Consider the following 57,671-nt stretch of genomic DNA (forward strand, 5'->3'; position numbering starts at 1 on the left):
TCTGAATATGCGAATCTGCTTGTAGAATGGAACAAAAAGTTTAATCTTACTGCTATTCTTGAGCAACAATCAATCATGCAAGATCATTTTCAAGATTCACTTTCTTTGGGATGTATAGTTGATTTGCATCATACAAAAGGACTTGTTGACGTGGGGAGCGGCGGGGGGTTTCCGGGATTGCCCCTTAAAATTGCTTTTCCAGATTTACGTGTAGTATTAGTTGAAGTTAATGAGAAAAAGTGCCTTTTTTTAGAAGCAGTTATTAAAGCATTAAATTTGAAGCATGTTGAACTATGTGCGTATGATTGGCGCTCCTTTTTAAGAAATACCAGTTATCCGATAGACCTTGTGTGCGCCAGGGCATCTTTGCAGCCTTCGGAATTAATAAGAATGTTTAAAACATCTACGCCATATTATCAGGCAACGCTTTTTTATTGGGCCTCATGTCACTGGAAGGTTGATAGGCAAATTGCGCCCTTTGTTGATCTGGTATGGCCCTATCAGGTTGGGCAAAAACAGCGAGCTTTAGTACGTATGAAACGTGTATTGGACGAAAAATTTCCTATGAAAGAACAGCAATGAAACAAAATATTATTTCACAGTATATTGAGGATATTCGTAGTGATGAAAATGGTCAACCGTATGCAGCAATTTTAAGGTATTTCATCCCGGAATTTATCACTAACTTAATTGTATATTCAATGCCAATCTGGTTGGACTCATTTTTTGTTGCAGCATTAGAATCCACTGCAACATATGCAACACTTGGTGCGACCAATAATGTTATCCATTTGGGAATTAAAATTGCCGAAGCTTTATCCGTAAGCACCATTGTTTTGAGTGGCCAGTTTAATGGGCAACAGAATTACAAAAAAGCAGGTGAAACACTTCGAGATGCATTTTGGGTCACCTGTTTTGTAGGACTTTTTTTTGCGGGCATTCTGTTTTTTGGGTCAGGTTCGATTTATCGCTGGTATGGTGTTTCAGAAGATATCATTGAAATAGGAACGCCCTATCTGCGCCTGCGGGCGATTGGACTCCTTTTGATGTTTGTTTATTTTGCCTTTGTTGGTTTTTTGCGGGGTATCAAAAATACGCATTCTCCCATGAAAATTTTTGTAGCCGGTGCAATTATTTTTACCATTTCTGATTATATTTTAATATTTGGAAAGGTTGGTTTTGAACCTATGGGGCTGCAAGGGTCGGCGATTGCTACCATTTTGCAATACGGTTTTATGGTTATTGCTGCACTATTTTATATTCTGTTCAATGAAAAGAACCGCAAATATGGAGTTGAACTGTTTTCTATTTTGCACGCAAAACATGAAATATACCGTTTTTGTACAATCAGTTGGCCTATTATTTTGGACAAGGCTACGATTGCGTGTGCATATATCTGGTTGGGAAAAATGATTTCACCATTGGGAACCGAGGCGGTTGCGGCTTTTAGTGCGATTAAAGATATGGAACGCATGGCTTTTCTGCCTGCCATTGCGTTTGCGCAGATCATTACGTTTTTAATTAGCAATGATATCGGCGCAAACGATATTAAAGCGGTGAAGGTAAATATAAAAAAAACACTACTTTTAGCTGGATTCATGGTGAGTGGTATTCTAGTGGTAATGGTTGTAAAAACAAATTTTTTTTTGAGCCTTTTTGACAGACAGGGTGAGTTTACATATCTGGTTTTGCAGACATTTCCTTATATCAGTGTATGCGTGATCTTTGATCTTACTCAGATTATATTGTCAGCTGCTTTACGTGGATCGGGAAATGTGCAGATAGTTATGATGATTCGACTGTTTGTGGTCATTCTTTTTTTTGTGCCGATTTCCTATCTATTTAGTACGATTGAACAGTTTTCTATCGCATCAAAAATACTCTTGGTCTACGGATCATTTTATATTGGCAATGGGATTATGAGTCTGTTATATGTTTTGATGTTTCGATCAGAAAAATGGAAGTCGACAATTGTTGAAAATGCTTAACCTTTTTGCTGTTTAGCTTGCTGCTTTTGCTTTTTACATTTCGACACTAACTTCTTGTACGCCTTAATGGCAGGTGCTGATAAAACCAGTGTAATACATTGTGCAGCAAAAACGATTTTTAAAAGCTGTTCGCTTTTTAGTTGTGCTTGTAGCAGTGTTTGGATCGATGATATCAGTTTGCCGTTATCAGTTTCAGTTGGTACATATATTTTTTTTGGTGTTGTTTTAACTTTAGCTTTTATGTTTTCTTTGAAAACTATGCATTTTTCAATCTCATTTTCCAGCTTTTCAATCTCTTTCACGTTTTGTATTGGCATGTTGTTTGAGAATGTAGCGTCTTTTCTAGCTATTTTTAATATTCCTTTGAGTCTTTTTAACTCTTTTCTGGAAAGTTGGTCATACAATTGTCCACCGGTCTCTATGAACTTTCTTGCGTCCTGATAAAACAGTTCAGAGTTACCTGTTGTATTACTTTGTTGTTCTAAGATAAATCGAATGAGTTCTTTGTTTTGATCGCTCATTGCATAAATATTGATAAAAAAGTTGTGGAACGTTAACACTATGTACAGAAAAAATAATCTGTTTCTATTCATGGATGGCCTTATTAGTAATATTTTTTTACTAGTTACAAATAATTTATACCGTATTATGAAAGTTTGTAAAGTGTAAGCTTTATTTTTATCAATCTACTCAATTTCTGTTTTTATGATACAATGAACCGAAAGTGTTTAAAAAAATATGCTGCGAGATTAACTATGATTAAAATATCAAAAGAAGAAGTTTTAAAGATTGCTGCGATTTCTCAGATTTCTGTTTCTGACGCTGAGGCAGATTCTTTAGCAGGTGAGCTTGAAGCAGTTTTAAGTTATGCGGAGCGGGTTGCGCAACTTACGGGCGATGCACCTGATACCCTGCCGGTAACTTTTAATGTTTGCCGTCCAGATGAGGTCAAAAAGGCTGATAATATCATCATAGAAGGTCAAGGCGTTGATGCCGCAACCGGATATTTTGTGGTGCCGCTTATTCTTGATCAACAATAAAAATGGGAAAAATACATGAAAGATCTAGCGTACTGTTCAATAAAAGAGTTGCGTACTCTGTTGGATGCTAAAAAAATCTCTGCACAAGAGCTATTTGATTTTTATAAAGGACGTGTAAAACAGTTTAATTCAGAATTGCAAGCACTGCTTGAAGATTTTGAGTATGAATCATTTGGGTTTGATCATAAAAATATGCTCTCAGGCATTCCGGGTGTTTTGAAAGACAATATCTGTATACAAGGAAAAATCGCATCATGCGGTTCAAATATCTTAAAAAATTACAAAGCACCATACGATGCAACCGTCACTAAACGACTCAAAAAGGCGGGGGTTACCTTTGTAGGTCGTGCAAATATGGATGAGTTTGCAATGGGCAGTTCAACCGAAACTTCAGCCTTTGCAAAAACAAAAAATCCTTGGGATGTATCGCGAGTGCCTGGTGGCTCAAGCGGTGGTTCGGCAGTCGCGGTTGCTGCTGGGTATACGCCTTTTGCATTAGGAACAGAAACGGGCGGATCGGTCAGGCAACCTGCCGGTTTTTGTAATATTGTGGGATACAAACCAACGTATGGTCTTATTTCACGTTATGGCCTTGTTGCATACGGTTCTTCACTTGATCAGGCGGGAATTTTTGCACGTTCAGCAGAAGATGTGGCGGTTGTACTGTCGGTTTTGGCTGGTGTTGATGAACATGATTCCTCTTCGTTGCAGGTACAACCAAAAGACTATGCACAAAATATCGATTCATGTGAGGTTGCAGGTTTGAAGATTGGCATTGTTGAAAATACACTGCAGGCTGAAGGCATGGACCCTGAAATTGCTGCCGCCGTTGAAAATGCTGCAAAGTTTTATGAATCAAAAGGTGCGGTTATCAAACGTATCAAGCTTTCAACGCTTGATTACGGAGCTGCAACCTATTTTATTATCAGCCGAGCAGAGGCAGCATCAAATCTGGCTCGTTTTGACGGTGTGCGCTACGGTCATCGTGCAAAAGATACGCATGGCATTGCTAATATGTATCAAAAAACGCGCTACGAAGGCTTTGGTGCTGAAGTTCGCAAACGAATTATGGTGGGAAACTATGTTCTGTCTGCAGGGCATGCAGGTCAGTTTTACGAAAATGCCCGTCGTGTGGTGCGACTAATGCGTCATGAAGTGAAACAGGCTTTTGCAAACGAAGTTGATATGGTTATCATGCCAACAAGCTCAGTTCCAGCATTCAAATTCGGCGCTTTTGAGATGAACAAGCTGCAGATGGACCTTCAGGACTATTTCACCTGTCCTGCAAACTTGCTTGGTATTCCAGCGGTTTCGTTGCCATGTGGATTTACAAAATCGGGTCTGCCGATCGGGTTCCAGCTGCTGGCAAGTCATCTTGACGATGAGCGTATGCTGCAGGTTGCGCACTATTATCAAAAACATACCGATTGGCACAGCAAAAGACCGTCTTTGGTATAAGTATGGTTGTAATTGGGTTTAGTGTGATGGGTGACTGGTTTTTGCAGCATGTAAAGCCGGCTGTGTAACTTTTGCTTTGTTCTTTATATTCTATTATAGAATTATTCTATTTTGTTTTGAATAATAATGCAAAACCATTTACTTTTTTTTTGTACATGATACAATATGTTACATATGGAATGGTAAATCAAAGGTATTGATGTATGAATAACATAAAGAAATTTTTTTTATTCGGATTTCTGGTTTGGTTTATTGAAAATTTGAGTGTGATTACTGACCAACCGCTGGCGGTCCAATTGTCGGTGCATCGCAGGCCCCTTCCTCATGTGGTTGTTGAGGTATTGTGCCGCAATAAGGTGGTTTTTTATATTCCTATATCTGAGTTAGAGAAGGAGCGTTCAGGCAAACCTGCAAAGGGTTTTATAAAAGATCCTCGGTGGCCAGAAGAGGTACAAGACCTTTTAAAAGCGCAAGCGAGAGCCGGGTACAGCGAGGCCTTAAGGTCTGGCCTTGTACCTATGCCACCAGTTACTAATCAGATGCGGCCTGTTGATTCAACGAGTGATCAGCTTTATGTAGTTTTTCAGGGTAATGATGAAGCTTCATTAAAGAAGGCGGTGTCGCTCTTGAAAGAGAAGTACAAAATACAAAGAGCTGAGAGCAATGTAGCTCATTTCCTCCTACCTAAAAATGGTAATGAAGCAAATCTCTTAAAAGAACATGGCCAACTGGTGGCTCAGGAAGATGAAGATGTGTATGTTTTTAAAGTAAATCAGACAAAGAATGAAAAACAAAAACCATTTCTTCAACTTAGTTTCTTTGCATGGTTCCAAGCACTATTAAAGAATGCTTTCTATGGACAGTGGCACCACTCCGCGTCTTTTCATAATGAGCGTAAGTATAAGCCAGGTGCAAAATTTCAATCGAACGTAAGCGTCAAGGATGACATTGTAAAGCTTCCCGAAGAATAAAGCGTTGCCACTTTGTTCATGTATTGCCTTTTAAAATTGGAGAGATAATGATGGGCAGGATTGTTATAACAATGAGTCTGTCAATCTATTGAACCGTTTTTTAAGAAGGATGATGAATGAATTTTGGTAAATGTTTTTTTCTGTTTATTTTTTGTATCAGTTATGTTGAGTTTGGTAGAGCTGAGGCTCCCAAAGTTGAGTCTGTTAAGCAAGATCGATATGCGAGAGCGCAAAGACAAGGTAATAGAAATGTTTATTATGGGCGTTTGATTCTACTTGATGAGCCCGTGCGTGCGATTTTTGAAAAAAAATCGATAGATTTGGCAAATGTGCAGCATTATCCTTTTCCAAAAGGTGATTGTGTAGTCTATACCGATCAAATGAAAAACGCCTTAGAAGCAAGTGGGCAAGTCAAACTACGTGAGGTTAGAGAATTTTGGAATAGTCGTAAATTGCATCGTGCAGACATCCATGTTTTTACACAGGAGGACACCAGGGAACAATCAACAATAAGTGGCAACAGTAGTATATCAAGAAATGGGCTAACGGGTATGACAAAACCAACTTCTAGGCAGCACAAGACTTCATCTGGCGGTCTATGGAGTTTATTTTTACCATTCTTTCAATTGTTTGGCTGGTCAAAAGCTTCGAACAAAAGTGTCCACCACTGGGAATGCCAGGACTGTCACCAACATTACCAAACTAAAAAAACTAAACGAAGTTAGAAGCACTTATTTTTAAAAGTATGTGTTCATATTTATCACATCTCGCTTATCGATGATTGCGTCGTTTTTTTGACGTTAGCCACATTATGAACTGGTCTGTCTGGTGTTGGTCGGCTATTTTGCCTATTTTCTCGTTATTTTTTAATGGCTTACTTCTGTAGTTTAAATAACCGCAAGACCACCAGATAGGGACAAGCGCGTACAATGTCTGTTGCTTTACAGGTGATCTGGTCTGAGTGTGAATAAAATGTTTAACATCGGCTACGGTTGTTTTTTCACTATAGATCATCTGTGCAAAATCTTTTTGAAGTGCGGTGCTCAGATTAATATGTTCATTCTTCATTGAAAAACAGAAATCAGAAAAAAATAAAGTGAAGATAAAAAATAGACACTTCATATGTTACGCTCTTTTTTTTGCCACCGATTATAAGATGGCGGGGCTGACGAGACTCGAACTCGCGGCCTTCCGCGTGACAGGCGGACGCTCTAACCAACTGAGCTACAGCCCCAGAATAATTGTTGGCTCCCCGGGCAGGATTCGAACCTGCGACCCAACGATTAACAGTCGTTTGCTCTGCCTCTGAGCTACCGAGGAACGTGTATTTGGTGGGCGGTGTAGGGATCGAACCTACGACCCCCAGTTTGTAAGACTGATGCTCTACCGCTGAGCTAACCGCCCCTTACAAAAACTACTAATGTCCCAAATTTTAAATTAATTTGAGGTGAATGTCAAAAAAAATAAAAAATAAATACATCTTTATTTTCTTGAAAGAATAGCACAGTAACGAAGGTTTTTCAAATCCGTAAACAGTTTAAGAGAATATGATGATCCCTGTTTGTTTTTAACCACCGTTCCGATCGCAAATCCATAGGGAAAAATGGCCCCTTGGCCGCTGGAAATGACAAGGTCACCATTTTGAATCAGCTCAGGTTGTTCAATATACGAAAGATGAGGTCCTAGCTGGTCATCTACTTCGTATAATGCACCTGTTTGTTCAGTTCCAACAAAAACGGCTAGTTTGCAGTTTTGATCGGTAATAAGCGCTGCTTTGCTGTAAAATGGATAGACCTCGGTAATTTTTCCTACTAAACAGCGTTCATGTACCACGAGCATGTCGGTTTCAACTTTCATGTTCATGCCGGCATCAATGAGAAAAAACTGTTCATTTTTTAATAAAGAGCGCATCATGATACCTCCAATTGCTACCAGGTTGGTGTGGTCGTATAAAGATGCAGAAAGTCTCAGAAGTTCGGTCTGTTTTGTGTAACTGAGAGTTGCTTTCAGTTCTACCAGCTCTTTGACAGCTTTATCGCGTTCTTGTGTTAAAATAAGTATGCGGTTTTGTAGCTGATTAAAGTCGCTCATGTAAAGTAAGAGTGGTAAAAAGAAGAATGAATAGACCTGTGATACAAATAGTAATGGATAGATCAAGATAGATGATAGATAGGCAAATACGCTGTTAAAAAAAGGAGCTGTCCGCAAGAAAAAAATGAAACAGAGTAATAATAAGCTTGAGCGCAGTAAATTTTTTGGTTGTCCTTGCTGCATTGCAGAGCTTTCTTTACAACATACCTACTTTCAAAGAGTACATGGTACCTATGAAAAAACAAATGAAGATCAAAATTGCCAGGAAACTTTCAGCCCTATCTGGTTATCACTGTATTGCGGTTGAATGGTAACTGATTCTTCAAGATGATAATCGACTACTTTGTTTGCAGCAAGTCCGTAAGCAGCTCCAAAGCCTACTCCTGCGCAGAGTTGGGAAAGATAATGTCTGTTGTTTACCAAAAAGATAGTTCCGATGAAACATGACATACAGCTTAGCGGTAGTGCGTATTTGTATCCATGTCGTACTCCGTATAAAACCGCCAGATAGGTTGCGTGAGAAAGATGACCTGACGGAAAACCTCCGAGAGACCTTTTGTGACGACTGAAATCTTCATGCCATGGCCTGCGGCAGATATCGAGGTCAAGTTTTTTGATGAACTGGTTCATAAAATTTAAGATGGGTACACCAATGAGCATGATGTGGCTTGTATAGTTTAAATCTTTATTGGTCGAAAATAGCCCTTGTAAAAAAAGAAATGCAATGGTTGGTCCTGTTGCATGTTGTGCAGCTCTGTGTAACCAAAAAGGAGTTTGATGTATATTTTTGTGATGTGTAGGATCATAAAAATGAGATTGTATTTTATCGTCAAAATAATAGGAGGTCAGAACTGCTGGAATAATGGGGGCCGCAACCTTGAGTGTATCCAGATGGAAAAGATTTTTATGTAACAAAAAAATGTTCTGTCCGCAGCTGGTAATAAATCCTGATATATAGTTTGTTTGAGCTGCGCGCTGTTTTTTTGCTCCGTTAATTCGTCGGGCAACATAATCTTTTGATTTACAAAATTGCAGCTGTGAAAGGCTTAAGAAGCTCAAAAAAATAAGATAATGGTAGAGATTTTTTTTCTTAGCGCACATTTTTATGAAATACTAATTTAATATAAACAGTATTATCATAAAAAAATAAATATCAATTTTTCAATAAACTGCAAAAATAAGAAAAATAGTATATGCGTGATTCATGCAGTTTAGTAGTCAGTTAGTTGGTGTTCTAACTGTATATGATAAATAGGGCGTTTTGATTTTTAGTGCCTGTTTTTAAGCTTTTTCGACAAGTGTCATTGAAGCACCAACTGAGTTTAAACTTTGATCGAGCTTTTCAAATCCCCGTTTCCAATGCGCTACGCCATAGACGTGTGTATTTCCTTCTGCTGCAAGGCCTGCAAGTACCAGTGCGCAGACTGCTCTGATATCCTCTCCGGCAACGGAAGTTCCGCTAAGTTCGTCAGCGCCATTGATGACAGCTTTGTTATTGTGGCTTACGTTTATTGATGCGCCCATTCGATGTAACTCGCTTGCATGTTTCATCCGATTTTCAAAGACTGTTTCGTCAATAATACTCGTGCCCTTTGCAATCGTGCATAATGCCATCATTGGCGCTTGCAGGTCAGTAGGAAACTGTGGATATGGTCCAGTTTTGATTGAAATGGCTTTTGGCCTGCTGGTTGCTTTGATTCGTACGCCAGGCTTTCCGTGAGTATACGTTAGTGCAAACCCCATCTCTTCTAGTTTTAGCAAAGGGACGTCCAATAGGTCTGGTTTTATATTGGTTACCGTAATATCGCCCTGTGTCATTCCAGCTGCAATGAGTAATGCTCCCGCCTCAAGTCTATCAGGCATGATCGTATATTCGACGGGTACTAACTGTTTGACACCATTAATTTTTATAGTTGCTGGGGCTTCAATGGCAATATGTGCACCCATTTTTTGTAAAAGACGTATCAAATCAATTACTTCTGGTTCGATTGCAGCATTAATAATGGTTGTTGTTCCTGTTGCAAGCGTTGCTGCCATGAGGCAGTTTTCCGTAGCTCCTACACTCGGGTAGGCCAGTACGATTCGTGCTGGGCAAAGTTTGTTTGTTTGAGCCTGAATGTAGGTTGGATAGGTATTGGTGATTACCCCAAGTTTTTGTAAAGCCGAAATATGTAGGTCAATAGGACGCGCTCCAATGCTGTCGCCTCCTGGAAATCCTAACTGTGCGTAACCAAACCGTGCCAAAAGGGGTCCAAGCAAAAGAATTGAAGCTCGTGTTGTTTTCATCTGTTCATACGAAAGGGCAGTAGATGTTATGTGCTCCGTATTGATGATTACAGTTGAGTGAGTTGGATCATGTACGACCTGTGCGCCTACGTTTGTCAAAAGTTTGCAGATTTCTATGATGTCAGCAATTGCAGGTACGTTGCGAAACACAGACGTTCCTTTTGCCAATATTGAAGATATGAGCATGACCATGCTTGCATTTTTCGAACCTGACACGGTCACCGTGCCTTCGAGTTTTGGGGAGTGTGTGATTGAAAAAAATGATCGATTCATGCGCTGTTTACAGATAAATGATGAACTGGTGTCAGTATATAAGAAAAGGGTATAAAAAAAAGGGGGATGCCCCCCTTTTTTAATTTTTTATGAAAATCAGATTTTCAGTTATTCATGATTCAAGATATTGTTTTTTTTTAAAAAAGCTTCAGCTGTATTTTTCATTATGTCCACTTGGTTGAAGCGATGTTGCAATGCATTTTGATAGATATTTTTGACTTCAGACCGTTGCTCAGGGTTCAAAGTAGCCATAGCAGATCCTGTTGCTCCCATGAAGCCAAATCCAAATGCACGAGTTGGCTTTTTGAATGACCATTGTGCAAGTCTAAATGGTAAAAAGAACATATTGCATGATAATTTCATTAATCCTGATCCAAATTTTCCTCCGGTATAGCTCAAGGCATTAACAAGAGGATTAGCCTGTGTGCCGATAGTTATAAGGTTGAGTAGTAGTGATAGCTTTATAAAATTCTTCATGATAATCTCCATTTTTATAGTATTTACTTCTATAACCTCATCTATTTACAATCATATCATTAATTTTATATTTGTCAATTAAATATTGAAAAATGGCTATCCTGCGCCTTATGAGCCTTGAAGCAGGTGAAAAGGAGTACTTTAGGCCTTTGATAAGTATGAAAACTCTATTTTCTTGATTTAAAAAGGTTCATTGAGATAGTTTGCACAAGGTATATCGAGTGAAAAGTAGGTTAAGATGAGCAATAAAAATGGTGTGCGATCTGGATTATCTGTTTTGATGCTAGTTTCGTGTGTTCAAATGATCCGGACAGGCGAAAGTAATACGCAACCGGTCTTGATAACAGATTCAAAATTTTTAAAGAAGGCCGTGAATATAAAACAGTGCAGGCCAAATGATAACAATGGTTTTGATATACTGACAGAAAAGAGTGGCCTGTTTTTATTTACAGATTCTGAAATAATTGGTGATTCTCGGGTTTTTAGTAAAGCGCAAAAGCCTGAGTTTGCCATCAAGCATCGTCCCATTTTGTTTGTAAAAAATTTAGATAGAACTTTGGTTACTGTCAATAGTGATAATCAATTAATAATGGGCAATGAGATTACAGCGTCCATTTGTAATTCAAAACCGTACAGGTTGGAACTTTTGCACTCGCGTGATAAGCAAACTGTTTTTGTTGTTGCGAGTAGTTGGCCTACTATTCATTTTGTTTTTCAAAAAGCCTTTTGTGATCACGAGCTTTTTATTGAAGAGATGTCTTTGGGAAATAGATTGCGTAATGCATTATCAGATTCTAAAACAAGACAATGTGAAAAACTAAGTGACTCTCGTAGTAAAATAGAAGATGCATATCTTTTATCAGTTGGGCAAGAAGAGGGAGATTCATACATTATTTATGCACAGGTGAATAAAGGTAATACAGATGCAAAAAATGAAAGTTCTATTGTGCCCTACAGAAAGTTCAAAACTGACTATTGTACGTTTACAGTAAAAAAAATGATAGTTAATGACATTTTTAACCTCTTGTCTTCTGAGCTATTAAAACAAACAGCAACTGAAGAGCTGTGTACGATTGAAGATGTCCCCGTTGATGGTACAGATGTTCCCTTTATAATTGATTATAGAAATAAGGCAGAATGGGCGGTTGTGTGCAAAAAAAAGGATGGTTATCATGTCAAAGCGAAAGCCTGTTCTGAAAGAAAAATACGTTTTATTGATTCAGAGAGGCAGCACGTCAAGGATGCTTTGATTGCAATCCAAGTGCAACAACAACAGGTTAAGTTTTATTGCAAAAATATGGAGAGTGAAGCTTATGTAGATTTTAGTGATCATTTGCAAGATGTGCTAGGTAAGCAGATTGTTTTACAAAAGTATGCTGACAACAATCTATTGATAGGATCGTGGGGAGATCAAGAAAGATTACATCTATTATTTAAGCCGGATTCAGGTTTTTTCTATGAATTTTTTCGGGGTGTCAAACAGATATCGATTACATCAATTTCAAGAGCTCAGGATCAAGCAGACTTAACCCAAAAAATTAAAAGCGAAGCAGAAGTTCAAAATAATGAAAACATTCAGTGGAAAATGAAGCTAGCAGAGGAAAATCGAAAAGAACAAGAAGGACGAGCGCTAATCGAATTGCAAAGACAGCAAAAAGAAGCATTAGCCCAAAAAAATCGGAAAGCAAAGGAAGAGCGCATAACGATTGGAGTGGGCTTTGGTGAGCAAGTGGTTGAGAATGATGACCATTTCTTTGATCATGCTGCTGTGAAAGAATTGGAAGAATTTAAAACAAGGAATAATTTGACAGAGGAAGCTTATCTGCTATTAAAAAAAATGTTAAAAGAACAAAAAGTTGCTTCAGGGTCAGGCTTTTACGCTATGTCTCCTGAGGATCAGTTGGAATGGTTCAATGAACAAAAAAAGCAAGCACAAAAAAACAGATAAAAAACTGCAAACAGTATCTATACTGGGTTTAAAAAAGATTTTTAGAAAGATATGCTCTGCCAGAATCACCAAAAATCATAACTGCAAGTGAGTCTTTTGGTAGGTTTTGGCAATAGTGCAACGCACCGTATGCTACTGCTCCGCTGCTCATGCCCGCTAAAATGCCATACTTTTTTGGCAACAGTTTGAGCATTACCAAGGCATCCTCGTCTGCAACAGGAATAATCTCGTCAACGATCGAATAATCCATGACTGGCGAAACAAAATCTATTCCCATTCCTTCAATTTTATATGGTTTTGGGTTGCCTTTGCTTGAATAAAATGAGGTCTGTGCGTCCAGTGCAATTACTTTAATCGCAGGATTCTGTTCTTTCAGATAGCGGCCTGCGCCACTGACGGTGCCTCCGGTGCCTGCTGCTGCAAAAAAATGGGTTATTCTGCCGTTGGTTTGACGCCATAGTTCTGGTCCCAATAATGCATAATGTGCTTTGGCATTGACGATATTGAAATATTGATCAGGCATAAACGATCCGGGTGTTTCCGCCGCGATGCGACGAGCGACCGAGTGATATCCCTGCGGATCATCAATAAAAGAGGTTGCGGGGCAGACCACTACCTTGGCTCCGTATGCTTTGATCGTTTCTAATTTTTCAGTGCTGATCTTTTCTGAAACGGTAATAATGACTGGATAGCCTTTGATAGCACCGATCATGGCAACGGCGACTCCATGATTACCTGAAGATGCATCAACTATCGTTCCGCCCGGCTTTAAAAGTCCTTTTTTTTCCGCGTACTCGATCATGTACAGTGCTGAACGGTCTTTGACGCTACCGCCAGGGTTGCAATATTCGAGTTTTGCGTAGATATCAATAGTGTTTTCTGTCGATAATCGTACCAATGGTGTATTGCCAATGGCATCCAGAAGTGAATTCAGCATCATTGCTCCTTTTTTTCGATGATGAGAAGGTTAAAATAGAATAAGCATAATTGAGTTAACAATGGCATATACAGTACATGTTTCAATCATACTTTGTGCAACCAGCGATAATCGTGAAATAACTTCTGATTGCTCTGGGTTAGATGCCATTGTTTTGCATGCAGAAGCTGCGGTCATACCGGAACTGATTCCTGGGCCAAATGTTCCCAAGCCTGTGCATAATGCGGCGGACACGTAGGCAATACCTTTTAACAAGGATGTCTCTTGCGCAGGTACAACAAAAAGTAGAGTCATTGCAATAACGAGTGAAAATATAATTGGTGTTTCAATGACCGCTTGACTGATGATAGTAAATGAAAGCAGCTTTTTGTATGCCTGTGGATTGATGCCAATGCTCATACATGCCTGTTTTGCAAATACTGCAAGTCCAATTGCCGGTCCAATACTGCCGATACCAATGACCAAGCCAGCGGCAATGAGGCGTAATGCGTCAGCGATAGAAGATGCAACGATTGCCTGATTTCTTATAAAGATTGCAACGACCAGTCCTGCAATGATGGGCATCTGTGTTAATGCTTGTGTCATAATCATAAAAGAGGTAATGCGTTTACTCCAGAAGGGTTGTCGGGCAATTGATTCAAAGGCTGCTTGTGCGGGTAATGATGAAGCGATTCCGAGCACCAGTCCAGTTGCGCATACTGCTAATGCTATGCCTATGGAACTGACGTCCGCATAGAGGGTGATTGGTTTTGGTTTTGCAGCCATTAATAAAATGATAGAGACGAAGATGCCAATGACTGATGCCGTTTCGATAAGTGCAACACCGATGATTGCTGCTTTCATAATATCGTTGCGTGCTTCCGGTTGTCTGCGAATTGCTTTTAACGCAGAACGGCTTGTGATTCCTTGTCCAAAGGCAACACCCAATGCGGTTACACCTACGGCTAATGCTATGGTAATGTAATGAATAAATTCAGATTGATATGACATGTGTGCAATCCTTTATACTCTATCAAGATTCTGATTCATGCCTAATTGCTATCGATAAATAGGTTAACGACAAGATAGTAAATACAAATGCCTGCAAGAAACCTTCAAGGATTGTAAAACATATGGTCAACACTAAACTCATTAACAACGCACAACTTGTAGCTATAATTTTGAAAAAACTATTCACAATGAAAAACTTTGAAACATCTAACACGGTTATATACTGTAATGCAGCTGAGCTATAAATCTTTGAAATAATGGCTCCGCCAAGGATGTTGCCAAAAAGACGTAAAGAAACAGATAAAACTGAAGTAAATTTGCCTATCAAATGCAAAGGAAAAAGCCACAAAGGGCTAAAAAATTCTGTTTTTATATAGTGCCACAAGCCCATTGAACGTATAGCGGCAATTTGAGTGTAAAAAAATCCACTCAAGCCTAAAGCTAACGTAGTATTAAGGTCTTGCGTTGGCTCTTCAAGCCAAGGGATGATGGGTGCAATGTTGCAGCTTAAAATAAAAATAAATAATGATCCTACAAAGCAGATATGCATAGGTGTAAAAAAGCCTATCGATTGTTCAACTGTATCGCATAGAAAGGCAACTACACCCATGATACAGTTATAGACAAATGTATTGTGTCTTGAGATTAGTTTTATCACAAGAATGGATAGAAAAAGCAGACCCATTATAACCCAGGTATGCAGTACTGTTGTGCTATTAACTAATAATAGATTATTTTTTTCCACCCCTAAGAGTGAACTTAAATCCCAAAAATGATCTGCTGTTAAACTTACATTAATCATTGTCTTTCTCTGTGTAAAAGCATGTACCAAAAGGCTGCAAGGAACATTATGACCACAATAATAGAATCAACTATAGTGCAATACATAACAACACGTAACAACCATAATAGTACTATATACCTTATCAGAAACAAAGCAATATAGGTCTTTTTTTTTAGAGAAAAAAGAAAGACTCTTGTATATTTTTCAATAAACAAGAGTCCATACAAAGTTCCAGCTAGTAATCCAGCACCACAATAAAATGCAAGTTCAAGGGCGTAATTAAGCGCTGGAGAATTAATCATGGTAAAGTTCTAAATTTTTTTAATACCTTTGAACTTCCAATATTCAGCGACTATAGAAGAAGAACCAGTAATCAGTACCAAACCGTATTTCTCATCAACACTGCTTTGAGCAAGCTGAAATGCTTCCTTAAAATTTTGTGCTGCACGAGCCTTAATTTTCATGCTTTTTATATTGTTAGTTAAGGTTTCATGGTTAAACGATGCGTCGTATTTGTGACCTGGTAAAGCTTCGACAGGGCACACAATAACTTGGCCTGAAGTCTTTTTAAAGAAATAACGTAAAACACGCAATATTTCTTCAAGTTCAAGTTCTGAAACCGTGGTAAACCCTAAAATAATCGATAAGCCTTTTAATGGACGTTGATAATGTAATAATCTCACACCAAGTAAGATGTTTTTGAGGGCATCAACATTAGAGGCATTATCAAGTAAAATGGTTGGTTTATCTTTGTCCAATAACTGAAAACGACCAGGCATATCGTTAACCGTGTCTTTCCAAAATTGATCAACCGTCTTTTTAGGATTTAATTCGGCCATTCTCTTGGCTTCTAACGTTGGTCGGCCACGTTGTACTTTTTGTTTTGCTAAAATACTGGTATCTGAGCTATCCATAGCATTGTCTAAGCATTCATTAACATAAAGGTAGGCTATGCGTTCTGCAAGTCCTGCACAACGGCCATGTAACTGTTCAAATGGATAGGACAGTGATGCCAGTTTGCGGATCGGCATGACCCACACCGCGCCCTTCTGTTTTGCTAGTTCTTGCATGTATTGTAAGTTCGATTTGTTTTGATCGGCAGACACAATAAATGTTTTCTCTTTTGCAAGGTTCATAATATATTCAATGAAATCTTTAACCTGGAGTACCACTTGATCAAGGTCAGGATCTGAAACGCGTGTTATTGCCACCAATTTTGGATTACAAATAGTCATAATATTGTTAACAAATGCATTTGCTACTTCAATAATTGCAACATCGACTTTATTGAGTTTAAAATGAAGGAGACTCATCATGGTTAAAATAACATCAGTATCGATGTCAAGCTTGAGTTCTTCAGCCGTTGAAATGACTTCATTTGCAAGGTCGGTAAATGCCTTGTTTGATATCATTTCGTCTTTTATAACAAATCGTTCATTGTAAGTTAAGATGTGTGGCGCATACAATATACCCACAGAAAGGCCTTCTGCTGCAAGTAATCGACTTGCAAAATGTGCAGTTAGACTTTTGCCATTACTCCCTGCGACCGCAATGATATTGGTTGTTTGTGAAATATTTCCGAGCGCTTTATCCAACTGTTTGGCTGTCGCTAGACTTTTTTCTTTTGTATTCACGTTCCAGTGAGCGTCGAGAAATTCAACGATCTCACTATAGTTTTTCTGTTTTCCACCTAAAAGCGAATCTTTTTGGACCAACTGCTTTTGTATGTTTGTTGATTTCATTGATTTAATCCCATCAGTTAACTGTTTTTATTGTTCTAAAACTTTTTCTTCTGCTCCCCCTTTATCAGGCTTTTTTTAATATTAAAATTAAAAGAAAGCTTTAAAAAGACTTATTTGGAGAGTATGATTAATTGTAATTATATCATTAAAGGCAAAAATGTCAAACAAGAAATTTTGAATTGATTTAAACAACTTAAATTACAAAAAAAGGCTCTTTATGTATTTTTTATCTTGGAAGTCTCATGAAGTAAATACGTTTTTGTATCAGAAAATAGTTGAAAATAAAGTTTTTTTGGGCTCAACAGATACCGTTTTGGGGTTAATGTCTGCTGCGACGCCGCAAGGCAGGGCTAGACTTAATAGTATTAAACGAAGGGATGATAAACCTTATATTATCTTAATAGATTCAATGAATGAGCTTGAGCTTTTTGTTGATCGGGCGGTACAAGATCGTCTTTTGCCTTTTTTGGAACAGATATGGCCAGGGCCTATTTCAGTTATTATGCCAGCAAAAAGTGGAATAGCCTCTTTTTATGTGGGAAATGAGCAAAAAATCGCACTTCGTATGCCCGATCATGCAGGGCTTCTGAGAGTAATGCATAGGTGCGGACCCCTTTTTTCGACCAGTGCAAATATCAGCAATAGTCCTACTCCGGACAATATTATTGATATAGATCCTGTTATTATTGAGCAAGTTGAAGCGGTGGTTATGGATGATGGCATTGAAAAAAAGAATATTCCATCAACAATAATAGAATATAAAGACGGACAATGTGTGATTGTAAGAGCTGGAGCCTTTGATTCAGCGGCTTTGTTAAAAAAATACGCTATGGCAATACAAGGGTGCGAAAAGTGAATATAATCTAGTATCAAGAAAAAAGATGAAAGATTGAATCGAAATTAATATGGTATCTATTTTTCAAAATTCTATATGATAAAATGCCAAAAACAACCAGCAGAAGACTTTTTTTGAGTATTCTGATCTGTTTTTGATTCAAAAAACCATATATTTTTTGAGCATCTGATTGAGGTTTCTCTGTAGGTAGTACGGTTTTTTCAAGGTCTTTTTCTGGTACAAATGCTGATATTAGATTAGTTTTTATCAAGTAGTTGTTAAGTTCCTGAAAGAAAGGGTTTACCCTTATAAAAAAAATATCCATATTCTTTTCCATCAGATCATTGGCATTATCATTGTGCGAAAACTTAATCAGTTTGTTGGTTTCTATAAGCAGCTGTCTTCCATCGTGTTCAGAATTACCAGTAGTATCAACAAATGTTTTCATTGCTTCATACAATGTTTTATTTAAACATGTTTTTTTTTCATAAACGAAGGTGTTAAGTAGTAGCAGAATTCTCAATATCGTTTTTTTTTGTTTTTTTTCCATAGAGGATAAAAAATTATCAGTGGTATTAACCAACCCGAGCATGGTAGTAAGTGGCTGGGGTAAGTTAAGAGGCTTAGCATCAATGTTTTCCTCAAAACCATTCATTGATTTTGGTAGTAAATTTGTCTGATTATAATATCTGATAAGCTCTTTGGAAGCCCGAGTAAACTGTCTCAAGGATGATTCTTGCAATAATAAAAGGAGGTTTGTGATATTGATTACTTTTTCTAAATTGTGCATCTCTTCGCCTGATGCAATTTTTTCATAAGCCTCTTTCCATGCTTCTTTTGCTAGGTACATTAGTGGGCTTGAAGCGATCAGGTCTTGACTGGGCTGGCTACGGGGAGAAAAAAGCATCGCAATCTGTTCAGAATTCTGTTTTATGAGGTTAATAGCTAAGGGGTTTTGAACGGTGTTGCCATTTTCTGCATCGCTTATTGGTTGGTCTGTGTGTGTAATGGTGGCAGTATCAAGCTTCTCTGGTTCCATGCCATATATTAGGTGCGTAATAATCGAAATGTATAAAAAAAAATGATATGTTTTTTCCATCTCAATGCCTTTTTCATGCGTATCGTCATGTGGTTGAAGATTCGAGTCAGTAGTCATGATTTGTTAGTTTATTTAATTAGTTTCTGATAGCGCAATATATATGCTTTAAAAGTTTTTTTTTGTTGTAAAGTGTTTATTTTGCTGATTAGGCCTTCTGTATTAGAAATGGATTCCTTGTTTGAAGCTGTCTGGAAGGTAAGACGTTACAGTGTATAATAATTTCAACTTGAAAATTACTGTTATTATCTGCTATAATGAATATTGCAAAAAATAACGTAAAAATGTATGGTATAGTAGTATTTTACTGATTGCTACGTACGTTGTACTTATTGAGAATTGAAACTATGGTTATCAAAAAACAGCTTTTATCAATACTTATTGCTCCGTTATTGTTTACAGTGATTTTTGCGACAAAAGCAGAAGAAGTATGGATTACCGTGTATATCCATGGCATTATGAGCATTACGCCGCATCTGAACGTGGGTAATTTTATGCGGTTCATGAATGATAATGTCCTTCATACATTGTACGCAAAGCAGGTAGAGTTCATTCGGAATGACCCCTTTTTTCAGTATGCTCAAGCGATGCAGCAAATCGGCCTGCATAAGCTCGATCCGGAAAAACTCGAGTATGGTGATGCAGGCAATGCGATTGCGGCAATTTTTAATGAAATAGAACAGGGGATTGATAAAAATAGAATCAATCATCACTATACGTTTGGTTGGACAGGGCTTTTGAGTCCTCAGCAACGTTATTATGATGCGCACGAGCTTTTTGTGCTCTTGGAGGATCTGGTCAGAGAGTATGAGCATACCTATCAAACAAAGCCTAAAATACGGCTTATCGGCTACAGTCATGGGGGAAACATTAGCTTGAACCTTGCCGCGGTACGTAAAGATTTTTATCCACAGTCAACCTTACAGATTGATCAACAGGTGTTGATTGGAGTTCCCTTAGTTACGGAAACCGATTTTTTAGTCAATGATCCGATTTTTAAGCGTACCTATCATATTTTTTCATCACATGATCGTATTCAGCAGATAGACCTATTTTCATTCAGTCGCCTTTTTTCAAGGAAGGTGTTTAAAAATAGGCATAATTTCAAACTTCCTGATAATCTTTGGCAAATTCAACTAAAAACGATGAAGCCGGTAAAAAAAATGGGTGCAAAGCGTGATGCGTTGCGGCTGAATATGCATAATGAGGCGATTGTTTCCGGAACCCATCCTTTGTTAAAAAATGTATCACCTGGTCACATTGAACTCTGGTTTTTTGGTTGGACACCGCAACATTATAGACCACATTTTATTTTAAACCCGCTTCCGGTAGTTGTCTTTTTACCATACATTATTAATGCAGTGCATGCCTGTGAATCGTTTCTTGACAACAAAGAGATTGTTATATTTGATATACGGCCCAAGGATAACCTAAGTATTGTAAAACAGTATCGAGAAAAACTGTACTTTAAAACCTTTACATTCTTCAGTCAGGACCAGCTTGACTATTTTGCCTCTCTTGGATTGAAAACAAAGCCAGATTCTTATACAAACAGAGATTTTAAAGAACGCATTTATAATGCCTGTCAGACCGCCAATCGATATTATCGTCATAATATAAAACCGATGCGTTTGAAAAACGGGTATCCAAATAGACACACAAGAATGAGACAAAAGCAGACCAAACCATTGGAATATAAATAGTTCTACAAAATGGCTGACAATCCTGGTTACTATGTGCCGCTGGCACAGCCCCCTTTGTCTATACTTCGAAACTCATTTTAAAGTCTCAATGGGTTCTAAGTTCGGATTGAATTCACATGTTTTTTATTTTTGATATGCTTTTAAAGAGTATTTTTTATACATTATGATTTTATTATAATTTTTATCGTTCAAATGAACCAGAAGGGGTTTTCTGTATGAGTTCTCTATATCTTTATGATAGGCCCGGCCTTTTTTATTTTTTGTCTATCTGTACAAGTTGGATAAGTTGGTTTATAGCAGCCTACCTTAGCCATTTAGAAGCATATCAACGTGTATCCGGTATCTTGATGCTTATTGGTCTGGTGAGCCCTACCGTTGTAGCCTTTACGATGATATATGTGAATGACAATTTAAAAAAAGATCTATCGGAAAGACTTTTTACTTTTACTGCTTTGAAGCCTTTTTATGTATTACTTGCGTTTAGCATAATGCCTTTTAGTATTTTACTTGCTCAAGGTATCTCTCTTTTATTTGGATATAGTGCTGAGCAATTTTTATTATCAAGTCACGCATCATTTTCTTTTAGTTTATTCCCCGCGTGGATGATGTTATTGGTTGCACCGACTATAGAAGAGCTTGCTTGGCATTCTTATGGCACAGACTGTTTACGTACCAGGTTTAGCCTCTTTACCACTTGCATAATTTTTGCCTTATTTTGGGTGGGTTGGCATTTTCCTCTTTCCTTTATAAAAGGGTATTATCATAGTAATATTGCTGAAAGTAGTTGGATTTACTCTTTAAATTTTGCTATTAGCTTGTTTCCCTTTGTATTTTTGATGAATTGGCTTTATTATAAAGCAGACAGAAGCATCATAGTTGCAATTATTTTTCATGTTACGGCAGGTTTTTTTAATGAACTATTTGCTACTCATCCTGATTCAAAAATTATTCAAACAGTACTTTTGAGCATACTTACGCTGGTAATCATTTATAAGCAAAAACATCTTTTTTTCAATGGTCAAGCACAAAAGTAAAATTGAAGATAGTGAATAAAGCGAATCGTAGCTGAGTCTGTTTTTCGGGATTGAGAAAAATACTGATTTTAAAGAATGCATTTATAGTGTCTGCCAGACCGCTAATCAATATTATCGTCATACTATAAAACCGATGCGTTTGAAAAACGGGTATCCAAATAGACACACAAGAATGAGGCAAAAGCAGGTTAAGCCGTTGGAATATAAGTAGTTTTTAAACCCCAGATGGCTGAGAATTGAATTATTCTCGTTTTTTCTTTTTTTAGTGATTGTGTGTTTATTTCATGATCACTGTTTTTTTGTTTTTAATGTTATGTGTTTTTTGTGGAGGGTTATGCACGAAACCCTCCAACCCGCCCCGTGCAACCTGTGCAGGTTGACCGCTCCATTAACGCCGAATATGCGACCTGACTACTTCGTATTCAGATCGCATGACGGCTACTAAGGTCGATTCTTTTTGGATTTAAAAAAAGCTATGAAATCTGATGAAGGTGGATGTCCGAAGGCGATGCAGCGAATGAAATGAGCGAAGCGCCGAGTTCACCTGCAATAGAGCAGGTCAAGCTGCAAGGTTGTGCAGGGTGGGTTGGAGGGTTGGGCATACAACCCTCCGCAAAGAGCGTATTCAAATCGCATGACGGCTGCCAAGGTTATCCATTCCTTCACAAAATAAACTATATTTTAATTTATGATTGTAATTTTAGTTATAATAAAACTGTAACATTTAATCAAAATTTGATATTTGATTAATCAATGATATCATTAAAAATAGTAGACAATGAGTTTAAATAAAGCTTTAAAAAATAGGAAATTACCATGTTAAAAGTAAAATTAACTATCATGACTATGATATGCATGGCAATAAATGTATCTGTGCAAGCGCAATATCAACATAGAATAACCGAAACGGAAGACGATGGGGAGGTAGCTGTTCACATTGAAGACCTTAGTGATGGAATAAAATCTTTCGAATATTATGTACCAAAAAATATAGACCTTGATGTGCATAACGTTGATGCGCTTTTAAAGGATCCCGAATCGCTCAACCGTCAATTATCTATACTTGAAATGCAAGTAGAAAGACAAGCTTTCAAAAATCGTACTTCTTGGCTCCCTGATAAGAGTCTAGGATCTTGGCTTCCTGATATGCAACTACAAACGAAACATATTTGTGCCTTGGTACAAATAAGAGAATGTGAGCAAAAATTAAATGAAATTGCGCGTTTGGAAAATCCAGAAGAACGATACCAGCAAATATATAAACTGGCTGTCGAACAACGTCCCCAACTGTTTAATATGAATCTTATGCAACTGATTTTATATGCTTCAGTAAAACGAGGAGCAGAGGTAATGTTTTGGGATTGGGCACAGTCTGTAAAAAATCAACCCTATCGCATAGACGTAGATATAGATGATTATTTATCAGATGTAAATATAGATGAATAATACACTGGAGGAGAGAGGGGGATTCGAACCCCCGATTTCCATCGCTGGAAATAATCGCTTTCGAGGCGACCGCATTCGGCCACTCTGCCATCTCTCCGCAAATAAAGATGCTTTTATAAAAGATAAAGTATTTTCAACCGATTGAAAAGCATTATTTTGCAAATTGAGGCCGTAATTGTTTGTGTAATGAAACCTAACTGTGATATACTGAAATTAAAATCTTATTTGGGTATATCAATGATTTATTTTCTATTCTTAATCACATTATTATTTAATACAACAAAACCGATTGAGGTTGAGGCTCTCTCTTTGCAGGGTTCACGGCCGTATCAGCAGGATCGATATTATGTTGCAGCAAATAAAGCCGACCAGTGCCTTGCTGCTATTTTTGACGGCCATGGAACATACGGGGATGAGGTGGCGGAGTTCTTGAAAAACGAAGCGCCTGCCGCTTTCAATGCCATTGTCCTTGAAAAGCCGGTGATCGAAAAAGCTTTTCGGGCCCTTAACAATAAGCTTTATCAATTACTTGGCAAAGATAAAACTGATGAATCGGGTGCAACCGGGCTTGTGGTGTTGCAGAATAAAGATCATTTTTTCATTGCACATTGTGGTGATTCACGCGCTGTTTGGGGTTACAAAAAGATCGAACAGACGGTTGATCATACTGCTTCAAACCCAAAAGAGATTGAGCGCGTGGGAAAAAAGAATGTCAAAACGGTCCATGGAGTCGAACGACTGGGTGGAACTTTGATGGTTACCCGTTCCTTTGGGGATGTGGCACTCAAAAAAATTGGACTTAGTGCGACGCCTGAAATTGCCATTCTTTCAAAGTCAGAATATCCCTATCTGCTGCTTGGATGTGATGGTGTGTTTGATTTAACGAGTGGCTTGTCTGGATCAGATCAGTTTGATGAGCAAACAGACTCTTTTTTATGGTCAATGTTTCAAATAGCTGCGAACAAAAATCAGGCTTTGCGTCGCATCATGTTTCAGACTGTCATTGCCGTTATGTTGCATGAAGATGAGTTTGAAAAGGGGGCCATCAGTGCCATGTACCGTGATTATACAAACAATAATGTTGCCCACTTTCCTCTTTACCCTCTGGATCGTAGGTTTAAAACAGAAAAAGAACGGCAAGCTCTCCTACTTGTCGGAATTTTAACTAACAAATTCAATGATTGGACCGAACAAGAGTTGTCAGCATTCGTTTCCAAACACCAAGCTATGCTGCACGATAACACGACGCTTGTTTTAATAGTTGACAAAACTTCCATGCCGCAAAAAGAGGTGGTTCCTCCGACAGTAGCCAAAAAATCTTCTTGGCTGAAGCGAATTTGGAACTGGCAATGGCCATGGTCACGGTAGCAACTATTTTTTTGCAAATTTGTGCATCTGCTGTTTGATCTCTGACTTGAACTTTTCAACCGCAGGCTGGTCATACGGATTAATCTCAAGTAGCTGCGCGGTATACAGAATTTCCAACAGCGACATGAACATATATTGCCCCACAAAGTAGGCGTTTTTTTGGGGAATATGTATGTGCATAAAATGCTTTTTTTCTTTTTTATACGTTTCCATCGTCGCAATTGAGGCGATGCGCATGACGTCGTATGCAGTGAAATTTTTGAATTCGTACTCATGGCCTGCCCATAAACCATTAGTCTGTATGGGTATATCCTGCGTTGTCTGTACGGTTAAAAAGGTGGTAATGCGTGTACGTGGACCGGCAAGATACAGTTGGCCAACAGAATGCAAATCGCTTGTGCCGATCGAAATGGTTGGCATGATGCCGTTGATCTTACGATTTCCAAACCGATCCTCGTCTTTACCAAGTGTTTCAGCCATCAGTTGGCGATACCAGAGTCCGAGTGCATGAGCGTCTGGAGAAAATATAAAAAGGTCGTGGATCGGAATTTTTTTTTTAATTGCATGGTAAAGATAAAGTGCGCGTTTTCCTGCGTGATCTGTCACAACATCGTATCCGCGGGCTCCTTGGCAGAGCGCTTCAATGTCGATCCCTGCAAGCGCTAACGGAAATAGTCCAACGACCGTAAAAATTGAAAAACGGCCACCGACTTCTTCAGGTATATATAATACTTCAATGAGATTTTCCCGTGCCCACTGTTCAAGGGGGGAATATTTTTCTGTTATGCAGATGGTATGTTCTTTGATCATCGACAGATTAAACGCTTGAAAAAAAATGGTTGCATTGATAACAGTTTCAAAAGTGCAACCAGATTTGCTGATGATAAGGCATACAAAATGAAGGTTTTTTTGTATCAGTCCTTGTACATGGAGCTGAATTTCATAGAGTTGGTCGGCATCTACCGTATCAATATAAAAAAAAGCGGGGGATTGCCGTAATGGCAATGTTCCCCGCAAGAACTGTTCTACAGCTTGGATAGACAGATGAGATCCGCCAATACCAATAACAAAAACCGTATGTATGTTTTTTTTTGCCAGATAGTAGTGTGCTTTGTGTTTTATAAAGGCAAGTTGTTCGTGGTCATACGGGGCATGCAGACAATCAATGCCTTCGTCTAGTGGGCCTTCTTTGACAGCCTGGATCCATTCTTGATTGAGTGATTTTATCTGATCTACTGTCCGATCTCGACGAGGGATATCAAACATTTCATATGAAACATTGAGAGCTGTTTTTATTATGTATGCCAACTCCTTTTACTCCCATTCAAGCGATGCAGCAGTCTGATATTCTGTTACTCGAGTTTCAAAAAAGTTTTTTTCTTTACTTAAATCAGTAGATTGCGACATCCACGGAAATGGATTTTTAGTTGCATATACTTTGGGTAAATCTATGCGCTCTAATCGTCTATCTGCTATGTACTCAACGTATTCACAAAACTGCTGTGCGTTAATGCCCACAATTCCCGTAGGGCAGGCATCATGTGCATAAAGCTTTTCAAGTTCTACTGACTGTTTGATAAGCTCTACAATTTCTGCTTGAAATTCAGCTGTCCAGACTTCTGCGTTTTCAGATTTAATTGTATTGATCAGATCACATCCAAATGCGAGGTGAATGCTTTCATCTCGCATAATATATTCGAACTGTTCACCAATGCCTGACAGTTTATTTCTTCTTTTTAATGCAAGCATCATTGCAAAACCCGCATAAAAAAAGATACCTTCCATAATCACATAAAAGCCGATTAAATCATGCAAAAATCGTTGAATGTTCTTTGGTGAGTCTGTTTTAAAGTCAGGATCTAAAATCGATTTGGTAAGTTCGATCACAAAATCATCTTTTGCTTTAATCGATGGAATCGTCTGATACATATTATATATCAGATCAGGATCGAGCCCTAACGAATCGCAACAGTAGATAAAAGTATCTGTATGTACGGCTTCTTCATATGCTTGTCGTAAAAGGTATTGTCGACACTCAGGGTTTGTAACATGTTTATACACTGTTAATACAAGGTTATTTGCAGTTAATGACTCGGCTGTAGAAAAGAAACCCATATTCCACAGCACCATTCGACGTTCAACATCATTAAGAAAGTCTTTCGATTTCCATTGTTCAATATCCTGCTGCATCGAAATCTCTTCCGGTGTCCAGTTGTTTGCTACGCCGTCTTTGTAATGTTGGCGCGCCCACAAATAACGCATAGGCAAAATCTTATTTGGATCGACAAGCGAGTTATTAATAATTCCTTGGTTCATTCTTTTACCTTTTTGAAAATAACTACTGACAAACATCACATTCTGGATCTTCTTGCAAAGAACATACTCTTGCGCCTGTTATTGTATCATGAGCAGTATTTTTAGTTTGAACTGGCTCCTGTATTTCTGTACGTCCTGCAGCATGGTCGTATTCACGTTTTTGTGTAAATCCAAATTTTTTTGCATCAAGTGTTGATTTTTCTATTTGACTTGCGCCTAATGTTCGTAAGTAATAGGTTGTTTTTAAGCCACGCTCCCATGCGCCCATATATACATCATTGAGTAGTTTACCTGAAGTGCCTTTTAGAAATACATTGTGCGAAACACTTTGATCGATCCATTTTCCCCGGCGTGCGGTCATCTCAATCAGATGGATTGGATCTATTTCAAAAACCTCTTTGTATTTTGCTTTGATGTGAGCAGGAATTTCTTCAATATACTGAACGCTGCCATCAAAATATTTAAGTTTTTCAAGCATTGTATTGTTCCATAATCCTAGTAGTTGTAAATCTGCAACGAGGTACTTATTTACGATAGTGAATTCGCCGCTCATATTCGATTTGACATACAGATTTTTATAAATTGGCTCAATACAAGGAATGCATCCGACAATATTTGAAATAGTAGCTGTTGGAGCAATTGCCATGACATTTGAGTTACGCATTCCGTAAGTTTTTACTTTTTGGCGTACAGAATCCCATGCAAGCTTTCCACCTCGCGTTATTCGAATAGGTTCACCGCGCTCCTGTTCTAAAAGATCAATTGTATCTTGAGGAAAGATGTTACGATCCCATTTTGATCCTTGGTATGACGCATAGGTTCCACGCTCTTTTGCAAGTTCGGCAGATGCAGAAATTGTATGAAATGCTATGTATTCCATAGATTCATCTGCGAATTCAATAGCTGCAGTAGAATCAAATGTTATATTTAGTTTATATAATGCATCTTGAAAGCCCATTACTCCTAACCCTATTGGTCTGTGTTTAAAGTTTGCAGCTTCAGCTTCGGCGGTTGGGTAGAAGTTAATATCTATGACATTATCAAGCATGCGAACTGCAGCATGAATGGTTTCTGCAAGCATCGTTTTATTTAATACACCGTCAATAATATGTTGTCCTAAATTGATTGATCCAAGGTTGCAGACGGCAGTTTCAGCATTTGATGTATTAAGTAAGATTTCGGTACATAAGTTAGAACTATGGATGACGCCTGCATGATCTTGAGGAGAGCGAATATTTGAAGGATCTTTGAAAGTGATCCATGGATGCCCTGTTTCAAATAAGCGACTCAACATCTTTCGCCACAGTGCTTTTGCTTCAATAGTTTTAAATAGGCGCATACGGCCCTGCTCGGCCAGAAGCTCGTATTCAATATATCTTTTTTCAAACGCTTTACCATACAGGTGGTGTAGATCGGGAGTTTCATCAGGAGAAAACAGTGTCCATTGGCCATCAGCATTTACACGTTTTATGAAAAGATCCGGAATCCAGTTTGCGGTATTAATATCATGAGTACGTCGTCGTTCATCGCCCGTATTACGTCTTAAATCAAGAAAATCCTCAATCTCATAATGCCATGTTTCAAGGTATGCGCACGTTGCGCCACGACGCTTTCCACTTCTATTAATTGCTGCCGTAACATCATTTGCGATCTTTAAAAAAGGAATTAAACCTTGGCTTTCAGTTTTGATTGATTCAATCATGGCACCGCATGCTCTCAAATTGGTAAAATCGGTAGCAACTCCCCCAGACCATTTTGAAAGCTGTGCGTTATCTCCGTAACATTTGAAAATATGCTTCAAATCATCATCAACCGTGGTTAAAAAGCAGGAGCTTAATTGTGGTCTTACAAGGCCAGAATGCAATAAAGTTGGCGTTCCTGCGGTATATTTCAATGTAGAAAATATATTGTAAAATTTTACTGCCATATCGTTTTTGTTAGGTTCGTTGAAACAGAGACCCATTGCTACACGCATCCAAAAAGCTTGAGGAAGCTCAAAACGAGTTTGACCCACATGAGAAAAATATCGCTCATACAACGTTCTCATGCCCATGTAATCAAAAAGATTATCACGTTCGAATATGAGGTGCGTCGCTAAAAAATCTAAATCAAATTCAAGTAGGCGTTCGTCATAGATATTTTTTTGAACACCTAGTTGGATGCCATCAGTGAATGCTTGCATATACATTGCTTCATGATCGGTACGCATAGTTGAATGACCAGTAACCTCTTTGAAAAGTTTTTTAAAAAGTAGTCTGCCAGAGATGTATCCATAGACAGGGTCACGTTCAATTAACGATACGACTGCAAGAATTAAACTTTCTGAGATCTCAACTGGTGTAATGTTGTCAAAGAGATATTTTGTAACCTCCTGTATGATCAGTTCAAAATCAACTTTATGTGCTAATCCATTTGCTGCCCATTCAAGGCTGCTTTTAAGCCGGTCGATATTAAAATGGCCAATTATTCCATCATGCCGTTTGACCCTTAATGAAACAGCTAACTCAGTTGCTAGTCCAACACGCATCATAACATTTCTGCTACTGTTATTCGCATACTTTTCCATTGATTCCTTTCACAAGTCGAAAGCCATTGTTTCGCCAATTCACATAATACAATATCTGCACGAATAAACCTTATAAAAACTCTATAAATAAACATTTTTTAGACAAAGGGAAGTAGCTTATATGTCATAGGTTAAACGTTAAATAATAGATGATCAACAACTTTTTTTTATATTATATTGCGATTTTTAAGGATAATTTTTTTCATTTAAAATACAAAATATCATAATAATTTAAAAAAGTATAATTTTCTAGTCTACAGATAAATCTTATTTTTAAAAGACATGATCGTCTCTATTGTTTAGAAATAGTCAGTAAAATGCTATCTAGAAAGGCTATTTTTCATCTATTTGAAGTAGTATGTAAAAAATAGGGAGAGGCTGTTATAATACCAAGAAAAAAGGGGTTTGAAATGAAGTGTAAGCTGTTTGTTATAAGTGTGTTTTGTTTACATAATCTTATTGGTACAGAGATACGAGTTATTTCTGATCAACAGGAGTTTGAAACCTTGTTGGCATACAGCAAGCTACCCATATTTGCTGTGTTTACAGCTCCTTGGTGTTCTATCTGTAAATCAATCAAAGAACCATTAAAACAGGTTATTAATAGTAGTGTGTTTAAAGATAAAATTAATTTTGTAAGTATCGATTTTGATAAAAATAATGCATTATGCAGTGTTTATAAAGTAGACCGTGTACCTACATTTTGCTATTTTTATGATGGTAAAAAGGTAAGGCAAGATGTTGGTGTAAAGCGCAATGTTGAGATTAAAACATTTTTTGAAACCGCACTAAGCGAAACATTTAGGTTGAATGATCAAAAAGTTATCAGTTATAACTATGAAACATTTTCTTTCAAATCGTTGATTGCAAGAGTTACAAAACCTCCATTGCAAGCACTCAAAAATGGTATTGAATGGTGTCTTGAACGGCTTTAGTTGAGTGTTTTTATGAATGGATATGGTTTGTACAAAAAGGTTGCTTTTGCTTTTTTATAAAATATTGCTAATGGTTCCTGCAGGAGTGCAAAACTAGCAATTGAGACTGATTCATACTGTTTTTTGAGTAAACTGTTGCCAAAAGCTTTATCAAAAGATGCAGAAAAAGAAATTTTCAGTTTCGCTTCAACTGCTTTTTGAATAATGTATATAAGTGATTGTATGGTTGAAACTGGAGTAGGCTTTGAAAAATCAAATTTCAGACCTGTGTATGTTTTTCCATTTCTTTCTGCAAGGTAAGAGATCATGGAAGAAGCAAGTCCAACTTTATCAAATTCTTTTTTGATGTTCTCTAAAAAAAGTGTAGCTTGCGGTTCAGAAGTTTGTAAGCCTAATATTTCAAAAGGTGTGTCTGAGCTAATTCCAACGTCAAAAGGTGCTATTTCTCCAACAAGTCCCAAAAAACTGTAGCCGCGAACTGACTCTATAGTCTTAATATTCGGAGAAAGTGGTGCATGTAAAGATTCTAATGGTGCACGCTTGTACTTTTTCATTTTTGCAACATGTAACGAAACGCTGTTATTCATCTGATATCTGTTAAAATAGAGTGCAAGTTCGCCGATGGTCATGCCATGTCGCAGTGGAACTGGCGCAATCGAAATAAAAGAGATTAAAGATGGTTCTACCAGTGGTCCTTCCATCAAACCACCCAGTGGATTGGGCCGATCACATACAATGAGGGGTTTGTCAAACGTTTTTGCCGCTTCCATTACTTTGTACAACAGAGAAATATAGGTAAAATGTCGCATGCCAACATCCTGGATGTCGAAAATCAAAATGTCGACGAGGTCCATCTGTTGCGCGGTAATTTTTTTACCCGCACCATGTGCATATAAACTTACGACTGGAATGCCAAGGTTGGGCTTAACGGTTGATGCAACGTCTTTGCCTGCAGGGACGACGCCCCAGTATCCATGTTCAGGTGCAAAGATGACAGAAACGGTAATTCCCTGTGTTTTCAAAAAATCTACACTTTTAACTCCGTTGTGAACTATGCCTGTTTGATTGGTTACCAGTCCAATGCGTGGATCTGTCTTGGAGCACATTTTTTTGATTAGTTTTTGATTAACCGATTCAATGCCATAATGAAAATGATTTGCTGTAGAGATCGTAACAGAAAAAGTTGTTAGAGCAGTAGCCAAAAAATGAATTATGGAGGGCTTCATCTATTTTTCCTTACAATATGTTTTTCTAAATGTAAACTACTACATTGAAAAATGAAGAAACAATGAAGTATGAGTATTTGACTGAACAGTTAAAAGAAATAGACTTTTTTGCAATTTTTTATAAAATGAAAACCACGGTATGGCTGCTGATTTGGAAAAAAATGTGTATTTTGTAAAAATAAGTTAATAAAAGAGATATATGAAAAAACTGTTTAAGATCGTGTTCCTGTTTTTCCTGATGTGTCACAGTATGTGCGAGCTACATGGTTCTTCTGCAAAGAAGAAGTTTGCCGGTTGGTCAAAGCAATGGAATGTGCTTGGTGCATTCGTTGATGCCGTGATTTATGACTCAACCCATGCTGGTGCTGCGGCATTATATGAAGCAGTGAGAAACAGTGATTTTGAATCTTTTTGTCAGCTATTGGACAACAATATTCCTGCAAAATACATTGATTCAGAAGGTAATATGATACTGCATCTTATCATCAAAAAGAATGATGTTCGCTATTTACAGGAGCTTCATAAGCGGGGATTGCTTTATTCTGCACAAGCTCAAAAAGACTGTTTTTTTGCAGAAAGTAGAGGGTTTGTCGATGTTGAAAAAACTGATAGCAATGGAATAACTCCACTGTTATTGGCTGTTCAGGCAAACAATGAAGCGATGGTTGAACTACTGTTAAGCAAGACTAAAAATATAACAGGTAAAGATCAACAAGGTCGAACAGTGCTTCATACGGCACTTGAAAATAATAACAGGGCAATAATAGAACTCTTAAAAAAACGGTGTGCAAATCATTGGAACCAACTACTGCTTGAAAAAGATAATCGCGATAATACGGTGTTGCATTATGCGGTTGGTGCACGCAATATCGATTTTTTGCAGCAGGAGTTACCTTTATTAAAAGACAATGTGAAGCTTTTGAATGATAAAAATCGATCTGGCTTTTCACCATTTTTGTTAGCAGTAGTGAGTGAAAATGTTGAAATAGTTGATTTATTGCTATCGCACGGTTTTGAGCTTAATACTATTGATTATGAAAAGCAGAATCCTTTCCATTGGGCAGTGTTGCGTAAAAATGAAAACTTGCTTGCCAAGCTGCTGGAAAAACAGGATCTTGCGGCGATTAACCAGAAAAATAGCGAGGGGCTATGCCCGTTTGTGCTTGCGGGACAGAATGGTTTTTGGGTCGAAGGTGCACTGAAACTTCTTGCTGCCGGAGCTGATCTGCATACAGTCGATAATGATGGTAATACGATTCTTCATCATGTGGTGCTGAATAAAAATAGTGAACTTATTTCAAAGATTCTTGAAAAACAGGATCGTGCGGCGGTTAACCAGAAAAATAGCAAGGGGCTTTGTCCACTTGTGCTTGCAGGACAGAATAGTTTTTGGGTCGAAGGTGCACTGAAACTGGTTGCTTCCGGAGCTGATCTGCATACAGTTGACAATGATGGCAATACGATCCTTCATCATGCGGTGATGAATAAAAATAGTGAGCTTGTTTCAAAGATTCTTGAAAAACAGGATCTTGCGGTGGTTAATCAGAAAAATAGGAGTGGTCTGTGCGCTCTTGTGCTTGCAGGACAGAATGGTTTTTGGGTCGAAGGTGCGCTACAACTTCTTACTGCCGGAGCTGATCTGCATACAGTTGATACTGATGGTAATACGATTCTTCATCATGCAGTAATGAATAAAAACAGTGAACTTGTTTCAATAATTCTTCAAAAAGAACCGGCGCTTACAACTCAAGCAAATAAGGCAGGAGAAACACCAACTGGACTTACCATTCAAAAAGGTAATGAATGGCACCAAGGCCTTCAGGTCTTAAACGAAGTATGTCCAAGGCTTTTTGAAGAGACCTTTATATTTGAAGCAATCAAAAATGATAATCTTGATCTGTTTATGGGACAGTCGCAGTGTATGAATTTCCATCGGCACAATACAGAAGGGTTAACGCCTTTGTTGTATGCGATCGACTTAAAAAAGCATAGTATTGTAACAAAAATTCTTAAAGCCGATCCAACAACTGTCAATAGTCCAACAAAAAATGAGCGACTCTGCCCGTTGTTGTATGCCATTAAATCGGTAAAGAGTGGGGATGACCGTGTTGGTATTGCCATAATTGATCAACTTATCGATGCAAAGCCTGTTCTTTTAAACAATAATGGGCAGTTTTTTACAAATACGTACCAGAAAAATCTGTTTACTTTGTTGTTGGAAAATCGCCACATTCCTCAAGACGATGCTAATAAGTTTATATATGCTGTTCAGAAGCAGCTTTCTTCAAATGTATTTGAACAGATGATACATGCAAAAACTAATGTGACAGATAGTTCGTTGTTTGAGCTTGCTTGTAAAACAGAAAATGTTGGATTGCTTGAGCATTTGATTGAATATGATACCAAGCAAAAGTGGAAAACGGTTACAATTCCTACAAATGAAGATGACGCTTGTTATGCCCCACTTCTTTTTGCGGTAGCGAAAAAAAATAGAGCGATGTTTGACCTTTTTAAAACACGTGGTGCGGCTGAGGATGTAGTTACGCTCGATGGAGATTCTCTGCCGTTGCTTGTTTTGAAACATGCGAATCTATTTGATGATCACAAGAGAACCTATTTTAAAAGTCTGATTACCAGATTTCCCCACCTTGCTCAACAGGAAACAGCATTTATCTGCAGAACATTTTTATTGCATGCGGCAATCTATTATCACGATTTTGAGGCTACTGTCTTTCTATTGACTAAGTTTAGCAATCAGCTTAACCAAACGAATAGAGCTGGAGATACTCCGTTACACCTTGCATTGCAACATGCTGAAACTGATGCAGGTCAAAAGATATGTGACTATTTGTTTGATCAAAAAAATATTGACTGGTCTATCAAAAATCAGGATGGGTTAACCTATTTACAGAGTGCATTGCGTACTAACAAAAGTGCTTTTATAAAAAAAATACTTCCTTATCAAAAAGCTGTGATCAATTTGATCGATCCAATCACCAAAAACAGTCCACTTTTAGAGGTAATAGCACAGTTTCATGCGTATCAAAATGGTTTGGAAATAGTTTCTCTGCTGCTTGAACATGGCAGTAGTTTAGAAAGTGTCGACAAAAAGGGAAATAGTCCCTTAAAGCTTGCGATGGATAAAAAACAGAAAGCTTTGTTTGCACTGCTTTTAAAAAAACAGAGTCAAAAAAACTCAAGCTATAAGATAAGCGAAATGTTGTATGCGACAGTTGATGATGCGATCAAGCTGGATGATGCTTTCTATTTTAAAAAGCTGTTGAAGCATGTTGACAAACATGCGTTGTTCTACAAAAAAGGAGCGGAACATCACTATTTTACTGCTAGTGATTATGTTGTTCCGTCACATCTTAAAGAGATATCAAGAAACAAGTTTGTGGATACGCTTGGATTAAAAGATCTCTGTAACACAAACTATGAATATAAGACTTTTTTTCCCATGATTCTTAAATATAAAGCATATGAACAGATGAGGGTTGCGTTGAACAAAGGTTTTGATCCTAATCGTGTCGATGATGATTGCCAAGCTCCCCTGTTAATGGCCATCAAAAAAGGTGATCTGCGCATGATAAAGATCATAACGGATGGCAGGCCTACTAACATAGATTATACAACCAAAAATGGGTTAACTGCACTTATGATTGCGATGGCTTTAAATAAAAAAGAGATAGTTGACTATCTTTTGAAATGCAAAATACAGACCACACAGGTTGACCGGAAAGGGCGTGCGCTCCTGCATTATGCGGTACTATCTGGCTCGACTCAGATAGTTGATTGTGCATTACAGTATGATAAAAATATTGATATCGCTGATCATGAAGGCAATACCCCTTTGATTTTTGCAGCAGATGTAAATCAGTTTTCACTTATTGAATACCTGATCAAAAAAAATGCTGATGTTGAGCTAAAAAATAGGCAAGGTTGCGATGCAGAGATGGTTTTAGGTTCACCATATGGCTATGATTCAGAAAGAAGATCGGCTTTAACTGCAGTCAAAAAGGTAAAAAGTCAGCTTGAAACGAAAAGAGCATCGATTAAGCAAGGATATGAGGAGATTAAAGAGCTGCAAAAAGAGAATAAAAGGATGTATTCAACTATTTTACAGTTTAATCCGTATGTTTCCTATACACCAAGCCACTGGTATATCAACCTTGCAGAGCTTGCAAAAATGAAAAAAGATGAGTTGAAAAACAAAGAAAAAGAACAAAATGAGATCAAAGAACGTGAAACGCAGGAGCGTACACGATTGACCAAGATCTATAATGACTTTACTGCTCCCAAGCCGCCAACCCCACCGTATCAACCAGGTTCATTTGAACCATCAGCGCCGCCGATGAGCCAAGAGGAGTATCAGGACCATATGTCGAGGCAGAATCAGTACAATCAGAATACGTACAATTCTCCATGGGCATATCAACAAAACGCCGGCCCGTCGCCGTATTCGCAGCAGTATCATTGATAGAATCGGCAAAATAACAGTTTTTCAAATGTAAAATAGCTTACATTGTCGGAAAATCTTCTTTTTTTTATTTGACAAAACCAGAAAAGGCTTTATTATTAAGTTTAATGCCGCGGGGTAGAGCAGCCTGGTAGCTCGTTGGGCTCATAACCCAAAGGTCGCTGGTTCAAATCCAGCCCCCGCCACCAATTTTTTCTGTTCAAAATAAGGTCTTCTAGCCTTGTCTGATTTTAATACGATTTTTCTATAAGTAAAATGGTGTATCTCCTGTTAATTCCGAAGGTAGTTTGCATTTGAAAACATACCTGTTTTTTGTATAGCTTGATCTTCGAAGCTCTATTGTATAAATATTAAAAAACGATTATCATGTTTTGTAAACTAATCAGTATGGTAGATATGTCAGTCACATCGGTTCAATCTATTATTGCAGACCTTTCTTATTTTAAAGCAAGCTGGAAGTTTCAGCTGTTACAATGCTGGCCGTCAATTATTGGGCAGCTTGATGAACAGGTGGTACTTGAAAAAATTGGAGATGATTACATTATCTTGGGTGTTGAAAACTCCTGTTGGATGCAGGAGCTTCATGCATTAACGCATGTTATTCAAAATAGAATCAATGATACTCTTGATAAGCCTCGGATAAAAAAAATAGTATTAAAGGGTAAAAGTACACCAAAATTTAAAAAACAGGTGTGGCAGCGGATGATGCTTCATCAAATTGATTTTGCTTCCGTAGATCCACTTTCAGAGCGTGAAAAAAGAGCATTAAATGTGATTCAAGATGAAGAGTTAAAAACGACATTAGAAAGGTTCCGTGCACGTTGTTTATGGAAAGAGTAGTGAAGCAAATGTATATAATTTCTAAGGCAAGCTTCTTGCTTGCCACTTTTGTCTTGTCGACTGTCTCGGCCGTCCAGATAAGCAATGATACCTATCCAACGACTGTTTTACAACATTGGTGGGGCTGTTATCAGCTGCAAACAGGTAATATCCAGCTGGCAGAAAAAAGTTTTAGCCTGATTACGCAACAGGATGCGCCTTATCACCAGTTTACGTTAAAAGGGAAAGTAGATCTTTTTTTCAAAACCAAAAAATATGCCAATGTCTTAGAATTAAGCCGGCAGTACCCGGAAAGATTCGAAACTGATCGTACGCTTGCAAAGTACCATGCTGAAGCTTTGTTAAAATCGGGAAATCAGGCCGAAGCTGATCTCTTTTTTATCAAACTACACAAACAATTTCCTGCCGATTATGAACTGTTTTTTAACGCAGTAAACAGCCATCTGAACAGACAGCAGCCACAGGAAGCACTCAAGCTTATTGATACGTTTTTGGCACAAAAAAGTAGTCATGGCAATAAGTTTATTATCCATTTTTTAAAAGCACAGATTTTTATGCAGATTCGGCAACCGGATCATGCACTTGCATCGGTCAAAACCGCATTGCAGCTTAATCCGCAGTTTGACAAAGGCTGGCTCCTGTTTTCTTTGTTGTCAGAGCAGAAAGAGCAATGGGCCGATGCGGCACATGGATACAACCAGTTTTTAAGTTTGACCGATGATAGCGTCAAGCAGGAGCTGAAAAATCATGCATCACGGTTTGCAGGCCGCCTGAAACCAGAACCTGCAGCCTCATCTGTCTCCGCTTTTGCTTCACATTCTGTCCAGCAGACGTTTAACCGTGCAGTGAACTATTTTAAAAAACAGCAGTATCTGCAGGCATTACAAGCTGTTGATCGTTGCATTTTGTCAGATGCTCAAAACCTGAGTTATAAACTGTTCAAGGTTGAAATACTTGTGAAAATGGGTGATTATCAAAACATAGCTGATCAGGTTACTCAGTATCTCAAAGAAGAAAAAAATACGGCAGAATGGGCAAAATTTATTTTTTTAATTGCGCAAGAACATGAAAAGTTTGTTGAGCATGCGCATACACTTTTTGCTAGCTTAAAAAGCCAAGAAGCCTTTTCTTACAAGATGGATCTGTATGCTCGTTCGTCCGATTGGCAGAACATGGTACAGTACTTAGAAAAAATCGAATCTGAACCTACTACTGATCTTTCTGTGCATATTTTTCAAAAGCATGCATTTGCTCTGTCCATGCAGCGTAAGTTTGTCCAGGCAAAAGTAGCGATAAAAAAAGCATTAAAAATAGAACAGAATCATATTCCATCGCTTGATCTGTTGGCGTATCTTTACACAAAAGACAAAGCAAACTTTCAAAAAGCGGAACAGGCAGTTGCAAAAGCTCGTGCGATAGATGTTCATAATCCCCAGCTTGTCGACACGCACGGATATGTTTTATACAAACAGGGTCTGTTTGTGCAGGCTCAAGAGCTTTTTAAAAAGGCATATGCGGCCAGTTCCGATAATGCAATGATCGCAGTTCATCTGGCAAAAAATGCGTACAAAACTGGAAATGCAGACGATGCGCTTGGCTTTCTGGAAACTGCAGCAACTAAGGCAGTGCATCCGCATGAAAAGCAGCTGGTCCAAAAACTAAAACAGAAATGGAGTCCCAGGCATCTTTCAAAACTATAAAACCGTTGCATTTGCTGCCGGCAAATCGGGTGGACACATCATCCCCTGCCTGACACTTTCAAAACAGGCAAAAGAGAAAAATCCACAACTGAAAACGGTCTTTTTGGCAAGCAATACAAAGCTTGATCAGCAGATTCTGCATGATCATGCAGAAAAGGTAGATCGCTATGAACTGCTGCCGTTGCAAAATCTGCCACGCAGCTGGTCAGATTATCCACGAGTTGCATGGAACTGTCTGCAGTCGTTTGTAAAAAGCTGCATTATTTTTTATCAGACCAAGCCTGATGTTCTGTTTTCAACCGGTGGCATTATCGCCTTGCCCACCTGTCTGGCAGCCTATCTGATGAACATTCCCATTCATTTTTATGAACTGAACGTTATTCCTGGAAAAGCGATCAAAACATTGGCTCCAATTGCCCAAAAAATATACTGTGCATTTGATCAGGTTGCATTTAACAATTTAGAACATAAAACCGAGTACCTTGCCTATCCGATACGATATGACCATGCACAAATGGCAAAAACAGCTGCGCAGGCAAGACAGTCGATGGGGCTTGCTATCACTAAATATACCATTACCGTGCTTGGTGGCTCGCAAGGCTCGCAATCACTCAATCACGCAGTTTTGCAGCTGATTGCCGACAAAAACTTTCCGGCATCTGATGTTCAGTTTATTCATCAAACCGGCACGAATGAGGTTGAAAAGGTAAAAGCTGCGTATCAAAAAAGATCGATCAGTGCTCATGTGTTTGACTACACGGCTCAGCTGGCTGACATGTACGCAGCAGCCGATCTTGTTATTGCACGAGCGGGGGCGGGAACGATTTTTGAATGCAAGGCGTTTTCAAAGCCGTCGATTCTTATTCCGCTTGAAACGGATATTACCGACCATCAAAAAGATAACGCGTTGCAGGCACAAAAACTTTATTCTAATCTGTTTCATGTTATGGATCAGGCTGCCGTTTTAAGCCACAATGCTGCGCCGATTGCATCATATATCACAAAGCTTATCAAAAAAAAGGATTGTAATGATGAAACTGTCTAATCTACTGTGCGTGTTGCTGGTTGTCACATCGTCACAGATGCATGCACGATACCCTTTTTTGCGCATTGGGCACGAAAAAGGTGAAAAACAGATTACTATTACCAATCAGTCTGACCAACGTATCTATTTAAAATTAAAACCGAAGCATATCAAGCCAATCTGTGCCGACTGCATTGAACAGCAGAATAACCAAACACCGGTTAATTCGTGTTGTCAGATGAGCGTGCCTGTTGAATATGTGGTAGCGCCCCATTCGTCAACAAAGTTTTTGCTTGGCATTGTCAACGTTGGCATGCCCAATCAAGAAGACGAAATTCTGGATTTTACCGGAGTTTTTTATGGGATGTTGCATCTTGAAAATAGCAGGCCAAAAACCTACATAACACTCAAAGATACACAGGAATATCTGTGTGATATTTTGGATGGTCGTGTGATTGTAAAATAAAAAGAGGGTGGTGAGAAAAATTCTCACCACCCTTTATTGCATGTTTCATTGAAGAAGGCAAAGCTAATTGGCACTTTGGTTATTAAGTGCTGCAAGAAACCCGTCTTTCTTTTGTTTGAAATCATTCTCTAAATTGATGAATGTTTCTATAGCTTCATTTTTCAGTAACTTTTGAATTACATCACTGCCTTTTTGAGCCACTTCTGAAATATTTTGATTTATTCTTGCATTATGATTTATTTCTTCCTGAGATAAAGCAGTTGACATCACTCGCTTATAATCTTTATAGAAATCTGTTCGTATGTACGTGTCCGCAAAGACTGCAGATAGAAAGCCTGGGATTAGGGCATACAGGAGATATCCTCCACAGGCATCTCCGTTACACTGATTTGCTATTCTTACCAACCACACACTTGCAGTTGCCATACCAACAGCTGAAACCGCTGCTCCAGCTTGTTTCATTTTTACCTCTTTATGTATCCAGTCTTCATAGATTAAGTATGGCGTATTCAGTGTGCGCCTTAAGTTCAAAATTTGATTCGCGAAAGGCTCTGATTTTTTTGAGAGTATTGTGTTTATAGTTTGATTTGTATGGGTAGCTTCAGAAAAATACTGCTGCTTAATTTTATCTATTTCTGCTTGGTCTTTATTAATTGATTGATAGGTAAACCACCAGTTAGACTGGTGAGACTGTCAAGGCTCGGCCCCCGGATTCAAGAGAGAAAAGATGATGTTGTAAAAAATGATAAACTATTGTTGGGCTTGGCGGGCCAACAATAGGAATTAAAAATGGAAAATCAAACAACATCATCATATGCAAGTTTAAGTCATTCGAAATGGAACTGCAAATATCACATAGTATTTGTTCCGAAATGTAGGAAGAAGATTTTGTATGGAAAAGTACGGAAATTTTTAGCGGGAGTATTTCATGAATTGGCGAGTCAAAAAGGGTGTAAAATAGAGAAAGGGAACATGGTTCAGGATCATGTTCATATGTTGATAAGCATACCACCAAAATATTCTGTAGCAGAAGTTGTAGGATTTATCAAAGGTAAAAGTGCGATAGCTGTTGCGCGAAGGTTTGGTGGAAGAGCAAGGAATTTTAACGGTGAACGATTGTGGGCACGAGGTTATGCTGTTTCTACTGTTGGTTTTGAAAAAGCACAGATATACGCTTACATCAAAAATCAAAATCAACTTGATTCTCTTGGTTACGATGAATCCGGTGAATTTTAAAACGACTTAGTATATTTTTTATCTGGCAGTCTTCGAGACTGCTCCCAGCCGCTAAGCCCCTCATTTTATGAGGGCGTTATAACTGGCTGAGATACCAAACCTCCGCCTGGAAGAAGTGTTATTGTGTTCTCACAACTCCACATATCGCGTGAAAGCAGAACAGCGGCGATAAGTAGTGCATTACGTAGTTGCATATGATGATATCCTTTCAATAAGTTTGTTTGTATTTGTAAAATGTCAATTTAATGACATATTGTAACGTATATTTTCAATGAAAGCAAGTCTGATGGTGCATGTTTGATCCAAAATGTACCATTTGCACATATGCTTCAGTCGCCAGATTGTGTAGATTCGGGGCAAAAATCAATCTGATTGTTTTGAAAGATCCTCTACTATTTTCATATACTCTCTATTGAAAACAGCAAGGTTGTTCTGAAATCCTCTATGTTCAGAAATGAGCTCTGAAAGAGTATTAAGTTTTTCTTTGTACTTCTGCTTTATTGTGTCAACTGTTTGATTGATTATTCTGTTCTCATTTTCCTGCTGATGGGTTAATGGAAATAGTTCAGTTTTTTTATAGATTTTTGCAGGATCGATATGTATTATTTCAGTGCAATGAAAACAGCTGTACGCCGTAAGAAATATTGTGCTTGCGGTCCAAAAAACAATATCTTTGTTGTCAGACATTTTTAGTACACAGTATGGAATCGCGCTTGCCAAACATGCCGGGGTGATCAGTTGAATGAGCAGGTTCCATCCATGTATTTTGATTTTGGTGAGCCGATTAAAATCATGCAAAGGTACATGGAGCTTTGCTTCAACTGCTTCAATTTCCGCAAGTCCTTGGATTCTTATGTTGTCAAAACAGGCAAATGTTATATTCTTGTGGTTGTCAGCTTTTTCAAATGCTGTCTTTCCGAATATCTCTTCCGCTCGCTGTTTTTTCTGTTCATTCGGTTTTGCCTGTTCTTTCGATGATAAGATCATGCCACACCCATCAAACGAAAACAGAACGGTAAAGATGAGTAGCAGATTGCGTGCCTTCATACAAACACCCCTTTTTTAAGGGTACATTCTAATGCAGATTTCCAATGAAAGCAAATGTGATAGTGTAGGTTTGGGTGTATCGCGATAAAAGGTATGTCGGTGAGGTTTTTCAAGATCAGGAGTAAGAATTACTCCTGATCTTAATTATTATGAGTTAGTTTGGTACTTTGGTTGATAGAGTTGCTAAAATCTGTTTAATCGCCTTGTTCGATTCAGTAAGTTGGTTTGCTAAAGCTTGGTTGTTAAGCAATGTCTCAGACATCTGGTTAAGTGTAGCTGTATATTTTTCTTTAGTTTCTGTAACTTTTTTATCGATTTCTTCATTTGCCTTTATCTCTTGCTCAGTTAAAGGCACCGGTACAGTTTTTTGTAACATGCTGCCGAGGTCCGTGTTGGCAATAGCATAAGCATAAACTAGTGTTCCGAGTGCGCCAGACAAAACGAAGTAATTCCAAAAGGGGTCGTTCTTATTCGAATGTGATAATTTTGCCGCAGCATTTGCAGTAATTTCCATGAAATAAAAAGGCATTATTACTTTCAGTGTTACCGTTGTAAGATATACCACTATTTTAGCCCAAAATTCAAAATCCTTCGTAGGTCGGTATTTTTGATTCTCAAGGATTTCAATTGCTTGATATCCTTCGCCTCTTGTCTTGTCAAAATCCTCAAAGTTCATACGTTTGAAGTCTTCATTTTTTTCCACATCTGTCATGCTGAACATTTTTTTCCCTTCCTTTTTGTGCCATTCGTTAACTGCTAAACTCAGATTAAATGAACTTACAATGGCAGCGAGAAATATCAGATAGCGTACTTGCATGCGATGGCATCCTCTGAATTTTTGTAAAATGTCTGTTTAATGGCATATTGTAACGTGTATTTTCAATGAAAGCAAATCTGATGGTGCATGTTTGATGCAAAGTTCATCCATTGTCAGTCAAAATCTAGCAAAAACATGCATGGTGCCGCGCTTGACATAGATTTCAAAACCGCGTGCACACCAAAATACTTGCTTTTTTCCCATTCATTGTGCGTATTCTAAAAACAGAAAAAATAAAAAATGGGAATGCGTAATGTTGAAAAAAGATGGATTTTCGTTGATTGAACTGATGATTGTTATTGCAATCATCGCATTTTTAGCGGCAGTTTCAATGCCCACGTTTTCAAAAATGATGGCAAAAAGCAAACGCACCGAGGCGTATCTGAATCTGCACGCATTGTACGCAGCGCAAAAAGCATATTGGGCAGAGCATGGCAGTTACACAACCAGTCTGAATGGTCCAGATTCGGCCGGCTGGAGCCCGGAAGGGTATCACGGCGGTGGTGCTGATGAGAACTTTTATTACACGTACGGCTTTGCGCAAGGCGGTGAAGGTTCAAGCTATTTTACCGGCAAGCTGCAGACGTCTGCAGCCTTTTTAAGTGGCAGTTCGGCTGACAAAACCGGCTTTGTTGCGTACGCGGTTGGTGATATTGATGGTGATGGCAAGCCGGATATCTTGTCGATCAATCAGGATAATGTCATTACGATTGTGCAGGATGATCTGGTCGATTGATAAAAGATTTGGGCTTTAAAATCTCCTCACCGTTCACGCCTTTCTGAAATTCTTGTGACCTGCAAAAGTTATCTTTTTTAGATTCATTCTTATATATAATTGACAAATATAAAAAAATATATAAACTGTTATCATATATAAAAATGTTTCTAAGGGTACAGGTGAAAGTGAAAAAGTTACTATTAATAAGCTTGATATGTTATGTATCATTGCTTTCTGCCAATTCAGATCAAAGTCAGCAACTTACCAAGGAAGATAGGGTTGCATTTGAGCAAAAAAAGCTTCAACAGGATTATGAAAATGGAACATTGGCCAAAAAAGTGCTTGCAGGAATAGTTGGACAGCTTTTGGTAGAATATATCAGAAAGAATACAGCTCATACTCCCTACTTTCAAAAATCATTTTTTAAGAATCCGTTTTTTGCCCACTATTTTAATAGTTCTTTTATAGCAGACTTTTTTTGTCATAGTCTTGGGCATATTTTGCTGTATGAAAATACGAAAAATATCTATGCATTGTTAAAACAGGGTTTTAAGATAGATCAGACTGAAAATAGATGGAAACGATGGGCAAAAAAATCGTTTGCTGCATGCTGTGCGGTTGTTGATCCAATAGGTTTTTGGCTTCTTGGTTGTTATTTAGCATGTGCATAAAAAGTAATGGTAACTTTTGAAACCGCATATTTTCTAAATTGTGTTTTTTGAGCTACACTAAAAAGACATAATAAAAACAGTAAAAAAGGCTTCCATGGAAATAAACAAACACAAAGTTGAAGAATATATTAGCCAGCCTGCATTGTCGCAGGGAGCAGAACTGGCAGCACCTGAAAATGTCTATCTTGTGTTGGTAGACGATACGCAGATTCAGGCAAAAGTGGTAACCTTTCAACTTTATGATCTGGTCGTTGATTTGAAAACAAAACCGATCTCAGGGCTGTGTGCATGCAACGGTTTTTATAAAAAAACGATCTGTCGCCACATTGCAGCGGCATTTTTAGCTGCAAGTAACTATAAAACGGGAAGTTTTCAAAATTCAGAAAAGCTGCTTGCATATATAAAAAGCATAGAAGCTGCTGAAAAAAAGCAGGAACAGGAAGATCGCATTATGCTTGAACTGAAAAGCAAGCAGGCAATCATGGACATGTATACAAGCTTGCGAAAAAATTATCCAAAGTACCTATTTGAAAAATTCCTGAGAGATATTGAGGCTATGCAAAATAGTCATGATACAAATACAGAACATAGTAATGTGAACGAAACTGTATAATACTGTTACAATCTATTTGTGTTAAAAATGGGTTGCAAAAAGGTACGACTGAATCTGCTGTGCAAAAAATAGATATAAAACTGCACCTGCAGACAAAAAGGGCCCGAAGGGGATTCGGGTTGCCTTTCCTGCAGTGCCAAAAAGCATCATTATACTTGCAACTGCAGATCCGATACTCGATCCGATCATCAACGCCGACCACCATCCGACCGGTCCCAAAAATGCGCCAATCATGGCTAACAGATCAAAATCACCTTCGCCAATTCCATCAGTGCCTTTATAGTTTCTGTAACCGAATGCGACAGTCCACAAAAATAGATAACCGGAAACAGCACCAACTATCGATTGTGTTAATGAAACATGCAACAAACCAAAAGCTGCAGATAAAAAAGCAAAAGGAATCGCCTGCAAGGTTGCATACGTTGGGATCATCATCGTTGCCAGATCGGAGCGTGTTACGATCGCAAGCAGTGACAGAAATAGGAAATAAACGACTCGTTGAGCAAGGTTGGCTACTGGCACGAAAAAGAAAAAGAGTGTAAACACAATCGGTATGACAATTTCAAAAACCAGGTATAAAACGGAAATCGGGGCTTTACATGTTCGACAGTTTCCACCAAGCCATAGCCATGAAACAATAGGTATAAGATCGTACCAAGCGATGGTTTTTTTGCACTGTGGACAATACGAACGATACGGCTCAATAACGGATTCTTGATTCATGCGAAACTCCAACATATTCAAAAAAGACGCCCAACATGAAAAAACTATAGCTACGAAAAAAACAATAATATACCATTCGATCTTATACATGGTTTAAATCCATCGATTTGATTTTAGTATCATAAGCATCTGTTCGAAGCTACAATCATGTTGAAGAATTACGGGTTAGTTTATAAAAAAAATACAGAAAAAGATACAGAAGCTGGTTCACAGCTTACCTTCTGCTTTCAATCTATTGAACAGTTCTTCCATGTTATTTTGCTTGTCGATACCATCATCATATAAGAATCGCAAATCAGGTGCATACCGTGCATGAGAAGCTTTTGCAACTGCAGCCCTCATGGACGGTTTGTATAAGATGAGCTGTTTTTTGCGTTCAAGAAAAGAGTCTTGGCCGGCAGGGGTGTGAAAATATACAGCACATAAACCTCCGTCCGGAGAGAGTTCAACGCGAGTTACATACAGATCATGTAATACTCTGTCATCAAGCGAAATCTTTAAAAAAAGATCTGCGATCTCATGTAAAAAAAATGACTCTTTTTGAGATTTTTTTACTTCTTTAGTGCGTGGAGCCATCTGTTTTTACCATTTTTTTGAGGAGGACCCTTGAGTAACCAACTGCATCATGTTTTGTTTGATTGCTCGCATTAAACGTTTGCGACGTTTTTGTGTAGCTGACTCAAAATAGACTGTTCGTTTCATATCACGTACGATACCTTCTCGTTCAACCTTCTTTTTGAGCTGGCGCAACGCTTTGTCGATATTTGGTCCAACGGTAACTTCTACATTTGCTCTTTTTTTTGACATTGAAAACACCAATCCTTACTGTTTTTGAAATTATTATATATACCACACAAAAGTTTAAAGCTTTTTCGTTTTATTGTCTAGTCTTTTATAAGAAATAAATATTTCTGTTATAAAATTATAGCGCAGCATCAAAGCTAAACATCACGGTAGTTGATTTATAAGCGCCGCGCTGAGTTACTGGTATTTGCCATACAAAGCCAAACTCGATATTGGGGGAGATCGCATAGGTTAAACCTGCATTGATTACTTTGCTTTTAAATGCGGTCTTTGCTTCTAAAATGTTTGGCAAAAAGGCAAAATCTGGTTCTTTCAATGTGATAGTATCTTGCTTATGCTCCATCATGACGTATTCGACGTACATTGAAAATGCATCAAAAAAATAGTCGGATCCCATCTTTAATGCAAAATGCCAGTTGCCACCAGGATGAACGGAAACATCGGTGCTGAATGGATATAGGTTCTGTTGATAGGGACTGTTGGGGATCGCCATATTTTTTACATCGCGTTTGAAAAAATGGGTAAATCCAACTTCACCAGATACGTATACGGTGTCGATGAAATCAAGGTATATTCCTGATACAAAACCGATTGAAGCGTGTTGATTGTTGCCAAACATTCCGTCGAACATATATTCTGGACGAGTTGCAGCACCTGGAGCGACAGAAGCAATGCATTCAAGATATGGTATTAACAAAAGTGGATTCCAGACAGACTCTTGGTCAATATTCAGTTCAAAGATTCGGCGCCAAAAAATCGAAGCTTTTAAGTCTTCTATCGACACTCGAGGCATCTCATCAACATAAGTTTTGCCTAAAGCATCAAGGATGGAAAGTGTTTGGTCATACAGATATTTTGTTACGTCAGCTGATTGAAGATCGCCACGAGCTGCTGCATCCGTATATTTTATTTCATTGTACATGGATTTTTTTAGCGAAGCGACCGACGTTGCAAATCTTAAACCAAAATCTTCTGCGAATCGCAAGGTCCACCCAAAGCGGACTCCTTTTTTTCTGTATTTAAAATTCACAGAAAGATAACCAAATTCTTCATTTTGATCGATAAATTTTGCTTCGTCAACTTCACCATTTTGATCAATATATCCACCAAAAAGTGCGTCTTTTGCAACCAGTAATACCTGTGGAAGTGATTGGCCAACTGGTTCCGGTCCATAAACCAATGGAATGAGTGCCGTTCGTCCATGTACGTCGCCCAGTGGTACTTCTTCTGAAGGCTCGTTGGGAAGGTTTTGGGTTGTTGCAATATATAATTGAGGCTTAATTCCTTGATAGTTCCGTGCTCGGTCGGCTGCGACTCCAAAAGGAGCAATGCTGAAAGAAAAAAAGTCTCGCTTTGACTTGTAGTCAGCAAAGTCATCATCTTTGTAAAAATTGAGCTTTTTATCTAACAAGTATCTGTTTTCTTTGACCGTATACAAAGGAATAGGATCTTCATGTGACAAATTTGTTGTGCGTATGGAGTATAATGGCAAAACCCATAAATATAATCCTAACCATCCTAAAAACAGCTGCTTTTGTCTATTTTTTAACCTGATCATTCAAATCCTTTGTACAGCTTTTAAACATACATTAGTTTTATCATTCAGATAAGCCTAATGTCAATCTATCATTTACCAAAAATCTTATACAAAAGCAGCTAAAACGCCTTGTAAAGAAAAATATAAGATGATTGATGCGGTACCTAATCCGAGTACTGTAATAATATTTCTGAAAGATTGCCATTCTTCCTTTATAAAAAGCAATGCGATGATAGCAAGGCAATACGCGGTTACAATTAATAATGATGAAAGTGAAAAGAAGAAGTTTAGATCATCAAATGAAAGGAAAACAGTTGCGATTAAACCGGTGAGCAAAATCACAATTGATGCATATTGTGTGTATGAACTCTGATTTTGTAATAGTCTATCAATAAAGGTTATTCTATGAATTAAGGAGTGGATAAACGTGCTTGCGCTCCAGATCATTGAGTGTAAGGTTCCAAGGATTGCAGATAAGATTGAACAATGAATTGCAAGAACCAACCATCCATGATTCGGAAATACTTGTGCCAGCACTGTTGAAAGTGGAACAGTAAAGTCAGACAATAATGAAAGTGGAACTGCGAATAGTAAAGATCCAACAAACAGTGCATAAACAAAAGCAACAATAACTACCGATCCGCTGACGGCCCGTGGGACATTGATCTGTGGATTTTTCACGATACCAAAGAGTGATGCAGCGCATTCAAAGCCTAAAAAACCGAATATAGCAATTCTTGTTGCTTCCAACACATGAGAAAATCCATACGGAGCAAATACGATTGAATCAAGCGGTTGCATATGAGTTAAACACACGACAATGACAGAAATAAGTGGAAAGAGTGTTGAAAATAGTAAAATGTGCTGTCCAATGCCAGAAAGTACAGCTCCCATCAAATTCAGTATCATCAAAATAGCAAGTACAGAAAGACCTAAAAACTTCATGCTTACAGATGGAAACAGTTTGATCAGATAAAATGAACAGACATGGGTTAACATACCCATTGCAAAAACAAGTCCAATAATATACAAAAGCCCTGCAAATAATCCACCTGCGTGGCCGGCCCATGCAGACGTATACGTATAAAACGAGCCAGTTTCAGGAAACTGATAGGCAAGTCGTGCAAAAGAAAGCGCCAGACACCAGACGGCAAATCCAACAAAAATGAATGCTAGAACACCCGCAGGTCCAACTGAAGAGGCTATTGCAGCCGGAGCAGTAAAAATTCCAGAGCCTATCATCGCGTTTACACATACCGCAATCGCTGTTCCTACACCTATTTTCTGCTTATGAGAAGACATGTTTATTCCTTATCTTTGTTAAACGGATGTTTTTCAGTATAACATTGCCAATAGAAATTGCACATAGCAAGCATGACATATCCATTTTATATGTAAAGAATCTGAATAAAATCTATCCAATAATTATGGTTCATTCAGAAATGGTACAACATTTGAATTGTATGTAAAACTATGATTTATCAAACATTGTTTTTATTGAGATGTTTAATGTATCAAACTTCTTCTGATTTATTAAAAAATTCACAATTTATTATTAATTTAAAGATTATGTTATTTTGTTGATGTTTTATTTAATATCTTTTAAAATACTTAAATAATATTTTTTATATTGAAGGAATGTTTATATGCAGTATGTTTATAAGAAAATGGTAATCGTTGTGTTTTTAATTTCATTTAATAACGACATCCAAGCTAGCCAAGACTCTATTGGTCAGATTGCGAATTTAAAAAATCATTTTTTAGATGAACATTTTTCGAATATCCCATCACTATATCAGGAGTATTCAAGTGGTGATTTAGAACTTATTCATAAAGCACGTGAAAAAATGCCCCCCATATTAAAAGAGTGCACAACAGAGGAGAATGTTTTTAATGTTATTAGTGCATACGAAAAAGAGAAAAAGGAGGTTTTACTTTCTCATGTTCCATATTTTCAAAGGAAAGAAATGAGAGATAAAATTGAAGCAATAGAGTTTCAAATGATGAAAAATAATAGTGCGGGCAATACAGTCTCAACAGATACAATAAAAGCTCTTTTAGATGATCGAGTACTAAGATACGATAATAAAATAATGACTAAAGAAGAAGTTGAAGTAATGCAATGTCGAATAAAAGGATCTTTGGTTTATAAAAAAATTGTTAAACCGATTGCCGCGCATTATAAATTTAAAGAAGAAGATATAGTTTTACAGTTTGATGAACCAGCAATCGCTATTAACTTTAATGGTTCTGAGAATATGATGCGGTATATTCTTATTAAAATACCAGAAAATGAGATTCGAAAAACAGATCTAAGTTACAATCAGGCAGCAGAACAAAGTTCGATTTATGTTCATGAGATCGGTGGACATGGGGTTGCTTTTGATGATGCCTTTACTGGACGTGTTAAAGCATTAAAAGGTCTTAAGTGTTATTATGAAAATAACGATCAATTTTATGATGATTTTCACCAGTGGGAGCGTGCATCAGAACAGATGGCAGACATTAATGGTATTTTGAATCCAGCAATAGAAAAATGTAAAAAACGTCAATTTACAGATGAAGAACGGGCTTTTTTATACCTTGGTAGACAGATAGGGATCCTTAATACGCTACAAGATAAAAAAGCTGATCATATGACATGTAATCCAGAGATTGAAGACAACTGGAATTGGTCTGTCAGCTTGGGGCGCTGGGATCGTCATCCACCGGAACCACAGCGTCTCATGGTCGTAACAAGGCTTTTAGATATTCTCAAGAAAAAGAACTATCTTACCTGGCAGGCCAAATAGGCTTTGTAAGAGCCAGCGTTTGTCCCATCGGCATGCCAAATCAGTCAAAATCGAAACAAACTGTTGCTTTTAGCTTATAAATAGGCTATCATGACATCGAGTTACAATTATAAAGTAATTTTTTAAAAATTCTATTTTTCATTTGATAACCTCCATTTCCCCTATCTTTGACGTCAGTCTGGGTAGGGGTTTTCTTTGATCTAGTGTGGCTTTTCAGGTGGCTGATGCTGATACTTCATAAAAGGCTACTTCAAAATGGGTTTCGGAGTAGCCTTTTCAAGTAATTTCAAATTGAATAAAAACAAGTTTCTTTTGGTACATCACAGCCTTTTTTAAACAAGTGGCAAAAACTGAATATTAAACACTAATCCAAATCGCTTTATGTCTGATGGATGGCGACTCCAATGCCATTCTTTGATCGCTTCACGTTTAAATGGAAGTTGGTCTTCAGGTAACTTGAGTATCTCTTTCCAATAATGGTTCTTTTTCTGATAAGCAGTTTCAATAGCTGCTTGATCCATTTTTTTGACATCTATGGCTACGGTATTACATTTTCTCCACACTTCATAAATGCCAGCTATTATATCTTTTTTGTTCGGAACTTCTGCGTGTAACATAAATTCTAAATCTGCCGCATATTCTTGATAATGAGTTAGGCATCTTGTAAGGGGGATTTTATACGCTGTATGACTTTCAAGCCATAAGTCGCCATGCAAAATATGTCCCATCTCATGCCATAATGATCCTGCTCTTTGAAATTCCGTTTCTTCTGACCAGGAAGCTTGATCTATTTTGATAGTATAATACTGCTTTTCTGAATCAAAGTGTGCTCTATAATCTTTCCCATCGTTTAAAACCTTAAATCGAATAGAGTCAGCATCAATATGATAGTGTGTGGCAACATTCAAAACCTCTTTCAAAATGTCCGGATAGCCTCCGTCATCATGCTTAATATCATGTTTTTGAATAGCTTCTTTTGATGCGTTTAAAATTTCATCAGGTTCAGGCGGCAGTGTTCCGAAATGTGCCTGTTGAATTGCTCGTAATTTATCAAAAACTAACTGAATCAGTTCAGCTTGGGTTTCACAATCTTTTTTACGTTTGAGTTTTTTTGAACCATCGAATTTTTCAATAGTATTACCAGGTCTTCGTTCTGCAAAGTATTGTTTATAGAGTTCATATTCACTTTTACTTTTTTCATATGCTTGTAAATCTCTTTCAGCATCATCTTGAAGCCTTATTTAAAGCCCATTCTGCATCAAGTTTAGCATTTACTTCAGCCTTGATTGCAGCTTTTTCTTCATTGCTCAGCACATAGGCAGTTACTTTTTCAGGCTCATTTTTTGTTGAAAATGTAGAATTAAAAAACGATTCAGGAGCAAATCCTATGCCGAGTGCCGTTGCAGCATTGTCAAGCTGTTCTTTATTGAATATATTTTGTGGTGATGGTAGCCATGAGGCAAATTTTGAAAGCATGGCATGCGTTGAATTTATCAACAACATATTCAAACTTAACAGCAAACAAAGGCATTTCAGATACTTTTTCATAAAAACCCCCATTTTTAAAGGTTTTTAAGCTTATTTTTAAGTATATATATTATTTTCAATTTGTCAATAATATACAAATAAAGCGCTTCTGAAGCTGGATTCATAGTTAAGAGCTATTAAAAAGCCCATAAAAAGTGTGGCGAGATCAAAAAGCTGTTATTGGACCGCACAAATGAGGCATCTGATAACAGATGTACATTATGGCATTAAGTTGGTAAACTAGTTTTCAGTTTGGTAATTATCAACGGCGATAGTGTTCAACTCCATTTAAACTTATGCAAAAAGCCTCTTTATGTTTTTATTTTGTTCATTTTTCATCTGTTTCAATGGTCTTCTTGCCATGGATATATCTGAACATTTGCCTTTTAGCAAAATAACTGTAAGTCCATATATACAGGGCATGCATATGTTACTTTCAGCGCGACGCAATGACGCCGAGGGGTCCAACCTTACACCCTATGCAAAGGTATCCATTTTGTCGATGCTCAAACAGTTCTTAAAAGCAAAAAGAAACTTTTATTGTCCGAGCGATCCTTTTAATGATGATTTTTGTGATGAAAAAGAGATTCAACTTACAAGTTTTATGGAGGCCGTAAGCAATCCTGACATTTTTTCGGGTTCAAATGAAGTATCACTCAATGATTTAGTGGACGAATGTATTAATTATAATCCGGCTTTATTTTACAGTATTCCAAGGCGAAGCTTTTATCAGATCAGGCAAGAAATTGAAAAAGACTGTTGCATGAGTTTTGGATTATGGTCAGAAGAAAGAGCTAAAGAAAATGAATCTATTCATACCGCCGAGCTTTATAGAAAAATGGCCCAGGAGCTGTTCTTAATAAGTTTGTATGGTGAAAAACTATTTGATCCGTGTTGTGAGTATCCTGATAGGCATAAAACAAGCCATTTGAATTATATGCTTTTCTTATGTGGCTTTAATCAATCAATAGATTTTTCAGATATTTCTGGCTGGTTTGGCAGTTCTGTACAGCGTGAGGCTCTAAAAGAGAATATAAAAATATATGTAGCATTTATTGTGGATTATGCCCTTAATAGCTCCATATTTCGACATGCAATAGACAAACGGTTAATTGAAAAAGCTGAGATAGATGCTCAATATCCATTTGAATCACGATTACAATTAAGCGCATATTTAATTAATCAGCCTATAAAAATGGCTCAAATGAACACATTCTATTCGTTTAAAGAAGATATGAGTACGTTTGAGCAGTGTCGCTTGCTCTATGAAATGTATACGTTATGCAATAAATATTTCCTGAACCTAGCTGTACTAGAAACTCTAAAATATGAGTCGGTATTTTCGTCTTACAAATCAGAGGATGACACTATTAAAAAACACGTTCAGCACGTCGTTACTAATAAAAATAATATGTCAAAAATTTTGATTGACGAAAGTCCTATTCTTTTGGATATGAAAGATCTTAAAAAATATAGCAGGATTCATTGTGAAAATGCAGAGCAGATCTCTTTAAATTTACTCAGTATTCAAAAAACATATAACAGTATAAAAACAGCTTGCAGTTCAATGGGTATTTCTGTTCATGCTCTTTTTGATAATTATCAGACAGGTCATCTAAAGTTTATGCAGTTGTTTTTAGAAGGAAGTCCAGTTTTTGATGTGATCGGTTTACCACCTCTTTGCGAAGAATGGGCGTTTACTTGCCTTCAATTTGATGAATCATCGGATAAGCTGTGTGAAGAAATTTTAAAGATATATAAGACTATAACTGATTTTGCAAATAACGTTTTGCCAAAAATCAAAAGCTGTTATAAAGAAAATGATAAGCTCTGTGAACGCTTTCCATTTTGGAAACATACACCCGCAGTTGCATTGGATGATTTTCTACCGGTTATATTTTTAAGAAAGCACTTTGTACGTTTTTTAGAAAGTTTTGCTCCTGAGAATAATCAAACGAATTATTCTGTTCATGATATTCATTTTAAAACAGAAGCTGATTTGATAACATACTTTGAGAATATTAAGTTTTTACCGAAAGATAGAGAAAAAATTATAGCTTTTTGTGAAAAGCTCATATGCTACATGGATTTTGCCAGTAAAATCCAGAAAGATCCTGAAGCTCGTACTATATATGGGAATTGGATGAATCAGATTTTAAAAAATCCAGCTAAATATGGTTTGAATAATGCTCTTATGCAAGCGTTCAAAGCAATTATGGAAGAACGACTCGCAAACATAATGGCCTATTGTTCTTTTGAAAACAAAGAGACAAGCCAGTTTACAAGCGAAAAAAATTCTGAAATTTTTGAAGAAACGTTGCGTAAAAATGTGCTTTTTTTTGAAAAGATTAAAAAACTTGAGTGTTCAATTGAAGAATCTAAAGTTGTTCAAGGTACTGAAGAGCGCAGAAATAAAGAAAAACAGAAAATCCTTGAAAAAATACCTGAAGCTACCATTTCGAATGCAAAATGGCAAGAATATAAAGGGTCCTTAAACAGAGTTTTAATAGAGCAAGAGGCTCAACAAAAAATAGATAAAATAGAGCCTTTAGAGAATACAGATCCTCAATCACAACCGTTTTCTGGATTGCCTACATCAAAGTTTTACACTCTTTTTTCAGTACTTCTTAAAAAAATCTGGCAAATGATTATTTTATTCAAATGGTTCAAAATTTGATCAATAAGTGTGCTTTCTTTTTTGACACGTAAGTCCTATTAATCAACTTATTCAGAGTCATAGGCATCCTTGAAGATGAGGGGCGGCTGATTTGCAGCTCAATAAGAAATGAGTGTAGGCCAAATTTTGCAAAATAATTCAAGCCTGTATTTGACAATTTATTTTTTGCTGCTATTATATTAAAATATAAAAACATAATTAAGGATTTTAAAATATGAACCATAAACTATCTAAAAAGCTGCTTTTATGTGGCATTGTGACCTGCTCAACGGTTGCTTTACAAGCAGTCCCGAATTGGGTTAAGCGATTTTTTAATGAACCTGAACCCCAACTTGCAGAGTGGCAAGAAAAATTACCAATGACTGACCAGCAGGCAGAATGGGTGAAAAACAATGAAGCTCAATTGCAAGCTTGGGAAAAACAAGCTAAAGAACATAAGGACAGAGATTACTATGATATTCCTTATAATGGTACTGCTGGTGATTACACTGTTAGATACGATTGGACTGATGCTGTGTACGCTGAAAAAATTAACCAGTATCTTAAAGCTCAAAATATTGCTGGTATCAAAGTAGCAGATAAAAAAATTGTCCCTGGTGTGGTAGCACATACTATTGAACCTACTATTGCGGGTGAGCATGCAAAACATTCAATAACGTTAGAAGAGGTCAAGAAGTTAGAAACATTGTTTACTGATGTACGTTTTATGGCAGGCCAGCGAATTGGTCAGGATGCATTTCGTCGCTCTCAAGATGGTGACCTTGTGTTAATTGATACCAAGCAAGAAGCTTTCTCATCTGAGTGGGATCGGTGGAATGATACTGATTATGAGGTTAATGAAAAGGTATATCGAATATTTATGCATACGGATAAAGACTATTTTACGCCTGAAGCTTTGACCTATGTTGAAAAGCAGTGGGATGAAAAAGTCGTAAAACATCCTTTGCGCGACCGGCCGTGGCTTAACTTTATACACAAGCCGATTGTCAAACTTGCTGCAGGTGTAACGGCTGCGACAGTCGCTTTGTCAGTTGCTGTCTATCAACTGTACAAAAAAATGAGATCGAAAAAAGATAACTAGTTTTACGTTGAATTATAAAAAAGGGGGAGCAGAATTTTCTGCTCCCCCTTTTGTTTTCAGTTACTGTCTGAATAAGCTATTCAGTATCATAGATTGAAACTATATCATCATTATAATTTTGAGTAGCATCATCACATGTCTGTTCTGATGAATTGTCAGTCGTATCGACTACTGTTGATTGCTGGAATGTGCTGTCTGTCTGTTTTGCCAGATAGTTTTCAACGGCTACTAATCGTGCGATCATACTATTAATGGTCATCTGTTGATCTGCAATAATAGTCAACTGTTCATCGATTTGAGTTTGCAGATTATTAATCGTATTTTCATGAATATCAAGCAGATCACTTTGCAGATCGGTTTGTGCTTGTAGATTTTTAATCCATGTTTGTAGTAGTGCGTACATTACTGAGTAGTTGACACTAAAAATCTTTCCGTCAATATCGTACACTATCAACTCAGGCATCACCTCGTTAACTTCTTCGGCAATAAAACCATACTGTTTGTGTTTTCTTGCATCTTGAATGTAGCTAAATTCAACACCGTTTAAAAGTTTGAAGTTATTTAAAGTGGTTTTTGATATCTCTCTGATATTTTCTTTGAACCGTTTTGAAGATGCTATTGCATATCTTTTTATTTTATTATCATTTGAATCCAACATTAGCGTGTAGGTTCCACCACCGGTTAGGGTTGGTAGTGTATCAAAGGTATGCGCATAGATATGACCTGGAATATCGACATTGCCGCTTAAAAATGTATCGGTGTGAGAGCCGTTTCCAATACGAATGGTATTTGATTCCGGTTCGGCTCCTAGATTGCCAATTAAAATATTATTAGAACCTGTAATAACATTAGAACCCGCTTGATAGCCAATTACAATATTGTCTGAACCTGTTTCAGCGTTGTACGCTGCTTGATAACCAATTGCTACATTGTTTGAACCATCGAGGATCACATTTCCAGCAGAATCGCCGATGAGCGTATTGTTATGACCATTATTTATGGTATATCCAGATTCAAATCCAACTGCCGTATTATGGCTGCCACTTACGTTCCAACGTAGTGCACGTACGCCAACTGCACTATTTTGAGATCCAACAACCAGGTTTTCGCCAGTACGTAGTCCTATTAATGTATTGTCATAGGCGGTATACAGATTGTGTCCGCTGTATGCACCAATTGCCGTATTTTGTCCTCCATTAACATATCGATTGCCTGCGTCTTTACCTAAGAATGTATTTTCTGTAAATCCACTATCATGTAGCCAAAGGGTACCGTCTTTCAAAATGGCACCAGAAGATGAATCTGTGTTAGCTAGATTAATGTCATTATAGATAAGGCCTGTCCCAAGTTGCCCATTGCCATCAACTGACACAGCAGAAGTATTGGTATCTGCCGCAGTCATGTTATA

General features: G+C 37.7%; 52 protein-coding genes and 5 tRNA genes (2 of these 57 only partly in view). 27 read left to right on the top strand and 30 right to left on the bottom strand.

The features are described from left to right. Window positions 1–582 carry the 3' portion of a 16S rRNA (guanine(527)-N(7))-methyltransferase RsmG gene (gene rsmG / locus IPG37_00850; GenBank protein ID QQR53961.1) on the top strand. It extends 66 nt beyond the left edge of the window, so only the last 582 of its 648 coding nucleotides appear in the window; its start codon lies off the left edge, out of view; it ends in the stop codon at window positions 580–582. Then, window positions 579–1,988, top strand: a complete 1,410-nt coding sequence (locus IPG37_00855; GenBank protein QQR53962.1) for an MATE family efflux transporter — start codon at window positions 579–581, stop codon at window positions 1,986–1,988. Before rsmG ends, IPG37_00855 begins: the two co-directional genes overlap by 4 nt. On the opposite strand, the gene IPG37_00860 is transcribed toward IPG37_00855, so the two are convergent. Beyond that, window positions 1,985–2,581 carry a hypothetical protein gene (locus IPG37_00860; GenBank protein ID QQR53963.1) on the bottom strand — a complete coding sequence of 199 codons (597 nt, stop codon included), beginning with the start codon at window positions 2,579–2,581 and terminating at the stop codon, window positions 1,985–1,987. The genes IPG37_00855 and IPG37_00860 overlap by 4 nt on opposite strands. A gap of 162 nt (window positions 2,582–2,743) precedes the next feature. Between IPG37_00860 and IPG37_00865 the strand changes: the two genes are divergently transcribed. The 4 genes from IPG37_00865 to IPG37_00880 all read left to right on the top strand — a co-directional run bounded on the left by IPG37_00865 (window position 2,744) and on the right by IPG37_00880 (window position 6,182). Next, on the top strand, window positions 2,744–3,028 hold the full coding sequence (locus IPG37_00865) for a hypothetical protein (GenBank protein ID QQR53964.1): 285 nt from the start codon (window positions 2,744–2,746) through the stop codon (window positions 3,026–3,028). Window positions 3,029–3,043: 15 nt separating this feature from the next. Then, window positions 3,044–4,486: an Asp-tRNA(Asn)/Glu-tRNA(Gln) amidotransferase subunit GatA gene (gene gatA / locus IPG37_00870; GenBank protein QQR53965.1), complete on the top strand. Its 1,443-nt coding sequence runs from the start codon at window positions 3,044–3,046 to the stop codon at window positions 4,484–4,486. A 203-nt stretch (window positions 4,487–4,689) separates the two neighbouring features. Further along, window positions 4,690–5,457 carry a hypothetical protein gene (locus IPG37_00875; protein ID QQR53966.1) on the top strand — a complete coding sequence of 256 codons (768 nt, stop codon included), beginning with the start codon at window positions 4,690–4,692 and terminating at the stop codon, window positions 5,455–5,457. A 116-nt stretch (window positions 5,458–5,573) separates the two neighbouring features. Continuing rightward, window positions 5,574–6,182: a hypothetical protein gene (locus IPG37_00880; GenBank protein QQR53967.1), complete on the top strand. Its 609-nt coding sequence runs from the start codon at window positions 5,574–5,576 to the stop codon at window positions 6,180–6,182. A 46-nt stretch (window positions 6,183–6,228) separates the two neighbouring features. On the opposite strand, the gene IPG37_00885 is transcribed toward IPG37_00880, so the two are convergent. The 8 genes from IPG37_00885 to IPG37_00920 all read right to left on the bottom strand — a co-directional run bounded on the left by IPG37_00885 (window position 6,229) and on the right by IPG37_00920 (window position 10,584). After that, a complete protein-coding gene (locus IPG37_00885) occupies window positions 6,229–6,579 on the bottom strand; it encodes a hypothetical protein (protein QQR53968.1) in 351 nt (116 codons plus the stop codon). A gap of 35 nt (window positions 6,580–6,614) precedes the next feature. Next, window positions 6,615–6,691: transfer RNA gene (locus IPG37_00890), tRNA-Asp, on the bottom strand. Window positions 6,692–6,702: 11 nt separating this feature from the next. After that, window positions 6,703–6,777, bottom strand: a tRNA-Asn gene (locus tag IPG37_00895). Window positions 6,778–6,786: 9 nt separating this feature from the next. After that, window positions 6,787–6,861 (bottom strand) — tRNA-Val (locus tag IPG37_00900). Between the two features lie 78 nt (window positions 6,862–6,939). After that, window positions 6,940–7,731, bottom strand: coding sequence for a rod shape-determining protein MreC (locus IPG37_00905; protein ID QQR53969.1), 792 nt, complete (start codon window positions 7,729–7,731; stop codon window positions 6,940–6,942). Between the two features lie 69 nt (window positions 7,732–7,800). Then, window positions 7,801–8,649: a hypothetical protein gene (locus tag IPG37_00910; GenBank protein ID QQR53970.1), complete on the bottom strand. Its 849-nt coding sequence runs from the start codon at window positions 8,647–8,649 to the stop codon at window positions 7,801–7,803. A gap of 180 nt (window positions 8,650–8,829) precedes the next feature. Next, window positions 8,830–10,107, bottom strand: coding sequence for a UDP-N-acetylglucosamine 1-carboxyvinyltransferase (gene murA / locus IPG37_00915; protein ID QQR53971.1), 1,278 nt, complete (start codon window positions 10,105–10,107; stop codon window positions 8,830–8,832). A 108-nt stretch (window positions 10,108–10,215) separates the two neighbouring features. Then, window positions 10,216–10,584, bottom strand: a complete 369-nt coding sequence (locus IPG37_00920; GenBank protein QQR53972.1) for a hypothetical protein — start codon at window positions 10,582–10,584, stop codon at window positions 10,216–10,218. 238 nt (window positions 10,585–10,822) lie between these two features. Here IPG37_00920 and IPG37_00925 point away from each other — a divergent pair, with 238 nt between their 5' ends. After that, complete coding sequence (locus IPG37_00925; protein QQR53973.1) at window positions 10,823–12,532, top strand: hypothetical protein; 1,710 nt, start codon at window positions 10,823–10,825, stop codon at window positions 12,530–12,532. 28 nt (window positions 12,533–12,560) lie between these two features. Here the strand turns inward: IPG37_00925 and IPG37_00930 are convergent, their stop codons facing one another. From IPG37_00930 to IPG37_00945, 4 genes are all read right to left on the bottom strand, one after another. Then, the gene (locus tag IPG37_00930) at window positions 12,561–13,469 is read right to left on the bottom strand and encodes a cysteine synthase family protein (protein QQR53974.1); all 909 of its coding nucleotides are present in this window, start codon (window positions 13,467–13,469) and stop codon (window positions 12,561–12,563) included. A gap of 30 nt (window positions 13,470–13,499) precedes the next feature. After that, the gene (locus IPG37_00935) at window positions 13,500–14,459 is read right to left on the bottom strand and encodes a hypothetical protein (protein ID QQR53975.1); all 960 of its coding nucleotides are present in this window, start codon (window positions 14,457–14,459) and stop codon (window positions 13,500–13,502) included. Window positions 14,460–14,481: 22 nt separating this feature from the next. After that, window positions 14,482–15,261 (bottom strand): F0F1 ATP synthase subunit A, encoded by a 780-nt coding sequence (locus tag IPG37_00940; protein ID QQR53976.1) that lies wholly within the window; start codon window positions 15,259–15,261, stop codon window positions 14,482–14,484. A gap of 293 nt (window positions 15,262–15,554) precedes the next feature. Next, on the bottom strand, window positions 15,555–16,985 hold the full coding sequence (locus tag IPG37_00945; GenBank protein QQR53977.1) for a hypothetical protein: 1,431 nt from the start codon (window positions 16,983–16,985) through the stop codon (window positions 15,555–15,557). A gap of 217 nt (window positions 16,986–17,202) precedes the next feature. On the opposite strand from IPG37_00945, the gene IPG37_00950 reads away from it, so the two are divergent. Next, window positions 17,203–17,841 carry an L-threonylcarbamoyladenylate synthase gene (locus IPG37_00950; protein ID QQR53978.1) on the top strand — a complete coding sequence of 213 codons (639 nt, stop codon included), beginning with the start codon at window positions 17,203–17,205 and terminating at the stop codon, window positions 17,839–17,841. A gap of 13 nt (window positions 17,842–17,854) precedes the next feature. Here the strand turns inward: IPG37_00950 and IPG37_00955 are convergent, their stop codons facing one another. Further along, window positions 17,855–18,919, bottom strand: a complete 1,065-nt coding sequence (locus IPG37_00955; protein ID QQR53979.1) for a hypothetical protein — start codon at window positions 18,917–18,919, stop codon at window positions 17,855–17,857. A gap of 344 nt (window positions 18,920–19,263) precedes the next feature. Here IPG37_00955 and IPG37_00960 point away from each other — a divergent pair, with 344 nt between their 5' ends. From IPG37_00960 to IPG37_00975, 4 genes are all read left to right on the top strand, one after another. Continuing rightward, a complete protein-coding gene (locus IPG37_00960) occupies window positions 19,264–20,619 on the top strand; it encodes a hypothetical protein (GenBank protein QQR53980.1) in 1,356 nt (451 codons plus the stop codon). Window positions 20,620–20,834: 215 nt separating this feature from the next. Beyond that, window positions 20,835–21,653 carry a CPBP family intramembrane metalloprotease gene (locus IPG37_00965; protein ID QQR53981.1) on the top strand — a complete coding sequence of 273 codons (819 nt, stop codon included), beginning with the start codon at window positions 20,835–20,837 and terminating at the stop codon, window positions 21,651–21,653. A 495-nt stretch (window positions 21,654–22,148) separates the two neighbouring features. Next, window positions 22,149–22,403: a hypothetical protein gene (locus IPG37_00970; GenBank protein QQR53982.1), complete on the top strand. Its 255-nt coding sequence runs from the start codon at window positions 22,149–22,151 to the stop codon at window positions 22,401–22,403. A 66-nt stretch (window positions 22,404–22,469) separates the two neighbouring features. Beyond that, window positions 22,470–23,099 (top strand): hypothetical protein, encoded by a 630-nt coding sequence (locus IPG37_00975; protein QQR53983.1) that lies wholly within the window; start codon window positions 22,470–22,472, stop codon window positions 23,097–23,099. A 5-nt stretch (window positions 23,100–23,104) separates the two neighbouring features. On the opposite strand, the gene IPG37_00980 is transcribed toward IPG37_00975, so the two are convergent. Continuing rightward, a tRNA-Ser gene (locus IPG37_00980) sits at window positions 23,105–23,196 on the bottom strand. Window positions 23,197–23,336: 140 nt separating this feature from the next. Between IPG37_00980 and IPG37_00985 the strand changes: the two genes are divergently transcribed. Continuing rightward, window positions 23,337–24,467: a protein serine/threonine phosphatase 2C family protein gene (locus IPG37_00985; protein ID QQR53984.1), complete on the top strand. Its 1,131-nt coding sequence runs from the start codon at window positions 23,337–23,339 to the stop codon at window positions 24,465–24,467. Window positions 24,468–24,470: 3 nt separating this feature from the next. On the opposite strand, the gene IPG37_00990 is transcribed toward IPG37_00985, so the two are convergent. From IPG37_00990 to IPG37_01000, 3 genes are read right to left on the bottom strand one after another with little or no spacing between them, the layout of a single operon-like run. Beyond that, window positions 24,471–25,775 carry a hypothetical protein gene (locus tag IPG37_00990; protein ID QQR53985.1) on the bottom strand — a complete coding sequence of 435 codons (1,305 nt, stop codon included), beginning with the start codon at window positions 25,773–25,775 and terminating at the stop codon, window positions 24,471–24,473. Between the two features lie 6 nt (window positions 25,776–25,781). Beyond that, window positions 25,782–26,783, bottom strand: coding sequence for a ribonucleotide-diphosphate reductase subunit beta (locus IPG37_00995; protein QQR53986.1), 1,002 nt, complete (start codon window positions 26,781–26,783; stop codon window positions 25,782–25,784). Window positions 26,784–26,805: 22 nt separating this feature from the next. Then, window positions 26,806–29,310 carry a ribonucleoside-diphosphate reductase subunit alpha gene (locus IPG37_01000; protein ID QQR54277.1) on the bottom strand — a complete coding sequence of 835 codons (2,505 nt, stop codon included), beginning with the start codon at window positions 29,308–29,310 and terminating at the stop codon, window positions 26,806–26,808. A gap of 449 nt (window positions 29,311–29,759) precedes the next feature. On the opposite strand from IPG37_01000, the gene IPG37_01005 reads away from it, so the two are divergent. Next, window positions 29,760–30,284, top strand: coding sequence for a thioredoxin family protein (locus IPG37_01005; GenBank protein QQR53987.1), 525 nt, complete (start codon window positions 29,760–29,762; stop codon window positions 30,282–30,284). On the opposite strand, the gene IPG37_01010 is transcribed toward IPG37_01005, so the two are convergent. Continuing rightward, window positions 30,281–31,510: a DUF1343 domain-containing protein gene (locus IPG37_01010; GenBank protein ID QQR53988.1), complete on the bottom strand. Its 1,230-nt coding sequence runs from the start codon at window positions 31,508–31,510 to the stop codon at window positions 30,281–30,283. The genes IPG37_01005 and IPG37_01010 overlap by 4 nt on opposite strands. 199 nt (window positions 31,511–31,709) lie before the next feature. Here IPG37_01010 and IPG37_01015 point away from each other — a divergent pair, with 199 nt between their 5' ends. The 6 genes from IPG37_01015 (at window position 31,710) to IPG37_01040 (ending at window position 40,020) form a co-directional block, all read left to right on the top strand. Continuing rightward, the gene (locus tag IPG37_01015; GenBank protein ID QQR53989.1) at window positions 31,710–35,990 is read left to right on the top strand and encodes an ankyrin repeat domain-containing protein; all 4,281 of its coding nucleotides are present in this window, start codon (window positions 31,710–31,712) and stop codon (window positions 35,988–35,990) included. 111 nt (window positions 35,991–36,101) lie between these two features. Further along, window positions 36,102–36,178: transfer RNA gene (locus IPG37_01020), tRNA-Met, on the top strand. A 178-nt stretch (window positions 36,179–36,356) separates the two neighbouring features. Next, window positions 36,357–36,830, top strand: coding sequence for a DUF721 domain-containing protein (locus IPG37_01025; protein QQR53990.1), 474 nt, complete (start codon window positions 36,357–36,359; stop codon window positions 36,828–36,830). After that, the gene (locus IPG37_01030) at window positions 36,830–38,530 is read left to right on the top strand and encodes a tetratricopeptide repeat protein (GenBank protein ID QQR53991.1); all 1,701 of its coding nucleotides are present in this window, start codon (window positions 36,830–36,832) and stop codon (window positions 38,528–38,530) included. The genes IPG37_01025 and IPG37_01030 overlap by 1 nt, the downstream gene beginning before the upstream one ends. A 103-nt stretch (window positions 38,531–38,633) precedes the next feature. Beyond that, complete coding sequence (locus tag IPG37_01035; protein ID QQR53992.1) at window positions 38,634–39,575, top strand: UDP-N-acetylglucosamine--N-acetylmuramyl-(pentapeptide) pyrophosphoryl-undecaprenol N-acetylglucosamine transferase; 942 nt, start codon at window positions 38,634–38,636, stop codon at window positions 39,573–39,575. Further along, on the top strand, window positions 39,559–40,020 hold the full coding sequence (locus tag IPG37_01040; protein ID QQR53993.1) for a hypothetical protein: 462 nt from the start codon (window positions 39,559–39,561) through the stop codon (window positions 40,018–40,020). The genes IPG37_01035 and IPG37_01040 overlap by 17 nt, the downstream gene beginning before the upstream one ends. A 63-nt stretch (window positions 40,021–40,083) precedes the next feature. On the opposite strand, the gene IPG37_01045 is transcribed toward IPG37_01040, so the two are convergent. Further along, the gene (locus tag IPG37_01045; GenBank protein ID QQR53994.1) at window positions 40,084–40,482 is read right to left on the bottom strand and encodes a hypothetical protein; all 399 of its coding nucleotides are present in this window, start codon (window positions 40,480–40,482) and stop codon (window positions 40,084–40,086) included. A 327-nt stretch (window positions 40,483–40,809) separates the two neighbouring features. Between IPG37_01045 and tnpA the strand changes: the two genes are divergently transcribed. Continuing rightward, window positions 40,810–41,256, top strand: coding sequence for an IS200/IS605 family transposase (gene tnpA / locus IPG37_01050; protein ID QQR53995.1), 447 nt, complete (start codon window positions 40,810–40,812; stop codon window positions 41,254–41,256). Window positions 41,257–41,619: 363 nt separating this feature from the next. Here tnpA and IPG37_01055 read toward each other — a convergent pair whose 3' ends face one another. Both IPG37_01055 and IPG37_01060 read right to left on the bottom strand, forming a co-directional pair. Beyond that, entirely contained in the window at window positions 41,620–42,303 is a 684-nt protein-coding gene (locus IPG37_01055; protein ID QQR53996.1) for a hypothetical protein, read from the bottom strand. A 154-nt stretch (window positions 42,304–42,457) separates the two neighbouring features. Next, complete coding sequence (locus IPG37_01060) at window positions 42,458–43,120, bottom strand: hypothetical protein (protein ID QQR53997.1); 663 nt, start codon at window positions 43,118–43,120, stop codon at window positions 42,458–42,460. 253 nt (window positions 43,121–43,373) lie between these two features. On the opposite strand from IPG37_01060, the gene IPG37_01065 reads away from it, so the two are divergent. From IPG37_01065 to IPG37_01075, 3 genes are all read left to right on the top strand, one after another. After that, window positions 43,374–43,856 (top strand): prepilin-type N-terminal cleavage/methylation domain-containing protein, encoded by a 483-nt coding sequence (locus tag IPG37_01065; GenBank protein ID QQR53998.1) that lies wholly within the window; start codon window positions 43,374–43,376, stop codon window positions 43,854–43,856. 161 nt (window positions 43,857–44,017) lie between these two features. After that, window positions 44,018–44,509 (top strand): hypothetical protein, encoded by a 492-nt coding sequence (locus tag IPG37_01070; protein ID QQR53999.1) that lies wholly within the window; start codon window positions 44,018–44,020, stop codon window positions 44,507–44,509. Between the two features lie 94 nt (window positions 44,510–44,603). Then, a complete protein-coding gene (locus IPG37_01075) occupies window positions 44,604–45,122 on the top strand; it encodes a hypothetical protein (protein QQR54000.1) in 519 nt (172 codons plus the stop codon). A 21-nt stretch (window positions 45,123–45,143) separates the two neighbouring features. Here IPG37_01075 and IPG37_01080 read toward each other — a convergent pair whose 3' ends face one another. The 5 genes from IPG37_01080 to IPG37_01100 all read right to left on the bottom strand — a co-directional run bounded on the left by IPG37_01080 (window position 45,144) and on the right by IPG37_01100 (window position 49,488). Next, window positions 45,144–45,935 (bottom strand): prepilin peptidase, encoded by a 792-nt coding sequence (locus tag IPG37_01080; protein ID QQR54001.1) that lies wholly within the window; start codon window positions 45,933–45,935, stop codon window positions 45,144–45,146. 117 nt (window positions 45,936–46,052) lie between these two features. After that, window positions 46,053–46,421 carry a ribosome-binding factor A gene (locus IPG37_01085; protein QQR54002.1) on the bottom strand — a complete coding sequence of 123 codons (369 nt, stop codon included), beginning with the start codon at window positions 46,419–46,421 and terminating at the stop codon, window positions 46,053–46,055. Between the two features lie 6 nt (window positions 46,422–46,427). After that, complete coding sequence (rpsU, locus tag IPG37_01090) at window positions 46,428–46,652, bottom strand: 30S ribosomal protein S21 (GenBank protein QQR54003.1); 225 nt, start codon at window positions 46,650–46,652, stop codon at window positions 46,428–46,430. Between the two features lie 115 nt (window positions 46,653–46,767). Next, complete coding sequence (locus IPG37_01095; protein ID QQR54004.1) at window positions 46,768–48,207, bottom strand: hypothetical protein; 1,440 nt, start codon at window positions 48,205–48,207, stop codon at window positions 46,768–46,770. An 84-nt stretch (window positions 48,208–48,291) separates the two neighbouring features. Further along, window positions 48,292–49,488 (bottom strand): amino acid permease, encoded by a 1,197-nt coding sequence (locus IPG37_01100; GenBank protein ID QQR54005.1) that lies wholly within the window; start codon window positions 49,486–49,488, stop codon window positions 48,292–48,294. Window positions 49,489–49,832: 344 nt separating this feature from the next. Here IPG37_01100 and IPG37_01105 point away from each other — a divergent pair, with 344 nt between their 5' ends. Further along, window positions 49,833–50,978: a hypothetical protein gene (locus IPG37_01105; GenBank protein ID QQR54006.1), complete on the top strand. Its 1,146-nt coding sequence runs from the start codon at window positions 49,833–49,835 to the stop codon at window positions 50,976–50,978. Between the two features lie 332 nt (window positions 50,979–51,310). Here IPG37_01105 and IPG37_01110 read toward each other — a convergent pair whose 3' ends face one another. Both IPG37_01110 and IPG37_01115 read right to left on the bottom strand, forming a co-directional pair. Further along, a complete protein-coding gene (locus IPG37_01110) occupies window positions 51,311–51,886 on the bottom strand; it encodes a hypothetical protein (GenBank protein QQR54007.1) in 576 nt (191 codons plus the stop codon). A 316-nt stretch (window positions 51,887–52,202) separates the two neighbouring features. Further along, window positions 52,203–52,526, bottom strand: a complete 324-nt coding sequence (locus tag IPG37_01115) for a hypothetical protein (protein QQR54008.1) — start codon at window positions 52,524–52,526, stop codon at window positions 52,203–52,205. A gap of 406 nt (window positions 52,527–52,932) precedes the next feature. Here IPG37_01115 and IPG37_01120 point away from each other — a divergent pair, with 406 nt between their 5' ends. Together IPG37_01120 and IPG37_01125 are read left to right on the top strand one after the other, a co-directional pair. After that, entirely contained in the window at window positions 52,933–55,182 is a 2,250-nt protein-coding gene (locus tag IPG37_01120; protein ID QQR54009.1) for a hypothetical protein, read from the top strand. Between the two features lie 214 nt (window positions 55,183–55,396). Continuing rightward, on the top strand, window positions 55,397–56,263 hold the full coding sequence (locus IPG37_01125; protein ID QQR54010.1) for a hypothetical protein: 867 nt from the start codon (window positions 55,397–55,399) through the stop codon (window positions 56,261–56,263). Window positions 56,264–56,339: 76 nt separating this feature from the next. Here IPG37_01125 and IPG37_01130 read toward each other — a convergent pair whose 3' ends face one another. Continuing rightward, a protein-coding gene (locus IPG37_01130; GenBank protein QQR54011.1) for a tail fiber domain-containing protein crosses the window boundary here: on the bottom strand, window positions 56,340–57,671 show its 3' portion. The gene runs 498 nt beyond the window's last position; the window shows 1,332 of its 1,830 coding nt (coding positions 499–1,830); its start codon lies off the right edge, out of view; its stop codon occupies window positions 56,340–56,342.

This window comes from bacterium, assembly GCA_016699125.1.
Taxonomy (GTDB): domain Bacteria; phylum Babelota; class Babeliae; order Babelales; family Vermiphilaceae; genus AWTP1-30.

What these genes read in the sequence shown, in the direction of transcription:
- IPG37_01125 (QQR54010.1), top strand. Translation starts at nt 55,397, where the DNA reads ATGAACCATAAACTATCTAAAAAGCTGCTTTTATGTGGCATTGTGACC.
- IPG37_01060 (QQR53997.1), bottom strand. Translation starts at nt 43,120, where the DNA reads ATGCAAGTACGCTATCTGATATTTCTCGCTGCCATTGTAAGTTCATTT.
- IPG37_01075 (QQR54000.1), top strand. Translation starts at nt 44,604, where the DNA reads ATGGAAATAAACAAACACAAAGTTGAAGAATATATTAGCCAGCCTGCA.
- murA (QQR53971.1), bottom strand. Translation starts at nt 10,107, where the DNA reads ATGAATCGATCATTTTTTTCAATCACACACTCCCCAAAACTCGAAGGC.
- IPG37_00995 (QQR53986.1), bottom strand. Translation starts at nt 26,783, where the DNA reads ATGAACCAAGGAATTATTAATAACTCGCTTGTCGATCCAAATAAGATT.
- IPG37_00985 (QQR53984.1), top strand. Translation starts at nt 23,337, where the DNA reads ATGATTTATTTTCTATTCTTAATCACATTATTATTTAATACAACAAAA.
- IPG37_00910 (QQR53970.1), bottom strand. Translation starts at nt 8,649, where the DNA reads ATGTGCGCTAAGAAAAAAAATCTCTACCATTATCTTATTTTTTTGAGC.
- IPG37_00880 (QQR53967.1), top strand. Translation starts at nt 5,574, where the DNA reads ATGAATTTTGGTAAATGTTTTTTTCTGTTTATTTTTTGTATCAGTTAT.
- IPG37_00855 (QQR53962.1), top strand. Translation starts at nt 579, where the DNA reads ATGAAACAAAATATTATTTCACAGTATATTGAGGATATTCGTAGTGAT.
- rpsU (QQR54003.1), bottom strand. Translation starts at nt 46,652, where the DNA reads ATGTCAAAAAAAAGAGCAAATGTAGAAGTTACCGTTGGACCAAATATC.
- IPG37_00925 (QQR53973.1), top strand. Translation starts at nt 10,823, where the DNA reads ATGAGCAATAAAAATGGTGTGCGATCTGGATTATCTGTTTTGATGCTA.
- IPG37_01025 (QQR53990.1), top strand. Translation starts at nt 36,357, where the DNA reads ATGTTTTGTAAACTAATCAGTATGGTAGATATGTCAGTCACATCGGTT.
- IPG37_00860 (QQR53963.1), bottom strand. Translation starts at nt 2,581, where the DNA reads ATGAATAGAAACAGATTATTTTTTCTGTACATAGTGTTAACGTTCCAC.
- IPG37_00950 (QQR53978.1), top strand. Translation starts at nt 17,203, where the DNA reads ATGTATTTTTTATCTTGGAAGTCTCATGAAGTAAATACGTTTTTGTAT.
- IPG37_01045 (QQR53994.1), bottom strand. Translation starts at nt 40,482, where the DNA reads ATGAAACAAGCTGGAGCAGCGGTTTCAGCTGTTGGTATGGCAACTGCA.
- IPG37_00905 (QQR53969.1), bottom strand. Translation starts at nt 7,731, where the DNA reads ATGCAGCAAGGACAACCAAAAAATTTACTGCGCTCAAGCTTATTATTA.
- IPG37_00965 (QQR53981.1), top strand. Translation starts at nt 20,835, where the DNA reads ATGAGTTCTCTATATCTTTATGATAGGCCCGGCCTTTTTTATTTTTTG.
- IPG37_01040 (QQR53993.1), top strand. Translation starts at nt 39,559, where the DNA reads ATGATGAAACTGTCTAATCTACTGTGCGTGTTGCTGGTTGTCACATCG.
- IPG37_00940 (QQR53976.1), bottom strand. Translation starts at nt 15,261, where the DNA reads ATGATTAATGTAAGTTTAACAGCAGATCATTTTTGGGATTTAAGTTCA.
- IPG37_01120 (QQR54009.1), top strand. Translation starts at nt 52,933, where the DNA reads ATGTTACTTTCAGCGCGACGCAATGACGCCGAGGGGTCCAACCTTACA.
- IPG37_01100 (QQR54005.1), bottom strand. Translation starts at nt 49,488, where the DNA reads ATGTCTTCTCATAAGCAGAAAATAGGTGTAGGAACAGCGATTGCGGTA.
- IPG37_01010 (QQR53988.1), bottom strand. Translation starts at nt 31,510, where the DNA reads ATGAAGCCCTCCATAATTCATTTTTTGGCTACTGCTCTAACAACTTTT.
- IPG37_00975 (QQR53983.1), top strand. Translation starts at nt 22,470, where the DNA reads ATGTTAAAAGTAAAATTAACTATCATGACTATGATATGCATGGCAATA.
- IPG37_01015 (QQR53989.1), top strand. Translation starts at nt 31,710, where the DNA reads ATGAAAAAACTGTTTAAGATCGTGTTCCTGTTTTTCCTGATGTGTCAC.
- IPG37_00885 (QQR53968.1), bottom strand. Translation starts at nt 6,579, where the DNA reads ATGAAGTGTCTATTTTTTATCTTCACTTTATTTTTTTCTGATTTCTGT.
- IPG37_00960 (QQR53980.1), top strand. Translation starts at nt 19,264, where the DNA reads ATGGTTATCAAAAAACAGCTTTTATCAATACTTATTGCTCCGTTATTG.
- IPG37_01000 (QQR54277.1), bottom strand. Translation starts at nt 29,310, where the DNA reads ATGCGTGTTGGACTAGCAACTGAGTTAGCTGTTTCATTAAGGGTCAAA.
- IPG37_01055 (QQR53996.1), bottom strand. Translation starts at nt 42,303, where the DNA reads ATGAAGGCACGCAATCTGCTACTCATCTTTACCGTTCTGTTTTCGTTT.
- IPG37_00955 (QQR53979.1), bottom strand. Translation starts at nt 18,919, where the DNA reads ATGGAAAAAACATATCATTTTTTTTTATACATTTCGATTATTACGCAC.
- IPG37_00920 (QQR53972.1), bottom strand. Translation starts at nt 10,584, where the DNA reads ATGAAGAATTTTATAAAGCTATCACTACTACTCAACCTTATAACTATC.
- IPG37_01115 (QQR54008.1), bottom strand. Translation starts at nt 52,526, where the DNA reads ATGAAAAAGTATCTGAAATGCCTTTGTTTGCTGTTAAGTTTGAATATG.
- IPG37_00945 (QQR53977.1), bottom strand. Translation starts at nt 16,985, where the DNA reads ATGAAATCAACAAACATACAAAAGCAGTTGGTCCAAAAAGATTCGCTT.
- tnpA (QQR53995.1), top strand. Translation starts at nt 40,810, where the DNA reads ATGGAAAATCAAACAACATCATCATATGCAAGTTTAAGTCATTCGAAA.
- IPG37_00970 (QQR53982.1), top strand. Translation starts at nt 22,149, where the DNA reads ATGTCCGAAGGCGATGCAGCGAATGAAATGAGCGAAGCGCCGAGTTCA.
- IPG37_01080 (QQR54001.1), bottom strand. Translation starts at nt 45,935, where the DNA reads ATGTATAAGATCGAATGGTATATTATTGTTTTTTTCGTAGCTATAGTT.
- IPG37_00875 (QQR53966.1), top strand. Translation starts at nt 4,690, where the DNA reads ATGAATAACATAAAGAAATTTTTTTTATTCGGATTTCTGGTTTGGTTT.
- IPG37_01095 (QQR54004.1), bottom strand. Translation starts at nt 48,207, where the DNA reads ATGATCAGGTTAAAAAATAGACAAAAGCAGCTGTTTTTAGGATGGTTA.
- IPG37_00935 (QQR53975.1), bottom strand. Translation starts at nt 14,459, where the DNA reads ATGTCATATCAATCTGAATTTATTCATTACATTACCATAGCATTAGCC.
- IPG37_01065 (QQR53998.1), top strand. Translation starts at nt 43,374, where the DNA reads ATGTTGAAAAAAGATGGATTTTCGTTGATTGAACTGATGATTGTTATT.
- IPG37_00865 (QQR53964.1), top strand. Translation starts at nt 2,744, where the DNA reads ATGATTAAAATATCAAAAGAAGAAGTTTTAAAGATTGCTGCGATTTCT.
- IPG37_01105 (QQR54006.1), top strand. Translation starts at nt 49,833, where the DNA reads ATGCAGTATGTTTATAAGAAAATGGTAATCGTTGTGTTTTTAATTTCA.
- gatA (QQR53965.1), top strand. Translation starts at nt 3,044, where the DNA reads ATGAAAGATCTAGCGTACTGTTCAATAAAAGAGTTGCGTACTCTGTTG.
- IPG37_01085 (QQR54002.1), bottom strand. Translation starts at nt 46,421, where the DNA reads ATGGCTCCACGCACTAAAGAAGTAAAAAAATCTCAAAAAGAGTCATTT.
- IPG37_00930 (QQR53974.1), bottom strand. Translation starts at nt 13,469, where the DNA reads ATGCTGAATTCACTTCTGGATGCCATTGGCAATACACCATTGGTACGA.
- IPG37_01005 (QQR53987.1), top strand. Translation starts at nt 29,760, where the DNA reads ATGAAGTGTAAGCTGTTTGTTATAAGTGTGTTTTGTTTACATAATCTT.